This window comes from Actinoallomurus oryzae (assembly GCF_039541955.1).
Classification (GTDB): Bacteria; Actinomycetota; Actinomycetes; order Streptosporangiales; family Streptosporangiaceae; genus Actinoallomurus; species Actinoallomurus oryzae.
In genome coordinates, this window is record NZ_BAABHF010000007.1 from 1 (window position 1) to 57671 (window position 57671).

The 57671-nt window shown below is 71.3% G+C and carries 47 protein-coding genes (1 of these 47 running past the window's edge); 26 read left to right on the forward strand and 21 right to left on the reverse strand.

Going from position 1 to position 57671, the window contains the following annotated elements:
* The 3 genes from ABEA10_RS01080 to ABEA10_RS01090 form a co-directional block, all read right to left on the reverse strand.
* On the reverse strand, window positions 1–4922 hold a 4922-nt coding region (locus ABEA10_RS01080; protein ID WP_345456051.1), incomplete at its 3' end, for a beta-ketoacyl synthase N-terminal-like domain-containing protein.
* A gap of 640 nt (window positions 4923–5562) precedes the next feature.
* Window positions 5563–6396 (reverse strand): class I SAM-dependent methyltransferase, encoded by an 834-nt coding sequence (locus ABEA10_RS01085; protein WP_345456053.1) that lies wholly within the window; start codon window positions 6394–6396, stop codon window positions 5563–5565.
* Between the two features lie 87 nt (window positions 6397–6483).
* Window positions 6484–7737 carry a cytochrome P450 gene (locus ABEA10_RS01090; RefSeq protein ID WP_345456055.1) on the reverse strand — a complete coding sequence of 418 codons (1254 nt, stop codon included), beginning with the start codon at window positions 7735–7737 and terminating at the stop codon, window positions 6484–6486.
* 279 nt (window positions 7738–8016) lie between these two features.
* Between ABEA10_RS01090 and ABEA10_RS01095 the strand changes: the two genes are divergently transcribed.
* Entirely contained in the window at window positions 8017–11292 is a 3276-nt protein-coding gene (locus ABEA10_RS01095; RefSeq protein WP_345456057.1) for an AfsR/SARP family transcriptional regulator, read from the forward strand.
* 166 nt (window positions 11293–11458) lie between these two features.
* On the opposite strand, the gene ABEA10_RS01100 is transcribed toward ABEA10_RS01095, so the two are convergent.
* Window positions 11459–12652 (reverse strand): cytochrome P450, encoded by a 1194-nt coding sequence (locus ABEA10_RS01100; RefSeq protein WP_345456059.1) that lies wholly within the window; start codon window positions 12650–12652, stop codon window positions 11459–11461.
* A 454-nt stretch (window positions 12653–13106) separates the two neighbouring features.
* Between ABEA10_RS01100 and ABEA10_RS01105 the strand changes: the two genes are divergently transcribed.
* The 4 genes from ABEA10_RS01105 to ABEA10_RS01120 all read left to right on the forward strand — a co-directional run bounded on the left by ABEA10_RS01105 (window position 13107) and on the right by ABEA10_RS01120 (window position 18454).
* Complete coding sequence (locus ABEA10_RS01105; RefSeq protein ID WP_345456061.1) at window positions 13107–14054, forward strand: alpha/beta fold hydrolase; 948 nt, start codon at window positions 13107–13109, stop codon at window positions 14052–14054.
* Window positions 14055–14229: 175 nt separating this feature from the next.
* Entirely contained in the window at window positions 14230–15144 is a 915-nt protein-coding gene (locus tag ABEA10_RS01110; protein WP_345456064.1) for an ABC transporter ATP-binding protein, read from the forward strand.
* Window positions 15141–16814 carry an ABC transporter permease gene (locus ABEA10_RS01115; RefSeq protein WP_345456066.1) on the forward strand — a complete coding sequence of 558 codons (1674 nt, stop codon included), beginning with the start codon at window positions 15141–15143 and terminating at the stop codon, window positions 16812–16814. The genes ABEA10_RS01110 and ABEA10_RS01115 overlap by 4 nt, the downstream gene beginning before the upstream one ends.
* Window positions 16815–17059: 245 nt before the next feature.
* Complete coding sequence (locus tag ABEA10_RS01120; protein WP_345456068.1) at window positions 17060–18454, forward strand: FAD-binding oxidoreductase; 1395 nt, start codon at window positions 17060–17062, stop codon at window positions 18452–18454.
* A 148-nt stretch (window positions 18455–18602) separates the two neighbouring features.
* On the opposite strand, the gene ABEA10_RS01125 is transcribed toward ABEA10_RS01120, so the two are convergent.
* A complete protein-coding gene (locus ABEA10_RS01125) occupies window positions 18603–20009 on the reverse strand; it encodes an activator-dependent family glycosyltransferase (RefSeq protein WP_345456070.1) in 1407 nt (468 codons plus the stop codon).
* 100 nt (window positions 20010–20109) lie between these two features.
* Between ABEA10_RS01125 and ABEA10_RS01130 the strand changes: the two genes are divergently transcribed.
* Window positions 20110–21087 (forward strand): ATP-binding cassette domain-containing protein, encoded by a 978-nt coding sequence (locus tag ABEA10_RS01130; protein ID WP_329241699.1) that lies wholly within the window; start codon window positions 20110–20112, stop codon window positions 21085–21087.
* Complete coding sequence (locus tag ABEA10_RS01135; RefSeq protein WP_345456077.1) at window positions 21084–21920, forward strand: ABC transporter permease; 837 nt, start codon at window positions 21084–21086, stop codon at window positions 21918–21920. Before ABEA10_RS01130 ends, ABEA10_RS01135 begins: the two co-directional genes overlap by 4 nt.
* A gap of 107 nt (window positions 21921–22027) precedes the next feature.
* On the opposite strand, the gene ABEA10_RS01140 is transcribed toward ABEA10_RS01135, so the two are convergent.
* The 3 genes from ABEA10_RS01140 to ABEA10_RS01150 form a co-directional block, all read right to left on the reverse strand.
* Complete coding sequence (locus tag ABEA10_RS01140; protein ID WP_345456079.1) at window positions 22028–23263, reverse strand: methyltransferase domain-containing protein; 1236 nt, start codon at window positions 23261–23263, stop codon at window positions 22028–22030.
* A gap of 66 nt (window positions 23264–23329) precedes the next feature.
* Window positions 23330–24451: a DegT/DnrJ/EryC1/StrS family aminotransferase gene (locus tag ABEA10_RS01145; protein ID WP_345456081.1), complete on the reverse strand. Its 1122-nt coding sequence runs from the start codon at window positions 24449–24451 to the stop codon at window positions 23330–23332.
* Window positions 24452–24456: 5 nt separating this feature from the next.
* Window positions 24457–25761 (reverse strand): acyl-CoA dehydrogenase family protein, encoded by a 1305-nt coding sequence (locus tag ABEA10_RS01150; protein WP_345456083.1) that lies wholly within the window; start codon window positions 25759–25761, stop codon window positions 24457–24459.
* A gap of 368 nt (window positions 25762–26129) precedes the next feature.
* On the opposite strand from ABEA10_RS01150, the gene ABEA10_RS01155 reads away from it, so the two are divergent.
* Entirely contained in the window at window positions 26130–26975 is an 846-nt protein-coding gene (locus tag ABEA10_RS01155; RefSeq protein WP_345456085.1) for a metallophosphoesterase family protein, read from the forward strand.
* Window positions 26972–27646, forward strand: coding sequence for a 4'-phosphopantetheinyl transferase family protein (locus ABEA10_RS01160; RefSeq protein ID WP_345456088.1), 675 nt, complete (start codon window positions 26972–26974; stop codon window positions 27644–27646). The genes ABEA10_RS01155 and ABEA10_RS01160 overlap by 4 nt, the downstream gene beginning before the upstream one ends.
* On the opposite strand, the gene ABEA10_RS01165 is transcribed toward ABEA10_RS01160, so the two are convergent.
* Window positions 27612–29555, reverse strand: coding sequence for a condensation domain-containing protein (locus tag ABEA10_RS01165; RefSeq protein WP_345456090.1), 1944 nt, complete (start codon window positions 29553–29555; stop codon window positions 27612–27614). The genes ABEA10_RS01160 and ABEA10_RS01165 overlap by 35 nt on opposite strands.
* Window positions 29548–33453 (reverse strand): type I polyketide synthase, encoded by a 3906-nt coding sequence (locus ABEA10_RS01170; RefSeq protein WP_345456092.1) that lies wholly within the window; start codon window positions 33451–33453, stop codon window positions 29548–29550. The genes ABEA10_RS01165 and ABEA10_RS01170 overlap by 8 nt, the downstream gene beginning before the upstream one ends.
* A gap of 198 nt (window positions 33454–33651) precedes the next feature.
* On the opposite strand from ABEA10_RS01170, the gene ABEA10_RS01175 reads away from it, so the two are divergent.
* The 3 genes from ABEA10_RS01175 to ABEA10_RS01185 are packed head-to-tail and all read left to right on the forward strand — an operon-like array spanning window position 33652 to window position 37287.
* The gene (locus tag ABEA10_RS01175; RefSeq protein WP_345456094.1) at window positions 33652–34689 is read left to right on the forward strand and encodes a biotin synthase BioB; all 1038 of its coding nucleotides are present in this window, start codon (window positions 33652–33654) and stop codon (window positions 34687–34689) included.
* The gene (locus ABEA10_RS01180) at window positions 34686–36296 is read left to right on the forward strand and encodes an AMP-binding protein (protein ID WP_345456096.1); all 1611 of its coding nucleotides are present in this window, start codon (window positions 34686–34688) and stop codon (window positions 36294–36296) included. The genes ABEA10_RS01175 and ABEA10_RS01180 overlap by 4 nt, the downstream gene beginning before the upstream one ends.
* Window position 36297: 1 nt before the next feature.
* Entirely contained in the window at window positions 36298–37287 is a 990-nt protein-coding gene (locus ABEA10_RS01185; RefSeq protein ID WP_345456099.1) for an alpha/beta hydrolase, read from the forward strand.
* Here the strand turns inward: ABEA10_RS01185 and ABEA10_RS01190 are convergent.
* Window positions 37243–38082: an SIS domain-containing protein gene (locus ABEA10_RS01190; protein WP_345456102.1), complete on the reverse strand. Its 840-nt coding sequence runs from the start codon at window positions 38080–38082 to the stop codon at window positions 37243–37245. The two genes, ABEA10_RS01185 and ABEA10_RS01190, sit on opposite strands and share 45 nt — an antisense overlap.
* Between ABEA10_RS01190 and ABEA10_RS01195 the strand changes: the two genes are divergently transcribed.
* From ABEA10_RS01195 to ABEA10_RS01215, 5 genes are all read left to right on the forward strand, one after another.
* On the forward strand, window positions 37979–38842 hold the full coding sequence (locus ABEA10_RS01195; RefSeq protein ID WP_345456313.1) for an NAD-dependent epimerase/dehydratase family protein: 864 nt from the start codon (window positions 37979–37981) through the stop codon (window positions 38840–38842). The genes ABEA10_RS01190 and ABEA10_RS01195 overlap by 104 nt on opposite strands.
* Window positions 38843–38917: 75 nt before the next feature.
* Complete coding sequence (locus ABEA10_RS01200) at window positions 38918–40321, forward strand: trehalose-6-phosphate synthase (RefSeq protein ID WP_345456104.1); 1404 nt, start codon at window positions 38918–38920, stop codon at window positions 40319–40321.
* 28 nt (window positions 40322–40349) lie between these two features.
* Window positions 40350–41159: an aldo/keto reductase gene (locus ABEA10_RS01205; protein ID WP_345456106.1), complete on the forward strand. Its 810-nt coding sequence runs from the start codon at window positions 40350–40352 to the stop codon at window positions 41157–41159.
* Window positions 41160–41286: 127 nt separating this feature from the next.
* Window positions 41287–42180, forward strand: a complete 894-nt coding sequence (locus ABEA10_RS01210) for an aromatic prenyltransferase (protein WP_345456108.1) — start codon at window positions 41287–41289, stop codon at window positions 42178–42180.
* Window positions 42181–42270: 90 nt separating this feature from the next.
* Window positions 42271–42876 (forward strand): hypothetical protein, encoded by a 606-nt coding sequence (locus tag ABEA10_RS01215; RefSeq protein ID WP_345456110.1) that lies wholly within the window; start codon window positions 42271–42273, stop codon window positions 42874–42876.
* 108 nt (window positions 42877–42984) lie between these two features.
* Here ABEA10_RS01215 and ABEA10_RS01220 read toward each other — a convergent pair whose 3' ends face one another.
* On the reverse strand, window positions 42985–43809 hold the full coding sequence (locus tag ABEA10_RS01220; protein ID WP_345456112.1) for a hypothetical protein: 825 nt from the start codon (window positions 43807–43809) through the stop codon (window positions 42985–42987).
* A 69-nt stretch (window positions 43810–43878) separates the two neighbouring features.
* Here ABEA10_RS01220 and ABEA10_RS01225 point away from each other — a divergent pair, with 69 nt between their 5' ends.
* Window positions 43879–44715, forward strand: a complete 837-nt coding sequence (locus ABEA10_RS01225) for a 2,3,4,5-tetrahydropyridine-2,6-dicarboxylate N-succinyltransferase (protein ID WP_345456115.1) — start codon at window positions 43879–43881, stop codon at window positions 44713–44715.
* Window positions 44716–44768: 53 nt separating this feature from the next.
* Here the strand turns inward: ABEA10_RS01225 and ABEA10_RS01230 are convergent, their stop codons facing one another.
* From ABEA10_RS01230 to ABEA10_RS01240, 3 genes are all read right to left on the reverse strand, one after another.
* Window positions 44769–45521: a GH25 family lysozyme gene (locus ABEA10_RS01230; RefSeq protein WP_345456117.1), complete on the reverse strand. Its 753-nt coding sequence runs from the start codon at window positions 45519–45521 to the stop codon at window positions 44769–44771.
* A gap of 92 nt (window positions 45522–45613) precedes the next feature.
* Entirely contained in the window at window positions 45614–46441 is an 828-nt protein-coding gene (locus ABEA10_RS01235) for a lysozyme (RefSeq protein WP_345456120.1), read from the reverse strand.
* A 53-nt stretch (window positions 46442–46494) separates the two neighbouring features.
* A complete protein-coding gene (locus tag ABEA10_RS01240) occupies window positions 46495–47268 on the reverse strand; it encodes a peptidoglycan recognition protein family protein (protein ID WP_345456122.1) in 774 nt (257 codons plus the stop codon).
* Between the two features lie 212 nt (window positions 47269–47480).
* Between ABEA10_RS01240 and dapE the strand changes: the two genes are divergently transcribed.
* The 6 genes from dapE to ABEA10_RS01270 all read left to right on the forward strand — a co-directional run bounded on the left by dapE (window position 47481) and on the right by ABEA10_RS01270 (window position 51860).
* Complete coding sequence (gene dapE / locus ABEA10_RS01245) at window positions 47481–48542, forward strand: succinyl-diaminopimelate desuccinylase (RefSeq protein WP_345456124.1); 1062 nt, start codon at window positions 47481–47483, stop codon at window positions 48540–48542.
* Between the two features lie 150 nt (window positions 48543–48692).
* On the forward strand, window positions 48693–49499 hold the full coding sequence (locus ABEA10_RS01250) for an LOG family protein (RefSeq protein ID WP_345456126.1): 807 nt from the start codon (window positions 48693–48695) through the stop codon (window positions 49497–49499).
* Window positions 49499–50080 (forward strand): LOG family protein, encoded by a 582-nt coding sequence (locus ABEA10_RS01255; protein WP_329241632.1) that lies wholly within the window; start codon window positions 49499–49501, stop codon window positions 50078–50080. Before ABEA10_RS01250 ends, ABEA10_RS01255 begins: the two co-directional genes overlap by 1 nt.
* 69 nt (window positions 50081–50149) lie before the next feature.
* Window positions 50150–50863: a hypothetical protein gene (locus ABEA10_RS01260; protein WP_345456130.1), complete on the forward strand. Its 714-nt coding sequence runs from the start codon at window positions 50150–50152 to the stop codon at window positions 50861–50863.
* A complete protein-coding gene (locus tag ABEA10_RS01265; protein ID WP_345456133.1) occupies window positions 50860–51288 on the forward strand; it encodes an SRPBCC family protein in 429 nt (142 codons plus the stop codon). The genes ABEA10_RS01260 and ABEA10_RS01265 overlap by 4 nt, the downstream gene beginning before the upstream one ends.
* Complete coding sequence (locus ABEA10_RS01270; RefSeq protein ID WP_329241624.1) at window positions 51285–51860, forward strand: DNA-3-methyladenine glycosylase I; 576 nt, start codon at window positions 51285–51287, stop codon at window positions 51858–51860. The genes ABEA10_RS01265 and ABEA10_RS01270 overlap by 4 nt, the downstream gene beginning before the upstream one ends.
* Here ABEA10_RS01270 and ABEA10_RS50970 read toward each other — a convergent pair.
* The 4 genes from ABEA10_RS50970 to ABEA10_RS01285 all read right to left on the reverse strand — a co-directional run bounded on the left by ABEA10_RS50970 (window position 51845) and on the right by ABEA10_RS01285 (window position 54765).
* Window positions 51845–52048: a DUF397 domain-containing protein gene (locus ABEA10_RS50970; RefSeq protein ID WP_425550849.1), complete on the reverse strand. Its 204-nt coding sequence runs from the start codon at window positions 52046–52048 to the stop codon at window positions 51845–51847. The two genes, ABEA10_RS01270 and ABEA10_RS50970, sit on opposite strands and share 16 nt — an antisense overlap.
* A gap of 577 nt (window positions 52049–52625) precedes the next feature.
* Entirely contained in the window at window positions 52626–53030 is a 405-nt protein-coding gene (locus ABEA10_RS01275; RefSeq protein ID WP_329241621.1) for a hypothetical protein, read from the reverse strand.
* A 128-nt stretch (window positions 53031–53158) separates the two neighbouring features.
* Window positions 53159–53944 (reverse strand): enoyl-CoA hydratase-related protein, encoded by a 786-nt coding sequence (locus tag ABEA10_RS01280; RefSeq protein WP_345456138.1) that lies wholly within the window; start codon window positions 53942–53944, stop codon window positions 53159–53161.
* 41 nt (window positions 53945–53985) lie between these two features.
* Entirely contained in the window at window positions 53986–54765 is a 780-nt protein-coding gene (locus tag ABEA10_RS01285) for a PaaX family transcriptional regulator (protein ID WP_345456140.1), read from the reverse strand.
* A 158-nt stretch (window positions 54766–54923) separates the two neighbouring features.
* Here ABEA10_RS01285 and ABEA10_RS01290 point away from each other — a divergent pair, with 158 nt between their 5' ends.
* Complete coding sequence (locus ABEA10_RS01290; protein WP_141954058.1) at window positions 54924–55091, forward strand: DUF3117 domain-containing protein; 168 nt, start codon at window positions 54924–54926, stop codon at window positions 55089–55091.
* A gap of 100 nt (window positions 55092–55191) precedes the next feature.
* Window positions 55192–56661 (forward strand): leucyl aminopeptidase, encoded by a 1470-nt coding sequence (locus ABEA10_RS01295; RefSeq protein ID WP_345456143.1) that lies wholly within the window; start codon window positions 55192–55194, stop codon window positions 56659–56661.
* A 67-nt stretch (window positions 56662–56728) separates the two neighbouring features.
* Here ABEA10_RS01295 and ABEA10_RS01300 read toward each other — a convergent pair whose 3' ends face one another.
* Together ABEA10_RS01300 and ABEA10_RS01305 are read right to left on the reverse strand one after the other, a co-directional pair.
* Entirely contained in the window at window positions 56729–57298 is a 570-nt protein-coding gene (locus tag ABEA10_RS01300; RefSeq protein ID WP_345456146.1) for a hypothetical protein, read from the reverse strand.
* A protein-coding gene (locus tag ABEA10_RS01305) for an O-methyltransferase (protein ID WP_345456149.1) crosses the window boundary here: on the reverse strand, window positions 57295–57671 show its 3' portion. The gene runs 247 nt beyond the window's last position; 377 of the gene's 624 nt are visible here — the last part of the coding sequence; its start codon lies off the right edge, out of view; it ends in the stop codon at window positions 57295–57297. Before ABEA10_RS01305 ends, ABEA10_RS01300 begins: the two co-directional genes overlap by 4 nt.

Sequence of the window (57671 nt, forward strand, 5' to 3'; positions counted from 1 at the left end):
AAGTCGGTGGCGGTGGTTCCGGTGATGACCGCACGCTGATCGAACACGGTGCGGGTGGCCAGTGCGTGGGCGATATCGACCGGGCTCAGGTCGGGGTGGTGGTCCAGGTGGTCGGCCAGGCGGCGGGCGTACTCACGGAGCGCTTCGGGGGTTTTGGCGGACAACGGCCACGCCACAGCACCAGACACCGGTTCAGACGCGGGTTCGGCGACTCTCAACGCTGCCGGGGCCGACTGGGGTTCGGTGACCTCCAACGCTGCCGGTGTGGGTTGGGGTGGTTGTTCGAGGATGAGGTGGGCGTTGGTGCCGCTGACGCCGAAGGAGGACACTGCGGCGCGGCGGGGACGGTCGGCATCTGGCCACGACCGGGCCTCGGTAAGGACGGTGAGGGTGGCGGTTGTCCAGTCCACCTCGGGGTTGAGTTTGTCGGCGTGGAGGGTCTTCGGCATCCGGGCGTGCTGGATGGCTTGGACCATCTTGATGACACCGGCGATACCGGCTGCGGCTTGGGTGTGACCGATGTTGGATTTCAGCGATCCCAGGTACAGCGGCTGGTCGGTGCGGCTCTGCCCGTAGGTGGCGAGCAGGGCGTTGGCTTCGATCGGGTCACCCAGGGAGGTGCCGGTGCCGTGGGCTTCGACCACATCGACCTGGTCGGGAGTCACCCCGGCGTTGGTGAGGGCCTGTCGGATGACGCGCTCTTGAGAGGGTCCATTCGGTGCGGTCAGGCCGTTGCTGGCCCCGTCCTGGTTGACCGCTGAGCCTTTGATGACGGCGAGGATCCGCCGGTTGTTCTTCCGAGCGTCCGACAGACGCTCCAGGAGGACAAGCCCGGCGCCCTCGGACCACCCGGTTCCATCGGCCGAGGCGGCGAACGACTTACACCGCCCATCGGCCGCCAACCCCCGCTGCCGACTGAACTCCACGAACATGCCCGGTGTGGACATCACGGTGACCCCGCCGGCGAGGGCGAGGTCGCATTCGCCCGTACGCAGGGAGTGCGCGGCCAGATGCAACGCCACCAGCGATGACGAACACGCCGTATCGACCGTCAGCGCAGGCCCCTGCAGACCGAGGGCATAGGAGATGCGGCCCGAGACGACGCTGCCCGTCGCTCCCGTCAGCGTGTAGCCGGCGAATCGTTCGTCCGCCTCATGCTGACGCGGTCCGTAGTCCGAGGGCATGGCGCCGGTGAACACGCCGGTCTGGCTGGTGTGGAGCGTGGTGGGGTCGATACCGGCGTTCTCGATGGTCTCCCAGGCGACCTCCAAGAGAAGCCGCTGCTGGGGGTCCATCGCGGTGGCCTCACGCGGAGAGATCCCGAAGAACGCCGCGTCGAACTGATCCGCGTCGTGAAGGAACCCGCCCTCCCGCGCATAGGACTTACCCGGAGCGTCGGGGTCCGGGTCGTACAACTCCTCCAGATCCCAACCACGGTTATCCGGAAACGGCGTGATCGCATCGACACCCTGATCCACCAGCTCCCACAACTCCTCCGGCGAGGCCACCCCACCCGGGAAACGGCAGCCCATCGCCACGATCGCGATCGGTTCCGTGGTGGTGACCGGGGCCGTCGCGGAAGTGATGGCGGGGCGGCCGGTGAGCCGTTGGCGGAGGTACGTGGCGAGGCTTTGCGGGGTGGGATGGTCGAACACCAGGGAGGACGGCAAGGTCATGCCTGTCGCCTCAGCGAGCCGGTCGCGGAGTTCGACGGCCGCCAGCGAGTCGAAGCCGAGCTGCTTGAAGGTACGGGCCGGGTCGAGGCGGTCCGACCCGGCGTGACCGAGGACGAGCGCGGCGTTCGAACGGACCGTTTCCAGCAGCATGGTTTCCTGCTCGCCGCTGTCCATTCCGGCGAGCAGATCGGTCTGCGGGATCTCCGAGACCGAAGGCGACTCGTCCGCGTCCAGCGAGGATTCGCCCGCTGTCGATGAAGCCGCGCCATCGTCGGCGAACCGGGACCCGGGCACCGTACCCGCGAGGTCCGCGGCCCGGATCCAGTGGCGTTTCCGCTGGAAGGCATACGTGGGCAGGTCCAGGGACACGGTGTGTCGCCGTTCGAGCCGGTCGGCGTTCCCTCCCCAGAGCGCCTCCCATCTCACCCGATCCCCATGGACGTGCGACTCCGCCAGCGCAGCGGTGACCGTGCGCACCTCAGGCCGGTTCCGGCGCAGCGTGGGGACCGTCGCGATCCGTGTCTTACCGGTCGCCTTCCTGCCGCCGGTGAGGCTCGTGGCGGCGAGGCTCGTGAGCACGGCGTCGGGACCGACCTCGACGAAGTCGGTGACGCCCTGCTCCTCCAGGCAGCGCACGCCCTCCATGAACAGCACTGGTCGCCGAGCGTGGTCGCTCCAGTAGGCGGGGTCGCGAAGCTGCTCGGCGGTGGCGAGCCGCCCTGTCGTGTCAGAGACGATCGGGATCCGCGGAGCCTGGAACGTCAGCCCGCTCATCGCCTGCCGGAACTCCTCGAGCATGGGTTCCATGTGCGCGGAGTGGAACGCATGGCTGACCCGCAGCCGCTTCGCCTTGCGCCCGCGTTCTCTCCACGCCTGGACGGTCCCGAGGACCGCCTGGTGGTCTCCGGAGATCACCACCGCCTTGGGACTGTTCACCGCGGCGAGCTCGATTCGGCCTTCGACGCAGGCCGGCAGGGCTCTCACCTCGTCCTCGGTCGCGTCGAGCGAGGCCATCGATCCGGTGGCGGGCAGCGCCTGCATCAACTGGCCTCGGGCGGCCACCAGCGTGCAGGCGTCGGCCAGCGACAGGACGCCGGCCACATGCGCGGCGGCGATACCGCCGATGGAGTGTCCGATGAGGTAGTCGGGGACGGCGCCACAGGATTCGAGCAGCCGGTACATGGCCACTTCCAGCGCGAAGAGCGTGGCCTGCGTGTAGGAGGTCTGGTCGAGGAGCGCGGCATCGGTGCTTCCCGCCGGGGCGAACATCACCGGGCGAAGCGGCCGGTCGAAACGGAGGTCGAGGTGGCCGAGCGTCTCGTCGAGAGCGTCGGCGAACACGGGGAACGCCTCATAAAGCCCGGCGCCCATGCCGGGCCGTTGACTGCCCTGGCCGCTGAACAGGAAGGCTGTCGCTCCCGCCGTTCCGGCCACTCCCGAGGTGACGTTCGTACGGCCCCGCCCCCGGGCGAGGGCGGCCAGCCCGTCGAGGAGCTCCTCGCGTCCCTCGCCCGTGATGACGGCCCGATGTTCGAACAACGAGCGCGTCGTCGCCAGCGCCGGCCCCACGTCCCGTGCGTCCAGACTCGGCGCGGACCGCAGGTGGTCCATCAGCCGCTGGGCCTGGGCACGAAGAGCGGACCGGCTGCGCGCCGACAGGGGCAGCACGAGCGGTGGCGGTACGGGTGACCGCGGCGCGGCCGGAGTCCCGCCTGCCGGTTCGGCTGAGACGCCGCGACGAGAGACCGCCACCATGCCGGAGGTGGGGACGGCGGGCGGTTCCGGGAGGGTGTCGGATGCCTCTGTGGGGACGGCCGGCGGTTCCGCGAGGGTGTCGGATGCCTCTGTGGGGACGGCCGGCGGTTCCGCGAGGGTGTGGGACGCCTCTATGGGGGAGGTGGGCGGTTCCGTGCGGGTGCCGGACGCCTCCGCGAGAGCGGCGAGGGCTTCCGTTACGACGACATGACAGTTCGCTCCGCCCATGCCGAAGGAGCTGACCCCCGCGACCAGGGGGCGGTCGGGGTCGGGCCAGGGAGTGAGGGCGGTCTGTACGCGCAGCCCGAGACGATCCAGCGGGATGTCGGGGTGCGGTGTCTCGAAGTTGAGGCTGGCCGGCAGGGCGCGGTGCCTCAGCGCCAGTATCACCTTGAGCAGGCCGGCGATGCCGGCCGCCGCCTCGAGGTGCCCGATGTTGGTCTTGACCGATCCCACGCGTAGCGGGCCGGCCGCCCCGTCGTCCCGCCGGAGCGCCGCACCGAGTGCGGCGGCCTCGATGGGGTCGCCGATCCTGGTGCCGGTGCCGTGCAGCTCGACGTACTGAACGTCCGCCGGGCCGATCCCCGCTTGCCGCCACGCCCGCTCGATGACCTTCGTCTGCGCCTCGGCGCTCGGGACGGTGAGCCCGTCGGTGGCGCCGTCGTTGTTGATCGCCGTGCCGCGGATGACCCCATGGACGTGGTCACCGTCGGCGATCGCTCGATCCAGCGGCTTGAGCAGCACCAGCCCGCCGCCCTCACCACGTACGAAACCGTTGGCGCGGGCGTCGAGGACGAAGCAACGGCCGTCCGGCGACAGTCCTCCGAAACGGGACGCGGCCACGGTGCCGACCGGATCGGCGATGAGGTTCACTCCGCCCGCCAGGGCCATCGTGGACTCGCCGCGGGCGAGACTCTCGCAGGCCAGGTGTACCGCCGTCAGGGACGACGACTGGCCGGTGTCGACCGTGAGGCTGGGGCCGGTGAAGCCGAGCGTGTAGGACACACGGTTGGCGATCATGCTCCGGTGCAGGCCCGTCATGCTGTGCCGGGTGACCGCGTCGGTGCCGCGCCGACGGGCGAGTGTCGCGTAGTCGTCCCAGATGGCACCCGCGAAGACGCCGACCCGGGTGTCGGCGAGCGACGCTGGGACGACTCCGGCGTTCTCCAGAGCCTCCCAGGAAAGCTCGAGCATGAGCCGCTGCTGCGGGTCCATCGCCGCGGCCTCACGCGGTGAGATGTCGAAGAACTCGGCGTCGAACTGGTCGATGTGGTCCAGGAACGCCCCGTGCTCCACACCGGGAAGGGCCCCTGCCGTACCCGGGCCGCCGGGCGCGGCTGCCGCACCCCATCGATCCGCCGGTGTCCCGCCGACCGCGTTCACGCCGTCGCGGAGCAATCGCCAGAAGGCGTTCGCGTCGGCGGAACGAGGAAAGCGGCAGGCCAGACCGATAATGGCGATTCCATTGTGTGTGGCAGAGGTCGATTCCATTGACGACGAACCCCAAACGGCTATTTCCGAAGTGCGGATTGGAATGTCGGCGGAAAATCGAACGGTGTTGGGTTTCTCACGGCAAATTCATCAATCTCCGCCCCTCGCTCGCCGGGCCTCGCCACCGCCGCTGGCCCAGTCCCCCCCGTAGTCGCCGACCTGTGCATACGGTCACGCAGCAGGACTGCGATTGGCGGCAAAGGCCGGCGTTCTCGCCAATCGTGCCGACTGTGTTGAGGGTGCGGCGCGACCGGTCGGATTGTCTTCGCCCAGATTGCCGTGTTCGGTGACCCTCCTATGCGTCGCGCCGTCACGGCGAGGTCCGGAAATGGACGTCCGAGGGCACGGCGAGATGCCTCCCTGGCCGTGGATCCCCAGGGAGGCCGTGCGGTGAACGCTCTGAACTTTGAGCCGGATCCGCCCCGCCTGACGCCACCGGTGGTCCGCTCCGTCTCACCGGAGCGAGGCGTCGGGCGGAGAGGCTCGGCCGCGGCGTCGCCGGAGGGCGGGCCTCTACGGCCGAGCCGCCGGAAGGACGATGCCCCGCGACGGCCCGGCCGGGTCCTACGGCGGCGCCACCAGAGGGCGCACCTGCGGTGGAGGTCGCCGTGAAGACGGGAGGAGCCCTGCGCCGGAAGCGCTAGGAGAGGGTGCCGCTGACGACCCAGGCAGGGGTACGCATGACCACCCCGGCGGACGTCTCGAAGGGACGCAGGGCCTCGACGCATGCCCGGCGAGCGCGGCCGGCGGTCTCCTCGTCCACCTGGGAGAGGCTGACCCGCATCGGCGTCCAGCTCAGCAGGAAGCCGGCCACGTCCTCGGCGTCCTTCCCCCAGGACCGCGACTCCATGACGTGGGGGAACGCCACGTCGGTGAAGCCGGCGCCCTCGAGCACCTCGGCGATGTGGTCGGGGTCGGCCATGGGGTTCTCCTTGGGCTCCTTGACCCACGGCAGGGCGAGCTGCTCCTGGACGGCCCCGAAGATGAGCGGCCAGTCCGTCCGCGTCACGTCGCCGTGGACGATCGCCGAGAGCCGGCCTCCTGAACGAAGTCCCCGCGCGATGTTGACCATCGCGGCGTACGGGTCATCGAAGAACGTCAGGCCGAACCGGCTGATGACCGCGTCGAAGCTGTTCTCGGCGAACGCGTAGATCTGCGCGTCGCCCTCGACGAACTCGACATTGGTCACGCCCTCGGCGGCGGTGAGGGCGCGGGCCCGCTCCAGCATGGGAGCGGAGATGTCGAACCCGACAGCGCTGCCGCGAGGGGCCCGGAGGGCGGCCAGCCGTGTCGTCTGACCGTTTCCGCAACCGATGTCGAGGACGCGGTTCTCCGGGCCGATGGCCGCCTTGGCGAACATGTGATCGTTGAACGCGCTGTTGAGGTGGTCCCAACGCTCGTGCTCTTCGGCCCAGAACACACCCTCGTCACCGTTCCAGTGGTCGGCCTGAGCAGCGTTGACTTTCGTGCCCATTGAAGGCTCCTTCGATGGATGTCGCTTGGACGTGGATGTCGTTCGGACGAACACCGGCCGGCGTCGCCGGGCGGCGATCAGCGGTGGTCAGAATCGGAGTGTCAGGGGCATCTGCGCGAAACCGCGCAGGCCGAGACCAGGCCGGCGCTGCACTGCGCCGGCGAGCGCCACGGAGGTGCTGCGGGACAGGAGCCGCTCGAGGAAGACCTGTACCTCCAGCCTCGCGAGCCCGGCGCCGAGGCAGAAGTGGATACCCGAGGCGAATGAGAGGTGAGCGTTGTCGGTGCGGCCGATGTCGAAGGTGTCGGGGTCGTCGAAGCGCGCGGGGTCGTAGTTGCCGGCCGCCAACATGATCGTCACTGTCTGGCCGGGCTTGAGCTCGGCGCCGGCGAAGGTGACCGGCTCCAGGACCGTACGGGCGTCGAACTGCACCGGCGAGTCAAAGCGCAGCACCTCTTCGACCGCACCCGGGATCGCGCCGGGGTCGTCGCGGAGCGCGTCCAGCGCGGCGGGGTGGTTCAGCAGCGTGTGCAGCGTGTTGCCGAGCAGGTGACCCGTCGTCTCGATGCCCGCGCCCAGGAGCAGGAGCGCGGTGGAGACCATCTCGACCTCTTCCAGGCGCCCCTGGGCCTCCGGGCCGACGAGCCGGCTCAGCAGGTCGTCGGCGGGGTGTTCGCGCTTGTGGGCGAGCAGTTCGCTGAAGTACGCGGCGAGCTCGGCCTCGGCGGTGATGGCCCGGCTGAGCGTGTCGGCGTCGGCGGTGGGCTCCACCATGGCCGCCTGGTCGGCGACCTTGGACCCGAAGCCCGCACGATCTTCCTCCGGAACGCCGAGCAGGTCACCGACGACGCCCACGGGAAGGCGCTGCGCGAAGCCGGTCATGAAGTCCGCGCCGGGCCGCTCGGCGAGACCATCGAGCAGGTCATCCACCCGGGCCGTGATCGCCGGCCGCAGGCTCTCGATGTGGCGGTGGGTGAAGGCGGAGCTCACCACGCGCCGCAGCCGGCTGTGATCCGGCGGGTTGGCGAACGACATGCTGCGCTCCAGCCGTGTCATCAGCTCGCGCAGCCGGTCCTCCGGGATCGGCCTCAGGCGGAAGCCCTGGATCTCGTTGCCCTTGCCGAGCGAACGGTGCCGCAGCGCCGCGTCGCAGTCGGCGTGGCGAGTCAGCACCAGAGTGCCGTCCGCGGTGATGAGGGCGGGAGCCCGGCGACGCAGTTCGTGGTATCCGGCGTAAGGATTCTCGTTGGTCGGATCCATCATGATCCGCTGGAACAGCTGTTCGGCGTCAGGGTCGACGCGGGCCGCCGCGGTCGTGATGTCGGAGGGAGCCTGGGCCATCGGAGATCCTTCCATGCGGCTGGCGGTCGCGTACGGGCGCCGGCGGTTCGCGCCGCCGACGCGACAATCCGCACGGGATACGAGGGAGTGTCACCGGCTCTCAGGACTGCACAGTTCCTGACCGCCGATGCGGAACTCTCTCGATAAGTAGAGAATGTGATGCATTTCCCCGGCTTGTCTTCGCCCAGATTGCTCCGGTCGCTCGGCGCGAAGCGGGCGGGATCGGGTAATGAGCGGTAAAGCTGGGCAGTCAGGGATCCCGATGGCAGACTGGTCCCCATGCGCGTGGGTATCCTGGGGCCGCTCGAGGTGTTGATCGAGGACACACAGGTGCAGGTCGGAGGGGCCCGTCTGCGCACGTTCCTGGCCAGGCTCGCGCTCGACGCGGGCCGGGCGGTCACGGTCGAGGCGCTGGCCGAGGCGATCTGGTGGAGCGAGCAACCCGCCGATCGTGTGAATGCGTTGCATACCCTCGTATCGCGGCTACGCAGGGTGCTCGCCGACGCCTCGGAGCTGCGTTGGGCTCATGGAGGTTATTGTCTGGACATCGATCCGGACGCCGTTGACGCCCTGCATTTCGAACGGCTCGCCCTCGAAGGGCGGCGGGCGCTTTCCGAAGGAGATCCGCGGCTCGCCGTTTCGCGGTTAAGGGAGGCGCTCGAACTCTGGCGGGGCGACCCGCTCGCGGGTGTGGCGCAGACCCCCTATGTCGAAGCCACCGTCGGCCGGCTACGGGAGCTGAGACTCGCGGCGATCGAGGACCGGGTCGAGGCCGAGTTGCTGGGCGGCACCGGCGAGTCCGACACCGTGGCCGAGCTGGGCGAGCTGATCGCCGCGCACCCGCTGCGGGAGCGCCTGCGTGGTCTGCACATCAAGGCGCTGCACGCTTCGGGCCGGCGCGCCGAGGCGCTGGCGGCCTATGAGGACTTTCGCAACTTCCTCGCCGACGAACTGGGCGCCGACCCGGGTCCGGGCCTGCAGGACCTTCACCTGTCCGCGCTGCGCGGCTCTCTCGTCGAGAACGAACGGCCCGCTCGCGAGGCCGTCCCCCGGGCCGGTCCCCGCACCGGCCGCCCCCACACCGAGCTCCACACCGAGCCTCACGCCGGCCCCCGAACCCACCCCCACACCGGTCCCCGGACCGGCCACTGGACGTCGCTGACGAGTTTCGTCGGCCGTGAGAACGAGCTGTCCCAGATCGAGGCCGACCTTCGGCGCGGCCGCCTGGTGACGCTCGTCGGCCATGGAGGGGCGGGCAAGACGCGGTTGGCGACCACGTACGCGGGCCAGGCGGAGGACTCCTTCTCCGGCGGCGCGTGGCTCGTCGAGCTCGCTCGCCTGAACGATCCCGCCGACGTGCCCAGCGCCGTGGTCGGTGTTCTCGGCCTGCGTGAGGGGCTTTTGGAGGGAGGCGACGGGCCACGTGACGCGGTGACCCGGCTGATCGACGTGCTCTCCGGCACCGAGACGCTCCTCGTCCTGGACAACTGCGAGCATCTGATCGACGCGGTCGCCCGGCTGGCCGAGGAACTGCTCGCCCGCTGCCCGGGCCTCAAGGTCCTGGCGACGAGCCGTGAGCCGCTCGCGATCGCCGGTGAGACGCTGTGCGCGGTGGAGCCCCTGGCCACGCCCGAGCCGGGTGCCCCCGCGACGGAGGTACTGGAGAGCCCCTCGATCCGTCTCTTCCTCGACCGGACCGCCTCGGTGCGGCCCGACCTGAAGCTCGGCGCCGACGCCATGCCGGTCGTCGCGGAGATCTGCCGCCGGCTGGACGGGCTTCCGCTGGCCATCGAGCTGGCCGCGGCCCGGCTTCGGGCGCTGCCGCTGGAAGAGCTGGCCGCCCGGCTGGACCAGCGCTTCCTCCTGCTCACCGGCGGCAGCCGTACGGTGCTGCCACGCCACCAGACATTGCGTGCCGTCGTCGACTGGAGCTGGGAACTCCTGGCCGACGAGGAACGTCGGTTCCTGACGCGGCTGGCGGTGTTCCCGGCCGTGATCACGCCCGCCGGCGCGGACTGGGTCGCGGCCCCGTCCGGGCACGTGCTGGACGCGCTGCACGCGCTGGTGGACAAGTCCCTCCTCCGCATGCTCGACGGGCCGGAGGCGCGCTACCGGATGCTCGAGACCGTGCGGGAGTACGGTCTCGAGCGGCTGGCCGCAGCGGGGGAGTTCGCCGAGGCCAGGGCCGCGCACACCGCGTTCTTCCTGCGGCTGGCCGAACAGGCCGCACCCCACCTGCACGGACCGGAGCAGGTGCGCTGGCTGTCGTCGCTGAGGGCCGAGCACGACAACCTGAATGCGGCTCTTCACTACGCCTGCGAGACCGGCGACGCCAAGACGGCCGTACGCCTCGCGGCGGCACTCGGCTTCTTCTGGACCGCACAGGGTGACCACGCCGAGGCGGCACGGCGGTTGCGCAGGGCCCTCGACGTTCCCGGCCCGGTGCCGGACGCCGCCTGGGCGAGGGCGACGGCCTTCCACCTGTTCAACCTGGTCCTGTCGGAAGGACCCCGCCACCCTCGGCTGGTCACCGAGGCGATGCGCCGCCGTATCCGGGAGGCCGGGCGGCAGGGCGCCGACCCGATGGTGACTCTCGCCGGGATGCTGCTGGCACTGATGGACGACGATCCGGCCGCCGGGCTCGTGGCCGTCGGCGAGCCGGTGCTGCCCGGCGACTGCTGGACGAGTGCCATGCTGCGGCTCGTACGCTCGTTCATGCTGGCCAACAGCGGCGACATGGACGCGATGCGCCAGGAGCTGGAGATCGCCTCGAAGGAGTTCCGCCGGCTCGGCGAGCGCTGGGGGCTGGCCATGGCGCTGACGTTCCTCGGGGGCTCCCAGATGGCGCTGGGTACCGGCCGGGCGGCCGTGGCCGCCCTGGAGGAGTCGATCCGGCTGATGCGCGAGCTCGGCACCGCCGGTGAGGCGTTCCAGCAGCGGATCTGGCTCGCCGAGGCACGTATCCAGGTCGGAGACGTCGAACGTGCGCGGGCGGAGCTCCTCGAGACCGTGGACGGTCACCATTCTCGGACGCCGGCGCGCGCCGCGGCTCTGACCCGGATCTCACTGTGCAACCTGGCGCTGGACACCGGCGACCTCGCGGAGGCCGAGCGGCATTTCGCCGCGGCGGCGCGCAGTGTCGAGCATGCGCACACACGGGACGCGCTGATGATCGCCATGCTGGAGACGGTTCGAGGGCGGCTGACGGCGGCCGTGGGTGACCTGCCGACGGCGCAGCGGCAACTCGCCGAGGCTCTGCGGCTGGCACGGGAGGTCGCCGACCTCCCGCTGGTGGCCGCCGTCGGTATCGGCATCGCCCGCCTTCAGCGACGGCGGGGAGCGGCCGGGCGGGCCGCCGAGATCCTCGGCGCGTCCCACGTCCTGCACGGCACGACGGGCACGTTCGGCCGGGACGACGCGAGACTCGCCGACGAACTGCGCGGCGATCTGGGAGAAGGCGCCTTCGACACGGCCTACGACCGTGGGGTGGCCCTGGACCGCGACGACGCGCTCGCGCTGCTCGCGTCTTCCTGCCCGGCCTCGGCGGAGTCGTGAGACGCACCGTGCTCCCGCCGTGCCGGCACCCGCGCGTTCCGCCCGTCTCTCGGGCGGGCGCCGCGCGTACGGCCCCGAAGCGCCACCGGCTCGCCCCGCCGGGACACCCCGCCCCGCCCGGCCACCGATGCGGGCGGGGCGCTTCGACGAGCTCGGCCGAGCCCGGTTACCAGGTCACGGGCAGGCGCAGCGGGGCGCGGAGGAGCAGGCCGCTCCTCCACTCCACCTCGTCCGCGGCGACGGCCAGGCGCAGGCCGGGCAACCGTCGTGTCAGCGTCTCCAACGCCAGGCGGAGCTCGTGCCGGGCGAGGTTGGCGCCCGCGCAGTAGTGCGGACCCTGCCCGAACGTCAGGTGAGGGCATTCGGCGCGGCGCACGTCGAACCGCTCCGGGTCGGGGAAGACCTCCGGGTCGCGGTTGGCCGAGGCCATCGACGGCATCACGGTCTGACCGGCGCGGACCACTCCGGAGGGCAACCGCACGTCGCTGGTCGCCATCCGCAGGAGGCCGCCGTCGCTGGGCATGCCGTAGCGCAGCAGTTCCTCCACCGCACCGGGGATGATCTCAGGCTCGGCGCACAGCACCCGGTACTGATCGGTCGTCAGCAGGCTGAGGACGCCCCGGGCGAGCACCGTGGCCGTCGTCTCGTACCCGGCCATGATCAGCATGACGGTCAGGTGGACCAGCTCGGCCTCGCTGAGCCGTTCGCCCTCGTCGTGCGCGCTGATCAGCGCGTCGATCAGTGCGTCGCCTTCGCTGCCGCGACGAGCGGCGATCAGCTCACGAACGTATCCGGAGAACTCCCCAGCGGCCGCGATGCGCTCTTCCACCGTGAACGCGGTACTGGAGATGATCATGTCCGTCCACGTCTGGAACTTCTCGCGGTCCGCCGGAGGCACCCCGAGGAGCTCGCACATGATCTGGATCGGCAGCGGAACGGTGAACGCCGAGATGAGATCCGCGGAAGTCCCCTGGGCGACCAGGCCGTCCGTGAGGTGTTCGGTGATGGCGAGGACCTTCGGATGCCACGCCTTCACATTCCGCGGGCTGAAGATGCCGGTCACGATGCGGCGCACCCGTGTGTGCCGTGGCGGGTCCATGTTGGTCAGGGCGTTGGGATCCTCGCCGAACTCCTCACCCGGCAGGATCCGCGGCGCGTCCGGTGCGAGTGTCGCCTCGCGGCTGAAGGCGGGATTGGTCAGAACCTCGTGCACGTCGGCGTACCGGACGGCCATGGTCACCTCGTCGCCGCTGGGCAGCGTGACCGGAGCGAGCGGTGCGTCGGCCCGGCGTCTGGCGAACTCCGGTGGCGGCGACCCGTCGGGCCGTGCCGAAAAGACTCCTTCATCCTGCTGCGTCATGTCGCGGCACCTCTCGAGTATCGCCGGTCTTCTCGTGAGTGTGAGGCGAGGCGATCGCGCCGGGGAAGTTTCCAGATTGCTCTTCTGTGCGCCATTCTCGCGAGAAATCGATTTCCGCCGTCACCGGCCACCGGTCGCCTTTGGAATTCATCGGCGGTCTCCAGCGATATTCCACCGATAATTGAGCGATCCTGGACGGTCGCCGACCGAGCGGATGACATTGTCGCCACTCGTATGGATCAGCCGGTGCGAGCGTTTCCCGGCGCCGGCCGGGAAAGGCATGGCCGGCGTGGCTCGAGAATCACGGCGGCCGGTTCGAGCCATCCTCGACCAGAAGACGACGAAGAACACCGACACTCGATCACGTCGATTCGTCGCGTCGCCGGGCGTTTCGCGGCGTGCGGGCTTCCCGCCGGCGCCGACCCGCGCCGGCGGGGACACAGGAGGTGTCGAGGTGGAGATCGCCCACCGGTTCGTCAGAGTGAACCGCATGCGGCTGCACATCGCCGAGGCCGGCTCCGGTCCGTTGGTGCTGCTGATCCACGGCTTCCCCGAGTGCTGGTACTCGTGGCGGCATCAGCTGACCGCCCTGGCCCGCGAGGGATACCACGTCGTCGCGCCGGACCAGCGCGGGTACGCGCGCAGCGATCGGCCGGGAGGGGTCGAGGACTACACGATCATGCATCTGGTCGGCGACGTGATCGGGATCATGGACGCACTCGGCGAGGAGAACGCGGTGGTCGCCGGCCATGACTGGGGCGCCGGAGTCGCCTGGCACACGGCGCTGCTGCGTCCCGACCGGGTCCGCGGCGTCATCGGGCTCAGCATGCCCTACATCCCGCGGACCCCGGCACCGGCGACCCTGCTCATGCGCGTCGGCATGGGCAAGGGCTACTACATGCTCTACTTCCAGAAGCCGGGGGTCGCGGACGCGGAGCTCTCCCGGGACCCGTACGACACGTTTCGCCGGGTGCTGTACGCGCCGTCGGGCGACGGCCCTCAGGGTGGCGCCATGGTCGTCCCGGACGGCGGCGGATTCCTGGACCTGTGTCCCGACCCGGAGAAGTTGCCCGGCTGGCTGACCGAGGAGGACATCGACACGTACGTGGCGGAGTTCGCGGAGGCGGGATTCACCGGCGGGCTCAACTGGTACCGCAACATGGACCGCAACTGGGCGCTCACCGCCCCATGGCACGGCGTTCCCATACTTCCGCCGGCTCTGTACATCGTCGGCGACCGCGATATGAGCCTTCGGATGTTGCCGGAGGAGCCCGTCTCCCCCGAAGTGGTGCCGAACCTGCGCGGCACCGTGCGGCTGCCCGGCTGCGGGCACTGGACGCAGCAGGAGCGTCCCGACGAGGTGAACGCGGCGATGCTGGAGTTCTTCGCGTCACTCGGCTGAGCCGGCGTGCCAGGTCCCACCAGCCGTCGTATGGGAACCGTCCGGCCGCGATGACCGGTACCGGCCGCCGTTACCCACGGCAGCGGCCGTACCGGACGGGACAAAGCGCCCTGCCTGCGCGGGCTGCCAGCCTTCTGTAGGCGCTCTACCAGCGGCGGCTGGCAGTCTCCGACTCATGAGCTACGCGTTTGAAACCGAGGGCCTGGTCAAGCGTTTCGGCGCCACCACCGCGCTCGCGGGCATCGATCTCGCCGCACGCGCCGGCGAGGTACACGGGTTCCTCGGCCCCAACGGTGCGGGGAAGAGCACGACGATCCGGATCCTGCTGGGCCTGCTGCGTGCGGACGCCGGCACCGTCAGGCTGCTGGACGGCGATCCCTGGCGTGACGCGACCGAACTGCACCGGCGTCTCGCGTACGTGCCCGGAGACGTCAGCCTCTGGCCCACCGTCTCCGGAGGGGAGATCATCGATCTGCTCGGCCGGTTGCGCGGTGGTCTCGACCGACGCCGCCGCGATGAGCTCCTGGACCGCTTCGAGCTCGATCCCCGCAAGAAGGCCCGGGCCTACTCCAAGGGCAACCGCCAGAAGGTGGCGCTGGTCGCCGCGCTGGCGTCCGGGGTGGAGCTGCTCATCCTGGACGAGCCCACCTCCGGGCTGGACCCGCTGATGGCCGAGGTCTTCAAGGACTGCATCGCCGAGGAGCGCAAGGCGGGTCGTACGGTCTTCCTGGCCAGCCACATCCTCGCCGAGGTGGAACAGCTCTGCGACCGGATCACGATCATCCGCGCCGGCAAGATCGTGGAGACGGGCACGATGGTCGATCTCCGTCACCTGACCCGCGCCTCGATCCGGGCCGAGCTCGCGCGCCGGCCGGAGGGTCTGGAGCAGCTGCCCGGCGTGCACGAGCTGCACATCGAGGGTCTGCGGTTGAGCTGCCAGGTCGAGACCGGACGGATCGGCGCGCTGATGAGCCGGCTGGCCGAGTACGACATCCGGGAGCTGATCAGCCGGCCGCCGTCGCTGGAGGAGACGTTCCTGCGGCACTACCGGGATCAGGCGACGGCGGCGGACAGGGAGCCCGCGCTGTGAGCGCGCCGGTCCGCACCCCGTCACCGCCCACCGGCACGGCGTCCGTCCGCGGCGCCCCGAGGCTCGCCGGCTGCGGCTCGCTCGCGCGCATGGCGTTGCGCCGGGACCGCGTCCGGCTCATCGTCTGGGCGCTGCTGACGCTCGGCATCCTGGTCTCCCTGGTGTCCAGTGTCGTCCGCAACCAGCAGACCCTGGCTCAGCGACAGGAGTACGCCGCCCACATCGGCGACAGCGCCGCCGCGGCCGCCTTCAGCGGACCGCTCTACGGGTTGACCACCAAAGGCGGCATCGCCGTCGCCGAGGCGCTCACCATCATCATGTTCGGCATGGCGCTCGGCAGCCTGCTGCTGATCGTCCGTTACACGCGCACCGACGAGGAGACCGGACGCGCCGAGCTCATCGCCTCGACCGGGGTGAGCCGGTACGGGCGGCTGGCGGCGGCCGTGGTCGTGGTGGGCGGAGCCGATCTGGTCCTCGGCGCCGTCTCCACGCTGATCATGCTGGCCTTCGGCCTGCCGGCGCCCGGCTGCGTCGCCTTCGGGCTGGTCCTGACCCTCGTCGGCTGGACGTTCGCGGGCGTGGGCGCGCTGTTCGCCCAGGTCTTCCAGCACTCGCGTACGGCGATGGGCACTTCCGTCGCGGTGTTCGGCGCCGCGCTCGTGCTCCGGGCCATCGGCGACGCCGGCCTGATCGCCGACGGGCGGAGCCCGCTGCGGTACCTGTCGTGGGCGTCGCCGCTCGGCTGGGCGTTCGAGGTCCGCCCGTACGCCGGGGAACGCTGGTGGGTGGCGGCCCTGATGTTCGCCCTGGCGGTCGTCCTGGTGGGTGCGGCCGCGGCGCTGGTGGTGCGCCGCGACATCGACGCGGGGCTGATCCCGGCGCGCCTGGGCCGGGCTCGCGCCACTCCGCGCTTCGGCAGTGCCTGGGGGCTGGCGTGGCGCCTCCAGCGTGGCGGCATCGCCGGGTGGGGCGTGGGCATCGCGCTGTTCGCCGGCGTCTTCGGATCCTTCGCCGTGGAGATGGACGACATGGCCAGGTCCGGTGGCTCGGTGGACCTGCTCGCGCGGCTCGGCGGATCGCGTGTGCCCTCCGACAGCTGGATCGCATGGACGCTGAGCCTCGCGGGCATGGTGTCGGCGATCTACGTCGTGTCCGCGGTGCTCCGGCTGCGGGCGGAGGAAGACGGCCTCCGCACCGAGATGGTGCTGGCCACGGCGGTCGGCCGGCGAAAGTGGTGCGCCGCCCACCTGGTCACGGCGGCGGTGGGGGTGACCGTCATCATGGTCGCGTCCGGGCTGGTCGCCGGGCTCGTCCACGGCCTGCGCGCGGATGATCTCGGCGGGCAGCTGCCGCGCGTACTCGGCGGTGCGCTGGTCCAGGTTCCCGCGGCGCTCCTGATGGCGGCGGTGGCCTTCGCCGTTCACGCCTTCCTGCCCCGGCTCACCGCGCTGGCGTGGGTGGCGGTGGTGGGCGCCGTGCTGCTGACGCAGATCGGCGCGAGCCTCCGCTTCGACCAGGCGGTGCTCGACATCTCACCGTTCACGCACGCGCCCAAGGCCCCGGCCGCGCCCGTGCACGCGGCGCCGCTGCTGTGGTTCCTCGGTTCGGCGGTGCTGCTCGCAGCCGCGGGCCTGTACCGGGTCGGGCGGCGCGACATCGGTGTGTCGTGAGACGCGGCCGCCTCGTCCCGGCGGTCACGCCGAGTACGACCGGCGCCTCGACCGAGCCTCGAATCCGCCTCAATATCGCCACGAGGGCGAACTCGTACATTCCGGTTTGACGGCGACCGCCTGGGCAGAGCCTCGAAGGCCCACTCGCGACACGCGTCGCACGGCCTGGTCCATCGTGGGTTCGGCCTCGGTGGGCGCGTCACGCTCGTGCGTCCGACCGCAGCGACAGACTGGGACAACGCATCGTGAACGAAATCCCGAAGATCCCCGCCTCGACGTCCGCGGCCGCCGCCCTTCGCGACGCGATCGGCGGCCCGGTCCACCTCATCGGCGATGACACCTACGACGAGGCGCGTCTTCCGTGGCGGCGCCTGACCGATCCCCGCCCCGCGCTGGTGGCCGACGCGACCGGTCCGGACGACGTGCGAACCATTCTGCTGACCGCGCGCGAGCACGACCTGCCCCTGGTCGTCCAGTCGACCGGGCACGGCACCATCCGGTCCTACGAGGGCGGCGTCATGCTCAGGACCTCGCTGATGAAGGGCGTCGAGGTGGACCCGGAGCGGCGGATCGCGCGGGCCGGGGCCGGGGCCGTGTGGGGCGACGTGCTGGCCGCCTGCTCGCCGTACGGATTGATGCCGCTGTCGGGTACCGCGCTGTCGGTCGGAGTCGTCGGATACACCCTGGGCGGCGGCGCGGGAATGCTGTCGCGGGCGTACGGCTTCGCCGCCGACAGCGTCGTACGCGCCGAGGTGGTGACCGCGGAAGGCAAGACGCTGGTCGCCGACGCCGAGGAGAACCCCGATCTGTTCTGGGCGCTGCGGGGCGGCGGCGGCAACTTCGGCGTGGTCACGTCCCTGGAGTTCCGGCTCCACCCGGTCGCCGAGGTCTATGGAGGCATGGCGATGTTCGACATCGCCCGTGCCGAGCAGACGATCGCCTGCTACCGGGAGTGGGCGCCCGAGCAGCCGGACGAGCTGAGCACGGCCATCGTCTTGTTGCAGATGCCGGACTCACCGCAGCTTCCGGAACCGATGCGCGGCATGAGAGCACTCGGCCTCCGGGCCGTCCACACGGGAGAGGCCGACGAGGCCGAGCGCCTGCTCGCACCGTTGCGCGAGGCAGCCGGGCAGCCGATCGCGTATCCGTTCCGGACGATGCCCTGCGCGGACATGACCACGGAGATCTTCGGCCCGCCGCCGCCACCGATGGTCGTGGAGAGCAGCGTCGATCTGGCCCATGAGCTGTCCGACGAGCTGATCGACGCCTCGGTCGCCGCGGTCGTGGCGGACGGGGAGGTGTCCGCCGTCGAACTGCGGTACTGGGGCGGTGCGATGGCCCGGCCGCCGGCCGGCGCCGGGCCGGTGGGCCACCGCGACGTGCCGTTCTCCGTGCTCGGGGGCAGCGCTCCCGCCGTCGACCGCGACCAGGGCGCGGAGGCCAAGGCCGCCGTCGATGCCTTCTCCGCCGCCATTCGGCCGCACGTCACGGGCGGCGCCTTCCTGAACTTCCTCGAGGATCCGGACAAGACGGCCACGGCGTACAGCGCCGAGGAGTATCGCCGTCTGGCCGCCGTGAAGCGGACGTATGACCCGGACAACGTCTTCAGCGGCAACCACAACATCCCTCCGGCCTCCTAGCCGGTACCTGTCTCGAAGTCCCCCGTCCGCAGCGGGTGCCGCCTGGGCGCCGCGCCGTAGGGCGGGGCTTCGGGAAGGGCACTGACGTTCCCGCACAGCGATGTCGCCGGCCGGGCCCCTGCGGGCCGGCCGGCGACATGGGCGATGCTCAGCGGCTTCCGGTGCGGTGCTCGGCGGTGAGTTCCTCGAGCAGGGGAACGATGTCGTTGGGCGCGGGAAGGCCGAGCGTCTCCCGGCGCAGGTGCCGTGCGGCCTGCGCGAAGGATGGTTCGTCCAGCAGCCGGGCGACACGGCGGCCGAACTCCTTCGGGTCGATGTTCCGCGCGTCGCCGACGCGCAGCCCGGCGCCGCTGTCCTGGACGCGCTGCGCGAGGTGCGCGGTGTCCCACTGGCCCTCGGGGACGATGACCTGCGGTACCGCGTGGCTGACGGCCGTGCCGAAGGTCTTCACGCCGCCGTGGTGGATGATCGCCGAGCAGGTGGGAAGCACGGCGTTCAGCGGGACGAAGTCGACCACCCTGACGTTGTCCGGGAGGTCGCTCATGGTCTTCCGCTGCTCCTCGCTGAGCGCGGCGACCACCTCGACGTCGAGTGCGGCGACGGCCGAGAGGATGTCGCCGAGCCGCGCGCCGCCGCCCCACATGTCCCGGTAGGACAGCCCGAGGGTGAAGCAGACACGCTTGCGGCTCGGCCGCTCCCGCAGCCATTCCGGCACGACGGACCGGCCGTTGTAGGGCACGAAGCGTACCGGCACGTAGTGGAGATCGACCGGCAGGCGCATCGACGGCGGCGTCGAGTCGATCGTCCACTGACCGGTGACCACCTCCTCGTCGAAGGTCGCGCCATGCCGTTCCAGACAACGCGTAAGCCATTCCCGGAGCGGGTCGTGCCGCTCCGCGGCGGGGGGTCGGCCGAGCATTTCGACGAATCGGGCGTGCATGTTCGCCATCAGGTCGAGGCCGGTGATCAACCTGGCATGGGCGGCTCCGCAGGCGCGCGCCGCAACCGCCCCGCCGAAGGTGAACGTGTCCCAGATCACCAGGTCCGGTTCCCAGAAGCGGGAAAAGCCGACCAAGTCGTCGATCATGGAGTCCGGAGAGCAGTTCTGGAAGACGAAGGGAGTCATCGTGCCGAAGACCTTCGACACGTATTCCCAGGTCAGTTTCTCCGGGCGCAGCTCGTTCATGTCCAGCCCGGCCTCACCGGCCTTCTCGGCATCCATGACCTGCTCTTGGTCGAGGTTCTCGTTGATCTCCTGGACCTGCTGGGCGAGGTCGTGGGTCTCGCCCACCGGCACCGCCGTGAGGCCGGTCCCGGTGATCGTGTCCGTGAGATCCGGCTGGCTTGCGACTCTCACATCGTGACCCGCGGTATGCAACGCCCACGCCATTGTGACCATATTCTGCAAATGACTCGCCGCGGCGAATGTCACGAACAAGACTCGCATCTGCACTCCTTGTGCCGACGAGGGTGTGTCCCGAGAGTCTAGAAGGCGGTGCTGAGGGCCCGGTGGAGTGTGAATTGAGGATCCATCGAGCCGGGATCGGTCCGGCATAGGGTGGACACCGCCGATTTCACCAAGCCGAACGCGACGGCGTTGTTCCTGCAAGTGAGTTGTACGTCATCTGCCAGTAACGGATGGCAGCATCGGCGCCATGGACTATGCGTTCCAGGCGGAGGGCCTGGTCAAGACATTCGGTGAGACGACCGCGCTGGCGGGCGTCGACCTCGCCGCGCGGCCGGGCACGGTGCTCGGGGTGCTCGGACCGAATGGCGCGGGCAAGACGACGGCCGTCCGAATATTGGCCACACTGCTGCAGCCCGACAGTGGTCGTGCGACGGTGCGCGGATACGACGTCGTACGGGACGCACCGCGGGTGCGGGAACTGATCGGTCTCACCGGTCAGTACGCGTCGGTCGACGAGGACCTCACCGGAAAAGAAAACCTCGTTCTCATCGGGCAACTGCTCAATTTCCGTAAGAAGCAGGCGCAGGAGCGCGCGGCCGAGATGCTGCGGCGATTCGAGCTGACCGACGCGGCCGACCAGAAGGTCACCGGCTACTCCGGAGGAATGCGGCGCCGCCTCGACCTGGCCGCGAGTCTCATGGGCCGGCCCTCCGTCATCTATCTCGACGAGCCGACCACCGGCCTCGACCCGGGCAAGCGCGGTGAGGTCTGGCGCATGATCCGTTCGATGACCGACGGGGGCGGCGCCGTGCTGCTCACCACCCAGTACCTGGAAGAGGCCGACGCGCTTGCCGACGACATCGTCGTCATCGACCACGGAAAGGTCATCGCGCGAGGTACGGCCGCCGAACTCAAGGCGCGCGTGGGCGGCCAGACCATCTCCGTGCGTCCCAAGGACCAGGACCGGCTGCGGGAGGTGTCGGAAATCATCGGCGCGGTGGCCGGGCGTCCGGCCGAGACGCGTGGCCGGGACCTCGTGACCGTGCAGGTGGACGGCGACGCCGCGCTCAACGAGACGGTCCGCAGGCTGGAGGCGGCGGAGATCGGCGTCACCGAGCTCTCGCTGCGCCTGCCCAGCCTCGACGAGGTGTTCTTCGCGCTCACCGGCCGCCACACCGATGAGCACGACAAGGCACAGGAAGAAGAAGAGGAGAACGCGGCGTGAGTGACACCACGATGCCGTCCACGGCGTCCGACGAGGGCTCCTGGGAGCGGAGCGACGTGCTGCCGCGCCGGCGGAACGCCGTTGTCTGGCACAGCCTCGCGCTCGCCAAGCGCAACCTGATCAAGATCAAACGGAATCCGATCAGCATCAGCGACGCGGTGATCGCACCGGTCACCTTCCTCATCATCTTCGTGTACATGTTCGGCGGCGCCGTCTCCGGCTCGACCCACGCGTATCTGCAGTTCACGACCCCGGCGATCCTTGTCCTGTCGGCGATCACGGCGGGAATGATCGCCACCGGGGTGAACCTGTCCATCGACATCAAGAAGGGGATTTTCGACCGGTTCCGCAGCATGCCGATCAGCCGTTCGGCTCCGCTGATCGGTTCGGTCCTGGCCGATGTGGTCCGTTACCTCGTCGCCATGATCACCCTTCTGGTCTTCGGATATGTGATCGGCTTTCGGATCCAGACCAACCCGTGGTACACGCTGGCCGCCGCCGCGCTGACCATCCTGTTCGGCATGAGTCTGAGCTGGGTCTGGGTGTTGCTGGGGATGGTCATCAAGGAGACGGCCTCGGTGCAGACCATCATCGCGCTGAGCATCTTCCCCCTGGCCTTCGGGACCGACATGGTGGCGCCGACGAAGACGCTGCCGGGCTGGCTCCAGGCATGGGCGAAGATCAATCCGGTCGGCCACACGATGGCGGCGTGCCGCGGCCTGCTGATCGGCGGCGAGATCGCCACTCCGCTCATCAAGTCGTTGCTGTGGTCGGTGGGCCTGATCGTCGTCTTCGCCCCGCTCGCGGTGCTGGCCTACCGCCGCCGCACCTGACCGTTCGCCGGAGGACGAACCGATGGCGAGGCCGGGGCGGCCATCTCGGAGAGGTGGTGCCCCGGCCTTCTCGCCGTCCCGGCCGCCGGAGCTCGGCGGCCGGATCGTCAGACCACGTGCACGTCGGGCACGTAGAGGATCCAGCGGCCACCCGCCTGCCGGAACGCCTGCTCCTTCGCCATGATCTCTTCGGCGTGGTTCCAGGCGAACAGCAGAGCGTAGTCCGGGTACGGGTCGGCGAAGGCCGCCGGCGGCCGTACCGGGATGTGCCGTCCGGGCGTCAGCCGGTTCTGCTTGGCCGGCGTCGTGTCGCACATGAACGGCACCAGGGCCGGGCCGATCCCGCAGAAGTTGGTCACCGTCGCGCTCTTGGCGGTCGCGCCGTACCCGACGACGCGGCGTCCTTCCGCGCGCAGGCCGCTCAGCAGCGTCACCAGCTCGTCCTTGATCGTGATGACGTTCGAGGCGAACGCTCGGAGGGTCGCGCGGTCGGTCAGCCTCTGCTCGCGTTCGTCGGCCAGCAGCCGGGCGACGGCCGCCGACGGCTCGCGCGCACCGGCCCGCGCGAGGGTGTACCGCACCTCGCCCCCGTGTACGGGCAGTCGCCGCACGTCCACCAGCTCGAACCCGAACCGCAGGGCCATCGCCTGCACGGAGCCGACCGAGAACAGGAAGAAGTGCTCGTCGTAGATCTGGTCGAACGCCGTCTTGGTCACGACGTCGCCGAGATAGGGATCCTCGAACACGAACACGCCGTGCGGCGCGAGCAGCGCGTCGACGCCCCGGAAGATCGAGTCCAGGTAGGGGATATGGCACAGGGTGTTCGCCGCGTAGATCACGTCGGCGGGTCCCTCCGCGGCGCGCACGGCCGCGGCGGTGGCCTCTTCGAAGAAGTCGGTGCGGACGTTAACGCCCTCCGCGCGGGCCACCTCCGCCACGCCCGCCGAGGGCTCGAAGCCCAGATGCCGGACCCCCGCGTCCTTGACGGTCTTCAGCATGATCCCGTCGTTGCAGCCGATCTCCACGATGAACGGATCGGCCGCCTCCGTACGGAGGAAGTCGCGGGCGATCTCGGTGAAGTGCTCCCGCATGACGGACGAGCCCGAGGAGTGGTACGGGTAGTCCTCGTGGAACATCAGCTGCCGGGGTACCTCCTCGACCAGCTGGACCATGGTGCACGACGCGCACTGCCCGACGGCGAGACGGTAGGAGAACTCATCGGCGAGTTCGCCGGGCTCGACGAATCGGTCGGACAGCGGCTGGCGGCCCAGGTCGAGGAACTCGGCGACCTCGCCGCCGCATACCCGGCAGGCTGATGCCGTCTCGCCGGCCAGATCGGTCATGGTGGGCTCCTTCACGATGAGTACGCGGCCTCGTCCGCGCTCCGGTCCTCGAGGGCGGCGCGGCGATCAGAGATCCGTGATCACCTCGCGCAGCGCGCTGATCACCTTGTCCTGGCGGTCGAGTGGCAGCGACGGGTACATGGGCAGCGAGAAGATCTCGTCGGCCAGACGCTCGGTGACCGGCAGCGAGCCCTTGGCGTACCCGAGCTCGGCGAACCCGGTCATGGTGTGCACCGGCCACGGATAGCTGATGTTCAGTGAGATGTCGTAGCGCTCGAGCCGCTCGATGATCTCGTCGCGGCGTGGGTGCCGCACGACGTACAGGTAGTAGACGTGCTCGTTCCCCTCCGCCACGACCGGCAGCGTCAGGCCGCCGGGGGCGGTGAGGTCGCCGAGGCCCTCCGCGTACCGGCGTGCCACCGCCCGGCGGCCCGCGACGTAGGCGTCGAGGCGGCGCAGCTTGCGGCGGAGGATCTCCGCCTGCACCTCGTCGAGACGGCTGTTGTGGCCCGGCGTCCTGACGACGTAGTACCTCTTGCCCATCCCGTAGTACCGCAGCTGCCGGACGTTCCGGTCGACGCTCTCATCGTCGGTGACGATCGCTCCCCCGTCGCCGTACCCTCCCAGCACCTTCGTCGGGTAGAAGGAGAACGCGGCCGCGTCGCCCACGGTGCCGGCCATCCGGCCGTTCCTGCGGGCGCCGTGCGCCTGCGCGCAGTCTTCGAGGATGGCCAGACCGTGCTCGGCGGCGAGCCGTTCGAGCGGGGCCAGGTCGACGCACTGCCCGTACAGGTGCACCGGGAGCAGGGCCTTGGTGCGCGGAGTGATCGCGCCCGCCACCTGGTCCGTGTCCATCAGGTAGTCGTCCTCGCGGATGTCGACGAAGACCGGGGTGGCGCCGGCGCCGTCGATGGCGACCACGGTGGGGGCGGCGGTGTTGGAAACGGTGATCACTTCGTCTCCGGGTCCCACGCCGAGCGCCTCGAGCCCGAGCTTGACCGCGTTGGTGCCGTTGTCGACCCCGGCGCAGTGCGCGATCCCGTGGTAGGCGGCGAATTCCGCTTCGAAGCCTTGTACGCTCTTTCCGAGAATCAGCTGACCGGACTCGAACACCGTTGTGACGGCGTCGAGAAGATCCGCCTTTTCCTGCTCGTACTCCGGAAGATAATCCCACACACGAGTCGTCATGCGCCTCACCGTGACATCTCTGTGGATTGCGGTACACCCTTTGCGTTGCCGGTTTTTTGGGAGCGGGCCGCCCACGTGCTCATGTAGTTGTTGTCCCGCTCGATATCGAGTGCCTGTGCGCTCAGGAAGTCCACGCCGTCGACATAGGTGTACGGCTGCATGAACCCGCCGGCGCGGACGTCGCGGTAGAGGCGGGCCAGCGGATGGGCCGCCGTGTACGACGCGCCGCCGACGAGGGTGAGGCAGTCGTTGACGATCGCCGGCGCCGTCTGGTTGACCGCCAGCTTGGCGCACTGGAAGGCCCGCATCATCCGTCGGCCGCGCTCGTCGGGATCCCCGCCGAGATCGGCCCCGACGGCATCGGCCGTGGTCAGCGCGGCGCCCACCGTGGCGCGCAGCCCGTACAGCCGGGAGTCGATCTCCGCGACGAGGGTCCGGCTCGCGGCCGGCGGCGCCGCGCCACGGCGCGTCAGGGCGGCGATCGTCGTGTCGCGGGCGGCCTGGGCGACGCCGACGTAGATTCCCAGCATCGCGACCGAGCTCACCGTCTGCCCGGCGAGAACCGCGTCGTTCCGCGCCCCCACCAGGTCACGGATCAGGACGTCCTCGGCCGGGATCCGGCATCGGTCGAAGACGATGTCCACCGTGCCGGAGGCGCGCATGCCGAGACCGTCCCAGTTGTCCAGCACGGTGAGGCCCGGATTGTCGCGAGAGACGACGGGGGAGACCAGTCTCGGCGGCTCGCCCGCCACGTCGGTCTGCGCGTTGATCACGAAGTGCGTGGCGATCGGCCCCATGCTCACCAGCGTCTTGCGGCCGGACAGCAGCCATCCGCCCGTCCCGTCGGACGACAGTGTCGTCACGGCCGTGTGGTGGTCCTTGATCCCGGAGCACACCGCCGCCTCGCCGGCGGCCATCTGCCGCAGCAGCCGCTCGGCCAGGGCCCGGGCCTGCGGGCCGCCGTGCCGCCACTCGTAGGAGAGGGTGATGCCCCGGCTGAACTGCATGTGCAGCGCGAGTGCCGTCGAGGCGTCGGCATGGGCGACGGCCAGGAGCGCGGTCGCCACGTCGTACAGCCGGTCGACGCCCAGACCGCCCAGTTCGGCCGGGACCGTCGCGCCCATCAGCCCGTCCGCCCGGAGCGCGTCGAACGTCTCGACGGGGAACACGCCGTCGCGATCGTTCTTCGCGGCGGTGGAGCGTATCCGCGGCAGGTGCCCGCCGAGCCGGTCGAGTAGCGCGCGGCCCGCGGGGGTGACCGGCCCGTGGAGTCCGACTGTCGCGTCCTGGCGTGCCGTCCGTATGGACATGGCGTGCTCCGTATTCTTCCCGTCGGTGGTGACCCCCGGACCGCCGCCGGTGACCGACAATTGCGCCGCCAATACGCGGTCCTACGCTGATTCGACACCTGTTCCTCGCGCATCGTGGCACGGGAGCGTCAGGTGCGGCACCTCCTGAATTGCGCTACCTGCCGTCCTGCCATCGGGCGCATGTCATCCCTATGACATTCGCCGCCACGCGTCGTTTCTTCGGCCGCCGGCGATCGCCGCGAACGATGCGGGTTCTGGCGAGAGACCGGGGTTTCCAAGTCGCCGCGACTTTTCTTATATTCGGTTCGGACGGTGAAAGGAAGCACAGTGACGTCATCGGTTGAGCAGGGGCCCGGCAGGTACGCCCGGTGAGCGCGGGTGGGAGCCTGCTGGCCATCAGCGACCTGCACACCGCGTACGAGGAGAACCGCAAGATCATCTCTGGCCTGCGGCCCGGGTCCGATGAGGACTGGCTGATCGTCGCCGGTGACGTGGGGGAGACGTTCGCCGACATCGAGTGGGTGCTGGGGCTGCTGAGCGAGCGTTTCGCCAAGGTGATCTGGACGCCGGGCAACCACGAGTTGTGGACGCCGCAGTCGGATCCGGTGCGGCTGCGGGGCGAGCACCGCTACCGGCGTCTGGTGGAGGTCTGCCGCGGCATGGGCGTCGTCACGCCCGAGGATCCGTACCCGGTCTGGCGCGGCGAGGGCGGGCCGGTCACGGTCGCGCCGCTGTTCGTGCTGTACGACTACAGCTTCCGGGTTCCGGGCGTCACCTCCAAGAAGGAGGCGCTCGAGCAGGCGTACGAGGCCGGCGTGGTGTGCACCGACGAGTTCCTCCTACATCCGGATCCGCACCCGAGCCGTGAGGCGTGGTGTCAGGTGCGGATCGCCGAGACCGAGTCCCTTCTCGCCGCGCGGGACACGTCGCTGCCGACCGTCCTGGTGAGCCACTTCCCGCTGGTCCGCGACCCCACGCTGGTGCTGCGCCATCCGGAGTTCGCGCTGTGGTGCGGCACGGAGCGCACCGCCGACTGGCACCGGCGTTACAACGCCGTCGCCGCCGTCTACGGGCACCTGCACATTCCGCGGACCACCTGGTACGACGGGGTCCGCTTCGAGGAGGTCTCGCTCGGCTACCCGCGTGAGTGGAAGCGCCGGCACGGGCTCGCCGGGCGGTTCCGCCGCATCCTGCCCGCCGGAACGACGCCGTGATCGAGCGGATACTGCCGCCGGAGGTGGCGTCGGCGGAGGCGTTCGACGACCGGGAGGCCGTCGCCCTCTTCCCCGAGGAGGAGGCCGTCGTGGCGCGCGCGGTGGACAAGCGCCGCCGGGAGTTCGCCACGGCCCGCGGGTGCGCCCGCCGGGCCCTGGCCGTTCTCGGCCTGCCGCCCGTGCCGATCGTGCCCGGTGAGCGCGGCGCCCCCGCCTGGCCCGCCGGCGTCGTCGGCAGCATGACCCACTGCGACGGCTACCGGGCGTCGGCGGTCGCGCGGGAGGAGCGGGTCCGTACGGTCGGGCTGGACGCCGAACCCAACGAGCCGCTGCCGGACGGCGTGCTGGAGGCCATCGCCACCCCTCCCGAGCGCGCCTGGCTCCAGCGGCGCGACGGGGACCGCGAGGGAGTCTGCTGGGACCGGCTGCTGTTCAGCGCCAAGGAGTCGATCTACAAGGCGTGGTTCCCGCTGACGCGCCGCTGGCTGAACTTCGAGGAGGCGGTCGTCACGCCCGACCCCGAGGCGGGCACCTTCTCCTCGCGCCTGCTCGTTCCCGGGCCGGTCGTCGACGGCCGTGCGCTGACCGGCTTCACCGGCCGCTGGCTCGTGAGCCGCGGGCTGGTCGCGACCGCCATCACCGTCCCCTCCCGGCCCGGCCCTCCTCGGTGAGCGTCCGCGGCACGACCTCGGTCCCGAACCGGTCCAGCAGCACGATGTCCTCCGGTACGCACGCCGGCATCGTCACGGTGACCTGCTGCGCGGCGACCGGCTCCCGGCGATCCGGCCCGGGCGGACAGACCTCGTCGCCGATCGGGTGCGAAGCGACCTCGACCTCGACGGCGGTCCGGGCCCGGGCGGCGAGTTCGGCCTCCCAGCGGGCCAGCGTCGCCGGGTCGGTGACCGGGACACGCCGCAGCGCCGCGATGTCGGCGCCGCCGCCGGCGTGCCGCGGTACGCGCCTCACCGGGACGAGGAGCGGCGCCGGGTGGTACACGGACAGGCCGCGGCGAAGACGGTCGATCACGACCGGGTACGCGTCGGCGTGGAGCCTGACGTACACGACGACGCGCCCCTCGCGCTCGTCGAGCACGGTCTCCGCCACGGCCGGGTCCGCCTGGAGCACGCCGCGGACGTCCTCGGGCCGGATCCGCCCGGGCCGCCGCTCCGCGAGCTCGCCCAGAATCGCGAGATAGCGCCGTCCGAGGCCGGGGAGCTCCCCGGCGTCCGCCGCGGCGCCATCGCACGCGAGTTCCCCGCGCAGCCCGCCGTCCTGGGGCCACAGGATGAGCTTGAAGTCGATGCCGGCGTCGGGCGGCGGTTCGGTCAGGTGCCGCAGGGTCACGGACGGCCGCCGAGGCCGCAGGGCGAGGGGTTTGTCGAACGTCTGCAGCGCGAACACCGCCCCGAAGACGGGGTTGCGCCCGGGGCGCCGTGGCGGGGCCACGCCGGGCGGCAGCGCCTCGAAGGGGAGGCGGCCGTGGGCCATGGCCTCGCGGCGTTCGCGGTGTGTCACGGCGATCGCGTCCGGGAGAGTCCCGTCCAGCGCGAGCCGCAGCAGAAGCAGGTCGCGCGCGCCGCTCACGGTGTGCTCGTCCTCCGGATGCCAGCGGTTCCCGATCGGCACCGCGACCGTCACGTCCTCACAGCCCGTGACCTCCGCCAGCAGCGACCCGTAGGCGGCGAGGAGCACGGCGAAGGAGGTCGTCCCTTCCGCGGCGGCCCGCGCGCGCACCGCGTCCATGAGCCGTTCCGGCACCGCGATCGGGACGTGCCCGGCCTTCCCCGGGACACTCCCCACCTGGCCCGGCCCGTCCTGCGGGGCGCCGGGCCGTCCGCGCAGGGCCGCGGCGGAGGCGAGCCGGGTGGCCCAGTACTCCCGCGCGGCGGCCGCCTCCGGACCCGCGAGGTAGGCCCGTTCCCGTCTGACCTGCCGCCCCGACGAGGGTGCCTCCGGCAACGCGGGCGGCCGGCCCGCCTCGGCGGCGTCGTACAGCGTGCCCAGCTCTTCGAGCAGGAGCGCCAGCGACATGCCGTCCACGGCGAGCGTGTGCACGGTGAGCGCCAGGAGATGCGCCGCCGGTCCGCGGCGCACGAGCGCGGCGGTGAGCAGCGGCGGCCGGCCGGGGTCCGGTCGCGGTGGATGCCGCGGCTCATCGCCGTCGAAACACGGGACCGGGACCGGCATGGGCGGGTGCACCAGCCGGACACGCCCCCCGCCGACGCGCGGATAGGCGACGCGGAGTGCGTCGTGCCGTGCGACGAGCGCGGTCAACGCCGCCTGGAGCGCGGCGAGGTCGAGCGGTCCGGTGATCTCGAATATCAGCGTGCGGGTGGCGCTCGGTTCCCCGGCGTACTCGACCCGGCCGCGCTCGATCAGCAACGCCGGCGCGAGCCGTTCACCGCCGGCGAGGAGGGACATCAGGCCCTCCCGCGCGGGCCGGAGCACGGAGCGTACGTCGGCGGCGGGCACGTCCGGAGGGGCGAGGAAGCACAGACCGTCGCCGTCGGCCCACACCTCGACACCGCGGTCCACGAGTTCGCGGACACGCTCGGCCACCGCCGGCGGGAGCTCAGACACGACCGGCCTGCCAGGCGGTGTCGTCCTCCGGGGACCCGCCGGACGCCAGGGCCTCGGCGAGGTCGGCGGCCAGCATCGCCACGCTGGCGCCGTCGAGCACGCGATGCAGCGGGATCGTGACGCCGAAACCGCCGGCGAGGGCGTTGCGCAACTGCGTCGCCATGATCGAGTCGACGCCCATCGCGGGCAGCGGCTCGTCGTCGTCCAGGTCCGCCTCCGTCCCGCCGACGATGGACAGGAGCATCCCGCGTATCTCGGCCGCCAGCCGTCGGCGCGCGTCGTCGGGGGTCATCTCCCGCAGCGTCTCCAGCACCGCGGTGCGCGGTGCCGCGGCCGATGGCGTGGCCCGCCGGGCCGATCCGAGCCGGGCGAGCACCTCGGCCGAGGTGCGCCGGAGGACGACGCCGTGCGCGGACGCGACGACCGCGCCGTCGGCGTCGAGCACCTGAACGCGTCCGCGCACCTCCCGCTCGCCCCGGTGCTCGATGCCGGCGCGCGCCCACAGCGGCCGGGACGGCGCGGCCGGGTCGAGCCCGGCAAGGCCGAGTCCGGCCAGGCGCATGAACAGCAGGAGGCCCGCCGAAGCCGGGGTGAGCGCGTTGAACAACTGCATGCAGGCATCGAGCACGCCGGGGTCGAAGCCGGCGGCGAAGGCGGTGTCCGGCCGCGCCCGCAGGCGGGCGAGCATCGTGTCGTCGTCGACGCGCCACAGGCGGTCGACGAGCGCCACCCGCGGGCCCAGGTCGAGGCCGCGTTCGGAGCGCAGTTCCCGGTAGAGGTCTTCGCCGGCACGCTGGTCGACCGCCGTCTCGGCGAGCCGCGTCAGGTCGTGGCGTTCGGTGGCCGACCGCGGCCGCCCGCGTACGACGGCGTTCGCGTGCTCGCACCAGCGCCCCCCGCTGCCGGTCTCGCGTTCCAGCGCGGAGATTCGTACCTCGAGGTCGCCGGACGCCTCGGTGCGGGCGACGGTGTGCAGCGTCCGCTCGGTGTCCTCGGGCACCACGAGTGCCTCGGTGATCGTGAGGTTCTCCAGCTCCAGCGGTCCGCGGACGTCCAGCCGGCGAGCGCACGCCGCGACGATCTCGGCGTAGACGCCGACGTGCACGAGCCCGGCGGTGTCGGCCAGGAAGGGCTGCCGGTCGTGGCCGAAAACGGTCTCGAACTGCGCGTCGGAGGCCGGGGAGAGCAGCCGCCGGCCCGGCAGCGTGCCGTCCTGCCCGCCGCCCGGGCGCGCGACCCGCTCCAGCCCGTCCAGCCACAGCCTGCGGCGCTCGAAGGGGTAGGTCGGCAGCACGCGGCGGCGTCGTTCCCGGCCGTGGTCGAGTGCGGCCAGGTCGACCGGCACGCCGAGGGTGTAGAGCGTCCCGAGGCCCGTCAGCCAGTGCCGTACGTCGTCTCGCTCTCGCCTCAGGGACGAGATCCACGAGGCGTCCTCGGGCGCCCCGCGCAACCCCGCACCGGTGAGGGTACGGTCCGGGCCGATCTCGACGAAGCAGGTGATCCCGTCGGCGAGCAACGTCCGCACGCCGTCCCAGTACCGTACGGGCTCGCGCATGTGCCGGCGCCAGCGGTGAGCGTCTCGCAGATCGTGGTCACCGGCGAGCGCCCCGGTGAGATTGTCGGCGAACGGCAGGGACGGATCGCCGATCGGCACCTGCTCGACCAGCTTCTCGAACCGGTCGAGCACGGGATCGACGAGGCGTGAGTGGAACGCGTGCGCGATCGGGAGCCGACGCGTCGTGACCTGGCGGCCGGCGAACACCTCCGCCATCTCCTCGACCGCCTCCGCGGCGCCGGACAGCACCGTCTCCTCGGACCCGTTGTACGCGGCGATCTCGACTCGTCCGCCGTGCTCGGTCACGACCTGCTCGACCTCGCCGGGCGGTGCGAACACCGCGAGCATCGCCCCCTCGCCCTCCGGCAGGGTGCCCACCAGGCGCCCGCGTTCGACGCACAGGCGAAGCCCGTCCTCCCGGCCCAGCGCTCCCGCGGCGCACGCGGCGGCGTACTCGCCCAGGCTGTGGCCGGCGACCGCCTCGGGGGTGACGCCGGCCGAGGCCCACAGCCGGGTGAGTGCGTCCTGGACGGCGAACAGCGCCGGTTGCGCCACCGCGGCGTCCATGAGGGGCCGGCCGTCGCCGCCGGTGTCTCGCGGGTAGAGGAGGTCGATGAGGGAGCGGCCGGACAGCGGGCCCGCGGCGGCGTCGCTCTCCTCGATCGCCGCGCGGTACACGGGCTCGTGGTCGAACAGGGCACGGCCCATGCCGACGCGCGCGGCCCCCTGACCGGAGTACAGGAACGCGACCCGTGGCGGTCGCGGCGCGGCGGCACGGTGGATGCCCGCGCCGGTGGCGGCCACATTCGCCAGGCCGTCCGCCAGCTCGGCGGTGGTCCTCGCCACCAGGGCCGCGCGCCAGAGCCGGTGACTGCGTCCGGTGTTCGCGGTGTGGCAGGTGTCCGCCGGCGTCGCGGTGGCGTCCTCCCGCAGGTGGCCGGCGTAGCGTCCGGCGAGCGTGCGCAGCGCGTCCGCACTGTTCGCCGAGAGGGCGAGCAGGTGCGCGGGCCGGTCGGGCACCTCCACCGGCCGGATCCGTTCGCGTGGTGCCTGCTCCACGAGCACGTGGACGTTCGTACCGCTGAAGCCGAACGCGCTCACCCCGGCCACCCGGGTGCGGTCCGGCGGGGCCCATCCGATCGCCGCGGGGGGAATGCGCGCCGGGAAGGCGTCCAGCCCGAGCGCCGGGTTGAGCTCGCCGACCGGCTGGCCCGGCACCTCCCCGTGCCGTACGCACAGCACGGCCTTGATGAACCCGGCGATGCCGGCCGCGGCTTCGGCGTGGCCCATCACCGCCTTGGCGGAGCCGAGCAGGAGCGGCCGGTCGGCGGGACGCGATCGTCCGACCACGGATCCGACCGCCGCGACCTCGATCGGATCGCCGACCGCGGTCCCCGTGCCGTGGCACTCGACGTAGCCCACGTCGAGCGGGTCAAGACCGGCGTCGGACAGGGCGGCCCGGATCACCTCGGCCTGCGCCCGCTGGCTCGGCACCGTGATGCCGCTCGACCGTCCGTCCTGGTTGACGGCGCTGCCGCGGATGACGGCGAGCACCTCGTCGCCGTCGGACCGCGCGTCGGACAACCGCTTGAGCACGACCATTCCGCACCCCTCGGCCCGGCCGTAGCCCTCCGCGCCGGCGTCGAAGGTCCGGCTCCGTCCGTCGGCGGAGAGCGCGTGCATGCGCGCGAGCACGGTCGAGAGTTCGGGGAGGAGGACGAGGTTCACGCCGCCCGCCAGGGCGAGGTCGGACTCGCCGCCGCGCAGTTGCCGTACGGCGTGATGGACGGCGAGGAGGGACGAGGAGCAGGCCGACTCCACCGCCAGCGCCGGGCCGCGCAGGTCGAGCAGGTACGACAGTCGTCCGGCGGCCATGCTGAGCATGCCGCCGGTGAACGCGTACGGGCTCAGCCGGGCGGGATCCGCCTGGAACTGGCGGTGCAGATAGTCGGGGCTGATGATCCCGGTGAACACGGCGGTGTTCGTCCCGGCGAGCCGGTCGGGAGACTGGCCGGCGCGTTCCAGCGCCTCCCAGGAGACCTCGAGCAGCAGGCGGTGCTGGGGGTCCATCGCCGCGGCCTCGGTCGGGGTGAGGCCGAAGAAGGGGGCGTCGAACGCGTCGATGCCCTCCAGCAGCGCGGCCCGCGGGTCCTCCCGGCGTTCGGTGGCGCGGGAGTCCGGGTCGGCGGGCGGCGTACGGCCGGCTTCGCGGTCGGCGATCGCCATGAGCGGCACCGGTTCGGCCTTCCGCAGGACGTGCCAGAACGCCTCGGGCGTGTCGGCTCCGCCGGGGAACCGGCACGCCATCCCGATGACCGCGATCGGCTCATGGGCGCTCGCCATATTTCATCTCCTCGCTTGCGGGCCGTTATGTGCGCCGAGGGTGTTTTTATTCATGGCTTTATCTGTTATGTATAACACATGTGCGGATTCATCCCTGATGAGCTCGTCGCCGCGATGTGATAACCGCGCGAGTGGCCGGAATTGGACCCAAGTGTTTAGTCCGGAAATCTTGACATCGGATTTATAAGGGGTTCCTTCATGTCCGTATCCAAGTCAGAGATCGTCGAGATGCTGCGCGCGAGAGGGGATGCACAGGCGCAGCTGTTCCACGAGGCGCGCCGGCAGCGAGCGGCGGCCCACGGCGACGGCGCGCTGCTGCGCGGCGTCGTCGAAGTCACCAACCTGTGCCGGGTGAACTGCGACTACTGTCCGATGAGGAAGGACAACACCCCCGCGAACTCGATTTTCGTCCTCGACGAGGACCAGATCATGGCCCGGGCGCGGGCCGTCCACGCGGCCGGAATCGACGTCGTCTTCCTCCAGGCGGGAGAGATACCCAAGACCACGGGCATCGTGGGAAGGGTCATCCCGCGGATCCGTGAGCTGTTCGACGACCGGGTGGAGATACTGCTCAATCTCGGCGGCAAGAAGCGGTCGGAGTACGCCTATCTCAAGGACCAGGGAGCGACCAGCTACATTCTCAAGCACGAGACCGCGAATCCCGAGCTGCACGCCGAACTCCGCTACGAGTCCCTCGCGGACCGGCTGAAGTACATGGAGGACCTGCTCGACCTCGGGTACAAGGTCGGCACCGGTGCCATCGTCGGCCTTCCCGGCCAGAGGCTTGACGATCTCGCCGATGACATCCTGCTCGCCCAGCGCCTCGGCGTGCACATGGCGAGCGTGGCGCCGTTCGTGCCCGCGCCGCGGACGCCCCTGGAGAACCACCCGCACGGCGACGTCGACGTGGCGCTCAACATGATCGCGGCAATGCGGCTGGTGCGGCCGGACTGGCTGATCCCGTCCGTGAGCGCCCTGGAGAAGACGCGGCCGGGCGGCCAGGTCCAGGGCTTCCAGGCCGGGGCCAACGTCATGACGATCAACTTCTCCGACGCGAAGCACACGGACAGATACCTGATCTACGGCAAGGACCGGTTCGTGGTCCGGAGCGCGCACGCGGCCGAGACGCTGTCCCGCGCCGGCCTCACGGCCATGGGCTCGCCGTTCGTCGCCGCGCGCTCCGCGGGGCGGCTCGGCGACGCACGGCAGGCGCCGGCGACGAGCGAGCTCGCGTGAGCGCCGGCCCGGACGTCACGGAGGCCGGCCGGCCCGCGATCATCATGGGCGACCGGTGTCTCTCCTACGGCGAGCTCGACGGCCAGGTGACGCGGCTGGCGCACGCGCTGCGGTCCTGGATGCGTCCCGGTGAGCGCCTCTGCCTGCTCCTCGAGACCTGCCCCGAATACCTCGTCACCTGCCTCGCGGCCGCGCGCGCCGGCATCGACTACACGCCGGTGAACGTGCAGCTGACCCCGGCCGAGGCGGCGTACATCATCAACGACAGCGGCGCACGCGTGGTCGTCGCCTCCGCGGGGGCCGCGTCCCTGGCCGCCGCGGTCGTCGAGCTGACTCCGCAGGTTCGCGAGCGGCTGGTGGTCGGTGGCCCGCTCGACGGCCACCTGCCCTTCGAGCGCGCCCTCGACGCGCGCCCGGCGGATCCGTTCGTCACGCCGGCCCCGGGCCGGGCGGTCGTCTACTCGTCGGGGACGACCGGGCGGCCCAAGGGCATACTGCCCGCCCGGCCGCCCGCGGCTGACGCGCGCGACTGGTTCGAGTCGCTGCTGTCCGGCCACCTGGGTGTCACGCCGGACAGCGTCACCCTCACTCCCGGCCCGCTGTACCACGGCGCACCGCTGCGGTGGTCACTGGCCACGCTGGGGCTGGGGGCGACGCTCGTCCTGCTGCCGCGATTCGAACGGCGCGTCCTCCTGGAGACGATCGAACGCCACGGCGTCACGCAGGTGCAGCTCGTGCCCGCCATGATGCTGCGGGTGCTGAAGCTGCCGCCCGAGGTGCGGGCCGGGTACGACCTGTCCACCCTGGTGGCGGTGATGCACACGGCGGCGCCCTGCCCACGCGAGGTGAAGGCCGCGTGGATCGACTGGCTGGGCGAGCTGGTGTGGGACGTCTACACCTGCTCGGAGGGGTTCGGCCACGTGCTGATCAGCGCCGCGGAGTGGCGCGAGCGGCCCGGTTCCGTGGGACGGCCGGTCGACTGCGAGATCCACGCCTGTGACGCCGACGGGAACGTCCTGCCACCGGGGAAAGAAGGCGTGCTGTGGTACTCGGGCGAGCGCGGCGCGCCCGTTACCCGGCCCATCCGTTACCACGACGCTCCGGAGAAGACCGCGGCTCTGTACGACGACCGTGGCTGGGCCACGGTCGGGGACATCGGCCACGTCGACGAGCACGGCTACGTCCATCTCACCGACCGCGGCGCGGACGTCATCGTCGCGGGCGGCGTGAACATCTATCCGCGCGAGACGGAGGACGCGCTCCTCGCGCATCCGGCCGTGGCGGACGCGGCGGTCATCGGCGCACCGGATCCGCTCATGGGCGAGCGGGTGCGCGCGGTCGTCGAGCCGGTCGACCCGGCGCTGGCGGGGCCGCGGCTCGCCGCCGACCTGCTCGCCTTCTGCCGCACGCGGATCGCCGGGTTCAAGTGCCCCCGCGACCTGGAGTTCGTCGATCGGCTCCCGCGCGGCGCGGACGGGAAACTGCGCAGGCAACTGCTGCGCGACGCCCATCGGGCGGCGGCGACGCGGAACCCGGCCCCCGGCGCCGGCCTCATCGCCGGGCCTGTGGACGTCGGCGGTCCGGCGGCGATGACTCCAGGGGAGTGACATGCATCTCGAAGAACGCAAGCACCGGGTGGTCGAGCTCCTGGCGGACGGCCGGCTGCGGGCGGCGCGTGACCTGGCCTGGCGTGCCAAGGACGAGTATCCGCGCCGGCGTGCGCTGGCCGCCGCGTGGGTGGCCGAGACCCTGTGCCGGCTCGACGAGCCCGAGACCGCGCTCGCGGTGCTGCGCGAGGCGGTCGACGCGGGAGTCTGGTGGTGGGAGCAGATCCTCCGGGTCAACCCACCGCTGACACCGATTCACGGGCGGCCGGAGTTCGAGGAGATCGTCGTTCGCGCGGAGGCGCTCCGCGAGCGCGGCAGGTCCGACGTCGCGCCCATCATCTACCGGCCGGACTCCGCACCGGCCGGTGTGCTCGTCCCGCTGCACGGCCGGTCGGACCACCACCTGAGCTTCGCGAGGCGGTGGGAGCCCGCGCGTAAGGCGGGATTCCTCGTCGTCGTGCCCCACAGCCAGGAGGCCACCACGTCCGACGGCGACATCGGCTGGATCGACGAGGCCATGGCACGGCGGCAGATCGTCACGATCCACTCGCGGTTGGCGGACGGGGAGCGGCGACTGCCCGTCGTTCTGGCCGGATACTCGCAGGGCGCGCGGATCGCGGCCGGCTGGAGCCTGACCGGCATCCTGCCGGAGGTCGCCGGCTTCGTGACGCTCTGCCCGCCCGACGACCGCATGCCCGCCGTCACCGGCCGGAACCGCGCGGCGGCCGCTCCCCGGATCCGCGGGTACGTCCTCACCGGTGAGCACGACGACGACCGGCCCGGCGCCGAACGGTTCGCCGCGGAGCTCACGGCGAACCGGATCCCGGTCGTGCTCGACGTCATGTCCGGCATGGGCCACGGATATCCGCCGGACTTCGGCGAACGGCTTTGCCGCGCCGTGTCATTCGTCATCGGAGACGGGGCGCCGGAATCAGGGACGGGGGACTCACCGCGCGCCGCCGTTCAGGGCGAGATGGCCGACGGAACGTAGATTGGCGGCGATGGCATGGCAGACCCACTGGTGCACGTCCTCCACGTGCCCGTAGTCGTCGTGGTCGACGGCGACGACCACGTCCGCGTCCGCGGCCAGCCGGGCGGTGGGCCTGCCGGTCAGCGCGACGACCCTCCCGCCGCGCGTCCGGGTCTCTCTCACGGCCCGGAGGACGTTGGGCGACTCCCCGCTGACGCTGATCGCGATGAGCAGGTCGCCGCGGGAGAGGCTCTGCCGCAGGGGAACGGCGAATGAGTCCTCATAGGAGTAGTCGTTGCTGGTGGCCGTCGTCAGCGACACCAGGTCGGCGAGCGGCCAGACCTTCGCCTGGTCGGCGAAGGTGCAGTCGGTCGATACGGCGGACCGGATATCTGTCGCGAGATGGGACGCGGTGGCCGCGCTGCCGCCGTTCCCGACGGTGAAGATATTGCGCCCCTCGTGTAGCGCGACCCACAATTCTGACACAATGGAGCCTAGCGTTTCAAGATTAACCTCCTGAATCAGCTCGACAAACTCAGAACGCCGTCGCGAAGTTACCCGCATCACATGCGGGAGGTCCGGCCCGGGCGGTTCAGTGCCAACAAGCATCGATTGGATCCTCCCGGCTTGCACGCCATCTTGTATGGAACTCGCATGCGGTGTTGTAATCATGCCAGAGCCATGGCACTCGAATACAGCTTCCTTGACGGAGATGTGGAGGCGTGATATGCGCGTGGCGGTGACGGGGGCGGCCGGCACCATCGGCCGAGCGGTGGCACAAGAGCTGCACGGCCTGAACATGGAGACGGTGCTCATCGACACCACGCCTCACCAGCCGGACGTCAAGCGCGCCGATATGACCGAGGCCTGGGCGGTCCGCGAATGCCTGCAAAATTGCGATGCCGTGGTTCACCTGAGCGGATTGGGTACCCCCGACCGGGCCTGGAAGGACCAATTCCTGGCCGCCCGGCACGCCATGAACGCGAATATCACATCGGGTGCGAACGTTTTCGCTGCCGCCTGCGAGCTCGGCATAAGACGCGTGGTGTGGGCGTCGAGCGAAACGGTTCTCGGGGCGCCGTTCACGAGCGAGCGTCCGCCGGTCGTCCTGCCTTTGACGGAACGCGCTCCGATCCGGGCGCACACGCCCTACGCGATGTCCAAGGCGACACTGGAATCGTTGGCCCACCAGTTCGGTGGTTCCTCGCGGACCGAATTCGTCGGGCTTCGCTTCTCCATCGTCCTCGGCCCGGCCGACTACCGGAGGCTGCTGCCCCAGATCGCCGACGATCCCCGGTCCGGCCTGTGGAATCTCTGGAGCTACGTCGACATCCGCGACACGGTCCGGGCCTGTCTTCTGGCGCTCGAGGCGGAGACCGGCCGGGAATCGGCGGTCTGCAACATCGCCGCCGAGGACACCCTCTCGACCGAGAAGACGAGGGTGCTGCTGGAGAAGTACCTGCCGGAGCTGGAGCCGCCGTCCGCGCCACCGGACGATCGGACGGCGCTGTTCCGCGGCGACCAGGCGCGGGAGCTGCTCGGGTGGGAGCCGCGGCATCGCTGGTCGTCGCCGTGATCCTCGCGAACGCGAGCCCGCACGACCGGTGACCGTTCAGGCGCCACCGCCCGACCCCGACAGGTGAGGACCGAGATGATCGTCGTTTCCGACCGAGGGCCCCGGGCGCTCACCGCGGACGGCCGTGTCGTCGAGCGCAACGGCTCGGTGACCAAGCTGCTGGCGAGGCAGCTGGCGCGCGTCGGCGAACCGGCGACCTGGATGGCGCCCACGACGGGCGAACTCCACCGCTGGCCCGATCGGCTCGACGAGCTCTCCCGATGCCCCGGAGCGCCGTCCGCCCGCCACGTCCCGATCCAGGTCTCGCCCGAGGCGTATCACGGTTACTACCTGATGGCCGGGGCACGCATGCTCTGGATGGCGCTCCACGCGCTGGAGACGCGCGCCGCCGGCGGGCCCGCCACGGAGCGGGCCGTCGCCGACTACGCCGGGGTCAACGCGGCCGTCGCCGACGCCGTGACGGCGAGCGCGAGCCCGGACGAGCCGGTGCTCGTCCAGGACTACCAACTGGCGCTGGTCCCCGGAATGCTGCGCGAGCGGGGCTTCACGGGTCCGATCTCCTTCTTCCTGCACACGGCCTTCGACGCGGGTTCCTTCACGCGTCTCGGGAGCGGTCTGGCGGACGACTGGCTGAGGTCGCTGTGCACGGCCGACGTGCTCTTTTTCCAGGACCGCCGATGGCGTGACGGGTTCCAGGAGGCCGTACGGCATCGGCTCGGTGAGGGCCGGGCCGGGCCACCGCCGCTTCCCCGGCTCAGGGTCCGCCCGGTGACGCTCGGCCGCGCCGACGTCGCCGCGCTGCGCGCGTCGAGACCCGCCGGCGAGCCGCCGGAGCTGGCCTGGGACGCTCGCCGGGTCAACGCGCTGTTCGTCGGCCGGCTGGACCCGGCCAAGAACGTCGAGCGCTGCGTCGTGGCGTTCGAGGACCTGCTGCGCGGGCGGCCGGACCTGGCCGGCACGGTACGGCTCACCCTGCTTCTCGTGCCGAGCAGGGAGTCCCTGCCCGAGTACGCCGAGTACGCCGGGCGCGTGACCGGCCACTGCGACCGCGTACGACATCGCTTCCCCGGCAGCCTCCACGTCGTGTCAGGGGACGACCAGGGGCGGGCGCTGTGGGCGATGACGCACGCGGACGTCGTGGTCGCCAACTCCGTACGCGACGGCGGCAACCTCGCCGTCCAGGAGGCGGTGGGGCTCAACGAGCGCGGCTGCCGGCTGGTGATCAGCTCCGGGCTCGGCGTGGCGGAGCTGCTGCGGAACGGCGCGCACGTCATCGCGGATCCGTGCAGCGTCGAGGAGACCCGGTCCGCCCTCGGGGCCGCCGTGGACGTGGCCGCCGGTCCGGACGGGCGGGACGCGCCGGAGTCCCGGCTGGCGGCCGCTCGCGAGGCGCTCGACCGCTGTCACCCCGAGGCCTGGCTCGCCTCTCAGCTGGAGAGCTGCCGCGAGGCCGTGTCCTGCGGGAGCGGTCATCGTTAACGCGCGCTGGACGCCTGCCAGACGTCTCGTGCTGGGGACGGCGGATCTGTGCATGTGGCCGCCTCCGGACCTGGAGGAGCGGGTGACCCGGCTCGTCCGGCAGGCGGTGGAGGCGGGGGTCACCCTCATCGACACGGCCGACGCGTACTGCCCGGACGAAGGGAGCTTCGGACTCGGCGAGACGGTCGTCGAGCGCGCCGTCGCGTCGCTTCCGCCTCCCCTCAGGCCGGCCGTCATGACCAAAGGCGGCCATACGCGTTTCAACGGGACGGAGTGGGGCTTCGACGGGTCGGCCGAGTACCTCCGCCGGGCCTGCCGGCGGTCCGCGGAGCGGCTCCGCCGGCGGCCGCTGGACCTGTACGCGCTGCACCGGCCGGATCCCGCCGCACCGTTTCGCGAGTCCGTACGCGGCCTGCTCCAGTGTGTCGAGGAGGGGCTGACTCGCGAAGTGGTGCTGTCGAACGTCGACGCGGAGCGGATCGCGCTCGCCCATGACGTTCTGGGCCCCTCCCTGGCCGGGGTCCAGAACGAGTTCTCCTTGCTGCGCCCGGACGGCCGGCGCGAGATCCGCCTCTGCGAGCGCCTCGGCCTGACGTACTTCGCCTGGGCTCCCCTCGGCGGAGCTCGGGGCGTCGCCGGGCTCGCCCGCTCCGCACCCCTCGCGGCCGTGGCGCGCGCGCACGGGTGCACGCCCGAGGAAGCGGCGCTGGCCTGGGTCCTGGCGGCCGGTCCGGCGGTCGTGCCGGTGGTGGGCACGAGCCGGAGTCGCACGCTGCGTTCCTGCGTTCACGCATTGGATATTCGCCTCACCGACGCCGAGGTCGCCGCACTCGGGTGAACCGTTGTCCGCGTGTTCCTTCGCCGCGCCGATGATTCTCTTTCGTGTCGCGCTCGTATTCTGCTGGTGCGATCACCGTGCGATCATCGAGTGAGTCGGGCTGTGTTTCCCCGTGAGGAGAAGGGCGATGCCTGATCTGGAAAGCGTCTATTCGGCGACCGCCGACACCGCGCGCATCCTCGGAGCGCGCTGCGACCGCGACGCGCTGTGGCCGATTCTCCGCGCGTACGAAGCCGGTTTCACCGGCGGCGCCGTGGCCCTGCGAACGACGACGCGTGCCCGCCGCGGCGGGGAGCTGAGCGTGCGCTACATCGGGCCCGCCGGTGATCCGGACCCCTATCGGGTGGCCCTCGACCAGGGGTTCACGGTCGAGGCGGACCGCCCGGCCGGCCGGCTCTACCGGGAGATCCAGGATCGCGGGGGCGTCGGCTTCCGTGGCGTGGACGTCGGGGTGGCGTCGGGCTTTGAGAAGATCTGGTCCATCTACGCGGAGGAGGGCGGCAAGACCCTCGAGGCGATGAGCCGCACCCCCGCCATGCCGCCGAGTGTCGGCGGCAACCTGGACTATTTCGCCCGGCATGGCCTGACCAGCATCAACGGAATCGCCGTCGACTACCGCAGCCACTCGGTCAACGTCTATTTTCCGTTCACCGGCGCGCGCGATGCCCAGAAGATATCGACGATGATCGAGGATCTCGGTTTCCGCGTTCCCGGCGATGACGAACTCGACCTGTGCTGCCGGGCGTTCTCGGTGTATTTCACCTTCACCTGGAACTCTCCGGATATCGAGCGGATCTGCTTTCCGGTCCGGGCTCCGGAACCCGATCTCGTGCCGGCCCATCTCGATCCGTTGATCGGGCGGTTCGTGCGGGGCGCGCGGTTCCACGATGGCGATCGCGCCTATGTCTATGCTCTCGCGTTCTCCGGGCACGGCCCGTACTACAAGATCGAGAATTTCTACCACCGGCCCGCCCCCATGATCGAGTCTGACCGGCTCCGGACACCGCTCCCGCCCAGGTGAGCACCGCCTCGTCCGCCCGCCCGCGGGCCCCGCGCGTTTAGGCGCGGTGCGCAGGGTATCGGGGGTCCAACGCGAAAAGACGGAGCCGACATGACCGAGGGCGGGCGTCCTGCGGACGCCGGGCGCGGCCGGGAGGAGACGCCGCCCGCGGGCCATGTCGTGAACTTGTCGGACGAGGAGCAGGGGATGACCGCGAACAGCGACGAGCCGGCACGTCAGGAGATGACGGAGGCGGCGGCGGGAGCCGACGGCCTCAAGGGACGGGCTCAGGGGAAGGCCGCGCAGGCCAAGGACACCGTCACCGGCCAGGCCGGTGACGCCGTGCGGGCCACACAGGAGAAGGCCGGGCAGGTCAAGGAGGCGGTCACCGGGCTGGCCGCCAAGGCCCGCGAGAACGCGACGACGCCGGCGATCACCGGCCCGTCGGCGGTCCGCGGCGCGGGCGTCGGGGCCGCGACCATCGGGGTGGCCACCGCGGTGGTCGTGTGGCTGCTGCGCCGCCGGGCGCGGCGCAACGCCAACCACTGGCATCGGGCCGCCGAGACCGCCAGGTCCCAGATCAAGACGGTGCGGCGCGAGGCGAAGTCCGGCCTGAAGGCCGCGCGCAAACGCTCACGCGCGGAGGCCGCGGCCCAGGTCGCCTCGGCCCGGGCGAAGGCGCGCAAGGCCAGGGCGCGCGCGAAGTCCTGGAAGTGAGCATGGGCACGGGCGACGCCGGCGTCCGCCGAGACGAGCGGTTCGTGGCGCCGGCGTCCTCCGGAGAAGAGCCCGGCGACGGCGAGAGCCCGTGCCGGCGGCCTCCCGTCAGCGGACCGTGATGAGCTTCTCGGACGCCTTCTTGTCCGTGGTCCAGCCGCTGTGGCCGTCGCTGGCGCGCCAGTGGCGGCCGGAGTAGCGGACCTCGCGCAGGCCGTACGTCTGGGCGTGGGTGACCAGCCAGCTCGCCATCGTCCAGCCGGACCGGCTGGTGGGCGCGGGCAACTCGTCGCCGTCGTCGCTGAGCTTGAGCGTCGCGCGGAGCTCGGCCAGCGCCGCTCGCGTGTCGGAGTTCTTCTTGCGCTTGTTCGGCGGGTACCAGCAGCGCACGGACGCCGGGACGTGGCCCGTGAAGGCCGTCGCGAGCGTCTTGGCGTCCTCCTCGTGCTGGGCGTAGGCGCTGCCGTCGGCGCTGCGCTGGACCTTCTGCGCGGCCTCGTGCACCGGCAGGCCGGTGTAGTCCTTGACCTTGACCAGCGCGCCGAAGAAGCGGCCGGCGGCGTACGCCGGGTCCTTCAGCTTCTTGGCCGACCCCCAGCCCTGCGACGGGCGCTGCTGGAAGAGGCCGACGGAGTCGCGGTCGCCGCTCTCCAGGTTGCGCAGGTGCGATTCCTGCAGCGCGGTCGCGTACGCGATGACGGTGGCGCGCTCGGGCAGCTTCCGGCGCAGCGCGACCGCGGCGATGGTGGAGGCGTTGGCGGCCTGCTCCAGGTCGAGCGGCATCACTGCGGCGTCGGCGCGCGCCTCGCAGCTCGTGCCGTGGAGGTAGGGGCGGAAATGCAGGTAGAGCACCACTCCGCCGCCCGCGATGACCAGCGCCGTGGCCAACGCGACCGCGCCGAGGCGTAGCCGTCTCCTGTCCGCACTCCCCACGCGAAGACCGTACCGGCTCGGCGACCCTGATGCGTGTCGGTCGACCGCCGCGCCGCTATCCTCGCCGCCATGACCGACACGTTCACCAGCCCGATCTCCAGCGCCATCGACGAGCTGTGGGAACGCCGGGCGGAACTCAGCCCCGAGGACACGGACGCGCGCTCGGCCATCCTGGCCGCCGTCGACCAGATCGACGCGGGCACCGCGCGCGTCGCCCGGGTCGACGAGACCATCGACGAGGTCGTGGTCGACGAGCGTGCCAAGCGGGCGATCCTGCTGGGCTTCAAGGTTCTCGAGATGACGACCTCGCAGGCCGGCGACTTCCAATATCACGACCGGATCCCGCTGAAGACCCGGTTCGACGGCGTACGGGTCGTCCCCGGTGCGATCGCGCGCTGGGGCTCCTACCTGGCACCCGGCGTCGTGCTGATGCCGTCGTTCACCAACGTCGGCGCGTACGTCGACTCCGGCACGATGGTCGACACGTGGGCGACCGTCGGCTCGTGCGCGCAGATCGGCAAGAACGTCCACCTGTCCGGCGGCGTCGGCATCGGCGGAGTGCTGGAGCCGCCGAACGCCCGCCCCGTCGTCATCGAGGACGAGGCCATGATCGGCAGCCGCTCGATGATCGTGGAGGGCGCGCGCGTCGGCAAGGGCGCGGTCGTCGGCTCAGGTACGAACCTGTCGGCGTCCATGCCGGTCATCGACGTGCAGACGGGTGAGGAACTCGGCCGCGGCCGGATCCCCGACTGGTGCGTCGCGGTCGGCGGAACGCGGCTCAAGGAGTTTCCCGGCGGGACGTTCGGCATGCCCGCGGTGCTGGTCATCCGGCGCCTGGAGCCCGGCATGCGTCACGACAAGTCCCAGCTCAACGACATTCTGCGCGACCACGGCCTCAGCGCGTAGGCGCTCAGTGGAATGCGCCGGGGCCCGCGGACGGGCCCCGGCGCCGGGCGGGGTCAGGGTGTGCCGTCGGCGAGGGCGAGCAGGCGGTCGGCCGTGCCGTTGAAGACGTCCTGGCCGCCGGGGAACGTGCCGGCGTCGGCGTACTGCCAGAACGTGTAGGCGGTCCAGCCGGCCGGGAGCGGTGGCGTGGTGGCGTACGCGGCGACCCACAGCGGGTCCCGCGAGCCGAAGTCCGCGCTCCCGCCGGTGCACTGCTTCCACCAGTTCGGCGACGTGTAGATGATCGGCCAGCGGCCGGTCCTGGCGTGGTACTCGTTCACGAACTCGGTGATCCAGCCGGTCATGGCGCTCTGGCTGAGGCCGTAACAGATCGCGCCGTACGGGTTGTACTCCAGGTCGAGGGTGCCGGGCAGCGTCTGGTGGTCGGCCGACCAGGCGCCGCCGTGCGCGGCGAAGAAGTCGGCCTGCGCGGCGCCGCCCGATGCGCTCGGGACGGCGACGTGGGCCGCGCCGCGGATGAGACCGGCGGCGTACGCGCCGGCCGACAGGCGGGGGAAGTTCGGGTACTGGTACGTGGTGCCCTCGGTGGCCGTGATGAAGACGAACTTCGCCCCGGCCGCCACGACACCCGTCCAGTCGACGCCGGTGGTCGCGCCGGAGATGTCGAATCCGGGTACCGAGGCCGCGAGCGCCGTGCGGTCGGCGGGAGCCGTACGGGCCGAGGCCGCCGGAGTGGCGGCCGCGCAGGTGGAGCCGGCGGCCAGCACCGCCGCCGCGAGTGCCGTCATGAGGCTGCGGGCGGACATCGTCGTTCCTTACGCCGGGCGGATACGGGGGAGGTGAGGGGTCCCCGGCGACAGCGGGGCGGACGCCGGGGACCCGTCACGCGTGGCGGGGCTCAGGCGGTGTTGTCGGCCAGGGCGAGCAGCCGGGCGGCCGTGCCGTTGAAGACGTCCTGGTCGCCGGGGAACGTCCCGCTGTCGGCGTGCTGCCAGAACGTGTAGAAGCCCCAGCCCGCCGGCAGCGTGCCCGCCGAGCTGGAGTAGCGCGCGATCCAAAGCGGGTCGTTGTTGGCGAAGGTCGTGTCGGAGTTACCGGTGCAGGTCTTCCACCAGTCGAGCGTGGAGTAGATGACCGCCCAGCGGCCGGTCCTGGAGTGGTACTCGTTGACGAACGCGTGGATCCAGCTGCGCATCGACGCCTGGCTGAGCCCGTAGCAGGTCGAGCCGTAGGGGTTGTACTCGATGTCGAGCGCGCCCGGGAGCGTGTGGTGGTCGGCCGACCAGGCTCCGCCGTGGCTGGCGAAGTAGTCGGCCTGCGCGGCGCCGCTGGAGGTGTTCGGCGTCGCGAAGTGGTACGCCCCGCGGATCAGGCCGACGTTGTAGGACCCGACGTACTGCTGGCTGAAGTACGGGTTCGTGTACGACGTGCTCTCGGTCGCCTTGATGTAGGCGAACTTCGCGCCGTTGTTCTTGACCGTGGTCCAGTTGACGTTGCCCTGGTAGCTGGAGACGTCCAGGCCGGGCAGCCCGGAGACGGCGGGGGTGACGGTTCCCGGGGCGGTCGAGCCCGAGCGGGCGGCCAGGCTCCAGCCCATGTGGTCCTGGTCGGGGTGGGTGATCGGGTTGGGGGACGCACCGGCGGCGGGGCCGAGGGCGAGGGTGGTGCCGGCGAGGGCGAGCGCCGTGACGGCGGTGCTCATCCGGCGGATCATGCGGCGGGCCACGGATCCTCCTTGGGGGGATTCGAGGGGCGGGGGGAGAGTGAGGCGGTGTCGCCTCAGGAGCCTTCGCGGGCGCCGACGGCGGGGCCGTGGTCGCCGCGACGGCGGGGTCCGGGCAGGTTCGACCGGACGTACGGGGTCGCGCGCTCGGCGCGGAGGGGAGAGGAGCCAAGGGCGGTGGCGACGTCGTTGCGCAGCTGGGGCAGCTTGGCGTACAGCGCGTCGCCGGGGCACTCGGTGCTGTTGTAGTCGCGGTGGCCGACGATCGCGGCGTGCGGGTCGAGGCCGTAGTCGTCGCAGAGCCAGGCGAGCGTCTGGACGAGGGCGTTCCAGAGCGCGGCCGGGGGCAGGACGCTGGTGTAGGTGCCCTCGTTCTCGATGCCGAGGGTGTGCCCGTTCTCGTTGGCGGTCTGGGCGCCCATCACGTTGGCGCCCTTGCCGATGGCCTCCAGCGAGCGGTTGCGCCCCTCCATCACGTAGCCGCCGCGGCTGATGGTCAGCTGCTGTCCGGTGTCGGCCCAGCCGTTGGTGTCCATGTGCAGGTCCTGGCAGTCACGGGACAGCTGGAACGCGTGCGAGAGCGAGTAGTCGGTGGAGTTGGGGAACGCCATGTGGTGGACGACGAGGTGGTCGGGTGCGGCGATGATCTGCGCCGGCGACGTCGGGGGCCGTGCGCCCCATTCCGCCCGGGTGTAGATGCGGGGTTTGGTGTAGGCGCCGGCCGGGGCCGACCGGGTGAGGTCGGCCGCCCCGATCAACGCGGCGCCGCCCGCGACGGCGGCCGCACGCGCGATGAAGCCGCGACGGCCGAAGGACGATGTGTGGGACATGGCGGGGGACTCCCTGCGGTCGAAGCTGATTCCGCTCCCGCCATAGGTAAATATCCTACCCAGTAACCTCGTGGAAGGTGGAAAATTCCCCCAACAGAGTCCCTTTCCGTTGGCAGGTCGGTAAGTCAGTACTGGTCAGAAGTGTCGTCAAGAACGCTGCGCCGCGTGGGGGTTGGCCGGATCCGGGCACGTCCCAAGTAGGCTGAGGGCTCATGCGGCTCGATCTGAACCAGGACGTGGCGGCCCTGACCGCGGCGATCGTCGACATCGAATCCGTCAGCGGCGACGAGAAGGCCCTCGCCGACGCCATCGAGGAGGCGCTGCGGGCCCTGCCTCACCTCACCGTCGAGCGCGACGGCGACACGGTGATCGCGCGTACGTCCCAGGGACGGAGCGAGCGCGTCGTCATCGCCGGCCACATCGACACCGTGCCGGTCAACCGCAACCTGCCCTCCCGGGTCGAGGGCGAGCGGCTCTACGGCTGCGGCACCGGTGACATGAAGGCCGGCGTCGCCGTCCAGCTCAAGCTCGCCACCCTGGCCGAGACCAACCGCGACGTGACGTACTTCTTCTACGAGTGCGAGGAGATCGAGGAGGCGCGCAACGGGCTCAAGCGCATCGGCGACACCCGCCCCGAGCTGCTCCAGGCCGACTTCGCCGTGCTCATGGAGCCCTCCGGCGGCATCATCGAGGGCGGCTGCCAGGGCACGATCCGCGTCGAGGTGCGGGTGCCCGGCGAGCGCGCGCACAGCGCCCGCTCCTGGATGGGCTCGAACGCCATCCACAACGCCGGCGCGGTGCTGGACGTCCTGCGCGCGTACGAGCCGCGGCGCCCGGTCGTCGACGGCCTGGAGTTCCACGAGGGGCTCAACGCAGTGTTCATCAGCGGCGGCGTGGCCGGAAACGTCATCCCCGACGAGTGCGTGGTGACCGTCAACTACCGCTTTGCTCCCGACAAGTCGCTCGAAGACGCCGAAAAGCATCTGCGTGAGGTCTTCACCGGGTACGACGTGACCGTGGTCGACGGTGCCGCGGGCGCCCGGCCCGGCCTCACGCATCCGGCCGCCGCGGCGTTCGTCGAGGCGATCGGCGGCGCGTCTATGGCGCGGGCCAAGCTGGGGTGGACGGACGTCGCGCGGTTCTCCGCGCTCGGCGTCCCGGCGGTCAACTTCGGGCCCGGGGAGCCGAGCCTGTCGCACACGAAGGACGAGTACGTCGAGATCCCGCGCATCTTCGCGGGGGAGGAGAGCATGCGGGCCTGGCTCACGGCGTGACGCGATCCGCGCAGGTGGTGACCGCGGCGTTCACCTCCATGCGCGCGACGACGGGCGTACGGAGACGCGCGGGCGTACGGCGGGTTGCGTTCTCGTGACGCGTCCGCCGGCCGAGTTAAACGGGTTGCCCGGCTGGCTACGGTTATGGACATGCGATCTGACCAGGTGCCGCGCAGGAGGCGGCAGGGCCCTGTCACGCTCCGCGGCAAGGCCATCCCAGCCACGACCACCGACCAGCGACTCCTCGATGCCCGTGGCCCCTCGGACTGGGTGCACACCGACCCCTGGCGAGTGCTGCGCATCCAGGCGGAGTTCGTCGAGGGTTTCGGGCTGCTGGCCGACCTGCCGCACGCCGTGAGCATCTTCGGTTCCGCGCGCACCAAGCCGGACAGCGAGGAGTACGAACTGGCGCAGCGGATCGGCGCGGCACTGGCCGGGGCCGGGTACGCGGTCATCACGGGCGGCGGGCCGGGCATCATGGAGGCCGCCAACGCCGGCGCCGTCTCGGCGGGCGGCATCTCGGTCGGGCTCGGCATCGAGCTGCCCTTCGAGCAGAGCCTGAACGACCACGTCGACATCGGCATCGAGTTCCGTTACTTCTTCGTCCGCAAGACGATGTTCGTGAAGTACTCCCAGGCCTTCATCGTGCTGCCGGGCGGCTTCGGCACCCTCGACGAGCTGTTCGAGGCGATCACCCTCGTCCAGACCAAGAAGATCACCCGGTTCCCGATCGTGCTGGTCGGCACCGCCTTCTGGGGCGGCCTGCTCGACTGGATCAAGAACCAGATGCTGCCGGCCGGCAAGATCGCGGTCGAGGACATGGACCTGATCCACCTCACCGACGACCCGGCCGAGGTCGTGGACATCGTCAAGCGCGCCCACGAGACGCAGGAGCGTCTGCTGGAAGAGCGCGCCGCGCAGGATGAGCTCGCGGCCGGGGGAGGGAACGGTTCCTGATGCGGATCTGTGTCTTCTGCTCCTCCAGCGGCCGGATCGACCGCCGTTACCTCGAACTCGCCGAGGAGGCCGGCAAGGAGCTGGCCCGCCGGGGCCACACACTCGTCAGCGGCGGTGCGACCGTCTCGTGCATGGGCGCCGTCGCCCGCGCCGCACGGGACGGTGGCGCCCACACCGTCGGTGTCATCCCCCAGGCGCTCGTCGACGTCGAGGTCGCCGACGAGGACAGCGAGCTGGTCGTGACCGAGGACATGCGGTCGCGCAAAGGCGAGATGGACCGTCGCTCGGACGCGTTCCTGGTCCTGCCCGGCGGGCTGGGCACGCTGGAGGAGCTGTTCGAGATCTGGACCTCGCGCGTGCTCGGCATGCACGACAAGCCGATCGCCATCCTCGACCCGTACAACCTGTACGAACCGCTGCGCGACCTGATGAAGCACCTGCTGGAGGAGGGCTTCGCCCGGCCGCGCATCTTCGACGCGATCGGCTGGACCAGCACGGTGGCGGAGGCCTTCGACCACCTCGAACGCACTCCGGTACGCCTGGAGGCGACGGCCGAGGACTACATCGAATCGGAGCCGTGAGCGGTCCCGGCGCCGGGTGTGGCACGATCGGATGATCGAGGCACAGAGGGGAGCCCGAGCTTGCTCGTCATGACCATCACCGTGGCGCTGGCCGCCGTGGCCGTGCTGGGCGCGATCGTCGTCGTGGCCGTGGGCGGAGGCGGGCAGCTCTCCACGGAGCACCCGGACCATCCGCCGCTGGCCCTGCCCGGACGCCGTTCCGTCGGCGGCACCGACGCGGCGCTCCTTCGCCTGCCGCTCGGGCTCTGGGGCTACCACAAGCAGATCACCGACGAGGCGCTGCAGCGCTTCGCGGACGAGTTGACCGAGCGCGACACGCGCATCGCCGTGCTCGAGCAGGAACTCGCCGAGGCGCGCCAGGGGCGCGACGGCGACACGCGGCCCGACCTCCGTCCGGAAAGGCGTGGCGACCGCCGTGCGGCGGCCCTGCCTCCGGCGCGGGACGACGCGCCGGACCCGCTGGTCACCCGGACCGACATCCGGCCCGGCCTGTCCGCCGCGCATCAGGAGCCCCTCGCCACCCGCTTCGACGTCCCCTCCGAGGGGTCCACGCGGATCGGCGACCCGTGGAAGACGATCGTCGACCGCCCCGAGGACGCCGAGGAGGAGACCGACGCGGTCGAGGAGCCCCCGGCGGAAGAGCCCGGGGAGCGGCCGGTGGAGGCGTCGCGGGAGCGGCCCGCCGAGTCGGCCGTGTCCGCCGACGCCGCCCGGTCGTCCGAGCCCGCCGAGCTTGCCGAGCACGCCGAGCGGCCCGCGGAGCGGAAGGACGACGGCCAGTGAGCCGCGTCGCCGTGCACGCCTCGGCCGACGTACCGGCGCCCGCCGAACGCGTGTGGGAGCTGCTCGTCGACTGGCCGCGGCACGGCGAGTGGGTTCCCTTCACGCGTGCGGAGGGCGGCGCGGCCGAGGGCGAGGGCGTGGAGGCCTGGACCGGCGTCGGGCCGGTGGGCTTCCTCGACACCATGGTGATCTCCGAGTGGCGGCCGCCGACGCGTGTCGCGGTGCGTCACACGGGGCGTCTGGTGCGTGGCGAGGGCCGCTTCGACCTGCTCGACCTGCCCGGAGGACGGTGCCGGGTGACCTGGGCCGAGCTGATCGACCTGCCGCTGGGCCCGGCCGGCCGCGTGGGCTGGATCGCCGTCGGCCCGCTCGCGCGTCTCATGCTTCACACCGCGCTCCGCCGCCTCGCTAAACTGTTCGAATGACGATGATCGGCCCCGACGGGCTGGCGCGCTGCCCGTGGGGCGTTTCGGCGCCCGACTACATCGCCTACCACGACGAGGAGTGGGGCCGGCCGGTCCGCGACGACCACGGACTGTACGAGCGCCTCTGCCTGGAGGCGTTCCAGTCCGGGCTGTCGTGGCTGACGATCCTGCGCAAGCGGCCGGGCTTCCGGCGCGCCTTCGACGACTTCGTGCCGGAGAAGGTCGCGGCGTACGGCCCGGCCGACGTCGAGCGGTTGCTCGCCGACGCCTCCATCGTGCGCAACCGCCGCAAGATCGAGGCGGCGATCGCGAACGCCCGTGCCTCACTCGACCTGCCGGACGGGCTGGCGGCTCTGGTGTGGAAGTACGCCGACCCCGGCGCGCCGGCCCCGCAGACGGTCGCGGACGTGCCGGCCACGACCCCTGGCTCCAAGGCGCTCGCCAAGGAGCTCAAGGGGCATGGCTTCCGGCACGTGGGCCCCACGACCGTCTACGCGCTGATGCAGGCGTGCGGCCTGGTCGATGACCACCTGCTGGAGTGTCACCGGCGCGGAGCCTACACCACGGGCTGACCATTCACCGCGGGTCCCCAGGGGCGGGCCCTTTGGATACGGGCGAGGTCGTCTTTCCGCGGCCCTTTTCTATTCTGTGGTGGGCTCGCCATGATGGATCCGGCATTTAGGTGAGTGCTCATTGCGATTTCCACGCAGTTGTCGCCGGCGTGACCACTGCGGCTGCTTCGGCGCCAGCGGGTGGTCATTTCGCCCCCTCTTTCACGGTAGTGGAACGGCGGCCGAATGCTTCTCGACGCCAACAGTGGGCGGAGTCGGTCGTGCTCACGTTTCCTCTCCCTATGCGGCCGGACGGGTTTCGCCGACCTGGTGACATGGTTTGTAGGCAGCCCAAAAACGCGAGACGGTGGTAGCGGTCCAACCCTCGCTGCCCGGTCAACGTGTTCGCCGCCCGCGCATTCGCCGGGGCCATGTCTTACCTCGGCGAGGCGCTGGACGGAGAATCCCCCTCTATGCAGCGTACGCACAATTCGAAGGCAAGACGAGTCGATCCGCGACTCGCCGAATTTGCGTCGCACCGAAAAGGCGTGCGAACCGTCCGCATTAATCGACCGACGGCTCGCCTTATCGATCACCGCCTCGTTCGCGAGTGGACGCGGAATACCGTTCCGCGCGGTGCTGTTTCGGCGCCGGCCGCGTCATCGCGCGGATCCGGGCCGGGCGCGCGTCGCCCGCGGTGTGCTCTCCGTGGCCGGCCCGGCCGGCCGGTGACGCTGAATAACGGTCGCCGTCGGCGCGGTGGCCGCAAGCGGTCGCGACGAGCCGCTAGCGCGCGTCGAGCCGGCGCAGGGTGCCGGGCGTGACCGCGTGAACCTGCCCGGGTATGTCGTTGAAGCGGACATGTGCCTTTCCATGGCCGACCTTCACCACCACCCCCCGGCCGAAGCCCAGCTCCATCGGACCGTCGAAGCCGTCTCCGGCCCGTACGGCGTCACCGATGCCGAGGCTCTGTCCGGCGCAGTCGACGATGCCCTCAGCGGGCGTGCGCTTTCGCCTGACGGTGTCCGCCGCCGGCCGGCGGGTGAAAGTGACCGCGGCGGGCACGGCGGATGCCGTCACGACTGCGGCCGCGATCCAGCTCACGGGACTGGGAAACGCCGAGATCACCGGCAAGACGGCGATGACGGCTCCGATCGCCCCGGCACCCGTGAGCGCGGTTCGCGTGGCCATGAGTCGGAGAGTAACCGTCCGGCTCACTCGCACAACCTGTTATGTCCGGTTGAGGACGCCGTGACAACCTCTCGCCGTCTCACGCATCCGCCGTGCCCGCGCCGCCGTCCCGGAGCGCGAAGGGCCCGTCAGCGGCCCTCGAAGACGGGCTGTTCCTTGCGCAGAAACGCTTCGGTGGCGGCGGCGTGGTCGGCGGTCTCGGCGCACGCCTTCTGCAACTGGGCCTCCTTGGCCAGCGCGCCGGCCAGGTCGGACGTTGCCGCGTGGTCCAGCGCCGCCTTGACCGCGGCGTACGCCAGCGTGGGGCCCGCGGCGAGCCGAACGGCCAGGTCGCGCGCTGCGGTCGCCAGCGATTCGGGCGGCACGACGGCGTTCACCAGGCCGAGCTCCAGTGCCTCGGCCGCGCGTACCGGCTCGGCGAGCAGCAGGAGTTCCAGCGCCTTGGCGCGGCCGACCACGCGCGGCAGTGTCCAGGACAGGCCACTGTCCGGCGCCAGCCCGATGCGTGTGAACGCGGTGGCGAACGACGCCTTCTCCGACGCGATCCGCACGTCGCAGGCGAGCGCGAAGGACAGCCCGGCGCCCGCGGCGGCGCCGTTCACGGCGGCGACGACCGGTTTGGGCATGCCGCTGAGCGCCAGGATGATCGGTTCGTAGTGGTCCTCGAGCGTGCCGGCGAGACCGCGGCCCGCCTCCAGGTTGTCCGCGTGCTCGCGCAGATCCTGGCCTACGCAGAACGCGCGGCCGGAGCCGGTCAGCAGCACCGCGCGTGCGGCGGAGTCGTCCCGCGCCCGCTCCACCGCGTCCCGCAGCTCCGTCTTGGCCGCCGCCGTCAGTGAGTTCATCGCGTCCGGGCGGGCGAGTGTGATCGTCGCCACGCCTTCCGCCAGGTCGTACTGCACGCTCTCCGGCACGTTCGGGCTCCTTCGACCGACTACGGACCTTCTCCAGACCTCTACCGGCCATCGAGGCAACGATCGACGAACCGTGAGGCTGCGGGCAAGAGCCGCGCCGCCTCCTCGTCGAAGAAGCGCGCGGCCCTGATCCCGGGCCAGTCGCCGGGCAGCAGCGTCGCCGGCAGCCCCGGGTCACTGAACAGGAACTTACGCCACTCGTGCACCAGGCGGCTGCGCACGGCGAACGCCTCCTCGTCGCCGTCCCCCGGACACGCCGCCAGGAGCTCTTCGGCCTCACCGATCCAGCGCTCGTACGCGCGGGCGAGCCCGTCGAGGTCCCACGCGCGGGCCACGAGCCCGCGGGCGTCGCCGTCGTAGCCGGCGGCGAACCGCTCCGCGCGCACGCCCTCGCCCGCGAACAGGGCGTCCAGCTCGGCCGAGGCGCGAGGGCTGATCCACGTCGTGTCGTCGAGCGCGGCGTAGCCGAGGTAGCCCAGCCCGGCCCGCAGCCGGTCGCGACGCGCCCGGTCGGGAATATGCTGGATAACGAGCAGATGCCAGCGCCCGTCCCATGTGTCGGGCGCGTGACGGTAGATGCGCCGTCCCGCCTCGTCGAGACGCCGGACGGCCTTGGACGTCAGCGCGTACCCGCGGCCCTGAGGCAGCCGTACCGGTGACAGCCACCCTTGCCGGACCATGCGCGACACCGCGGTGCGGGCGGCCGGGGCGGCGATGTCCAGGGCCGCCAGGAGCCGTACGAGCGAGGCGATCGGCGCGCTTCTACCTCGGGTCCGAAGGTGGTCACCGTAGAGGTCGAAGAGGGCAGAACGGGCATTCATCGAACTCCAGTCTGACGATCTCCGAGCTGATCGTTACCACTTAGCGTCCCGAAAACGGGATAATGGTCCACCACAGTTGACGTTGATGCGGCAGGCGGGTCAGCGGCCAAGGAAGCCCGGCGGCCCCACGCGGCCCTAGGCAGGAAGGGGATGCACGCATGGCGGCGATGAAGCCGCGGACAGGCGATGGTCCGCTCGAAGTTACCAAGGAGGGGCGCGGAATCGTCATGCGTGTCCCGCTCGAAGGTGGCGGGCGGCTCGTTGTCGAACTGTCGGCAGATGAGGCAGGCGAGCTCGGGGACGCTTTGAAGGGTGTTGTCGGCTAGGAAGCCTCGCCCGGACCGGGCGGATCGTTCCGGCCGAGTTGAATCATCGAGTGAGGCCCCGGCTGAAGCCGGGGCCTCACTGCTCATCAGGAGAGGGTACGTGCCACTACAGACGCAGCTCCGCGCGCTCGACGGGACGATCCGCGACGCCGCGACCACGGCCGAGGCGGTCGCCGTCCCCGTACGCTCCGGGCCGGAGATCGACCCCGCGTACGCCGACGGGCTGGCGGGCATCTTCGCGCTGGGTGCGGCCGACCTGCTCGCCCACGAGGACGCCAAGGGCCAGCCGGGAGAGATCGTCAGGGCCCCGTTCCGGATGGGCGACGGCATCACCGAGCTGCTCCTCTTCGGTGTCGGCGACGGGTCGGCCTCCGCGCTGCGCCGCGCGGGCGCCACGGTCGCCCGGCAGGTCAGGGGCCGCGGCAAGGTGATCGTCGGTGGTCCGTCGGAGGCGGAGGACGACGCCCTCGCGGCCTTCGCGGAGGGGCTGCTGCTGGCCTCGTACGACTTCCGTGTCGGCGGCACCGCCAGGCGGCCCGGTGCCGAGTCGATCAGCGTGGTCGCCCCCGCACCGGACGCGCTGGAGCGCGGCGCGTCGATCGCGCGGGCGGTGGCGCTCGCTCGCGACCTCACCAACACCACCTCGCGGGAAAAGTGCCCGCAGTGGCTCGCCGAGCGCGCGGAGGAGCTCGCCGCGGACGCCGCGCTGACGGTCCGCGTACGCGACGAGGCGGCGCTCGCCGCCCAGGGCTTCGGCGGGCTCATCGCGGTCGGCGCGGGCTCGGCCCGCCCGCCGCGCCTGATCGAGCTGGCCTACGAGCCGGAGGGCGCCGGCGACGGGCGGCACATCGTGCTCGTCGGCAAGGGCATCACCTTCGACTCCGGCGGTCTCTCCCTCAAGCCGAACGCCGGCATGAAGACCATGAAGACCGACATGGCGGGCGGCGCCGTCGTGATCGCCGTGATGAGCGCGCTGCGCGAGCTCGGCGTTCCGGTCAAGGTGACCGGGCTGGTCGCGGCGGCCGAGAACATGCCGTCCGGCTCGGCGATGCGTCCCGGCGACGTCATCCGCCACTACGGCGGCACCACCTCCGAGGTCCTCAACACCGACGCCGAGGGCCGCCTGGTGCTGGCCGACGCGCTGGCGTACGCCGACGCGGAGCTCGACCCCACGGCCGTCGTCGACATCGCCACGCTGACCGGCGCCGCCAAGGTCGCGCTCGGCCTGCGGTACGCCGCGCTGTACTCCACCGACGAGACGCTGGCCGGCGACCTGCTGGGCGCGAGCGAGGGCAGCGGGGAGTCCCTGTGGCGGATGCCGCTGATCGATGAGTACCGCCAGGCGATCGACTCCCACGTCGCCGACGTGGCGAACATCGGCCGCGGCGGCTTCAACGCCGGCTCCATCATCGCCGGCCTGTTCCTGCGGGAGTTCGCCGGCGACCGCCCGTGGGCCCACCTGGACGTGGCCGGCCCCGCCCGCGCCACCACTGACGACGCCGAGGTCACCAAGGGCGCCACCGGCTACGGCGTCCGCCTGCTGCTGCGCTGGCTGACCTCGGCGAACTAAGAGCCCCCGCGGATAGGGGCGCGCGTAGCGCGCCCCTATCCGCGGGGGCTCTGACGGAGCCCGGCGCTCAGCGCGCGCGGGCGTCGACGGCAGGGAGGCCGCGGCGGCGGACCTCGGCCAGGATCCGCTCGGCGTCCGTGTCCCAGCCGGGCTGGATCCGGGTCGCCCAGCGCCCGGACGCCACGCCGGGCACGTCGTCCAGGCCCAGCGCCAGGATCTCGGCGCTCGGGGGCGGCCCGATGCGCTCGGCGGCGGCCGTCGTCGGCAGGAACGCGAGGCCGGTCACCGCGCGGCGTCCCCGCGGCGACGGGGTGTGCCACACGACCGCAGAGGCCAGGTCGGTCCAGTCGAGGGCGCGGTCGCGGGTGCGCGGCCACGGCCAGGGCGCCGGCAGGCGTACGCCGTCCTCGTCCAGCTCCAGGACCGGGCGCCGGGCCAGGAGCCTGCCTGCGGCCGTCGCCAGGCCGGCTCCGCACAGCAGGACGCCGGTCACGCCGACCAGCAGGTAGAGCACGGCGCCGGCGCCCGGCAGGGACGGCACGGCGGCCACCGCGAAGACGGCCGAGAACACCAGCAGGACGACGGCGCATCCCACCGGCCGCACGTCACCCGGGACCGGTCGCCGGAGTACTCTCATTCACCCTTCACCGCGGCGAGGAGCCCGTCCCCGACCGGCAGCAGCATCGGCGTCAGCCGGTCGTCCTCGCGGACGAGCCGGCCGAGCTCGCGGATCGCCACGGTGTCCGGCGAGCGGTCGGTGGGGTCGGCCACCCGGTCGCCCCACAGGGCGTTGTCGAAGGCCACGACGCCGCCCGGCCGCAGCAGCCGCAGCGCCTCCGGCAGGTAGTCGGGGTACTCCTGCTTGAGGGCGTCGCAGAAGACCAGGTCGTACGCTCCGTCGGTGAGACGGGGCAGCACGTCCAGCGCGCGGCCGGTGATGAGGCGGGCGCGCGAGGTCGGGAAGCCGGCCTCGGCGTACGCCTCGCGGGCCAGCCGCTGGTTCTCCGGCT

Bases quoted from the DNA above. Each gene is read 5' to 3' on its own strand.
- ABEA10_RS01285 (WP_345456140.1), bottom strand. From the start codon at position 54,765: ATGAATGCCCGTTCTGCCCTCTTCGACCTCTACGGTGACCACCTTCGG.
- ABEA10_RS01185 (WP_345456099.1), top strand. From the start codon at position 36,298: ATGCATCTCGAAGAACGCAAGCACCGGGTGGTCGAGCTCCTGGCGGAC.
- ABEA10_RS01175 (WP_345456094.1), top strand. From the start codon at position 33,652: ATGTCCGTATCCAAGTCAGAGATCGTCGAGATGCTGCGCGCGAGAGGG.
- ABEA10_RS01260 (WP_345456130.1), top strand. From the start codon at position 50,150: ATGACCATCACCGTGGCGCTGGCCGCCGTGGCCGTGCTGGGCGCGATC.
- ABEA10_RS01300 (WP_345456146.1), bottom strand. From the start codon at position 57,298: ATGAGAGTACTCCGGCGACCGGTCCCGGGTGACGTGCGGCCGGTGGGA.
- ABEA10_RS01190 (WP_345456102.1), bottom strand. From the start codon at position 38,082: ATGAGCACCGTCTCCATGTTCAGGCCGTGCAGCTCTTGTGCCACCGCT.
- ABEA10_RS01100 (WP_345456059.1), bottom strand. From the start codon at position 12,652: ATGACGCAGCAGGATGAAGGAGTCTTTTCGGCACGGCCCGACGGGTCG.
- dapE (WP_345456124.1), top strand. From the start codon at position 47,481: ATGCGGCTCGATCTGAACCAGGACGTGGCGGCCCTGACCGCGGCGATC.
- ABEA10_RS01290 (WP_141954058.1), top strand. From the start codon at position 54,924: ATGGCGGCGATGAAGCCGCGGACAGGCGATGGTCCGCTCGAAGTTACC.
- ABEA10_RS01095 (WP_345456057.1), top strand. From the start codon at position 8,017: ATGCGCGTGGGTATCCTGGGGCCGCTCGAGGTGTTGATCGAGGACACA.
- ABEA10_RS01225 (WP_345456115.1), top strand. From the start codon at position 43,879: ATGACCGACACGTTCACCAGCCCGATCTCCAGCGCCATCGACGAGCTG.
- ABEA10_RS01125 (WP_345456070.1), bottom strand. From the start codon at position 20,009: ATGCCGGACCGATCCCGGCTCGATGGATCCTCAATTCACACTCCACCG.
- ABEA10_RS50970 (WP_425550849.1), bottom strand. From the start codon at position 52,048: ATGACCACCCGCTGGCGCCGAAGCAGCCGCAGTGGTCACGCCGGCGAC.
- ABEA10_RS01215 (WP_345456110.1), top strand. From the start codon at position 42,271: ATGACCGAGGGCGGGCGTCCTGCGGACGCCGGGCGCGGCCGGGAGGAG.
- ABEA10_RS01240 (WP_345456122.1), bottom strand. From the start codon at position 47,268: ATGTCCCACACATCGTCCTTCGGCCGTCGCGGCTTCATCGCGCGTGCG.
- ABEA10_RS01145 (WP_345456081.1), bottom strand. From the start codon at position 24,451: ATGACGACTCGTGTGTGGGATTATCTTCCGGAGTACGAGCAGGAAAAG.
- ABEA10_RS01200 (WP_345456104.1), top strand. From the start codon at position 38,918: ATGATCGTCGTTTCCGACCGAGGGCCCCGGGCGCTCACCGCGGACGGC.
- ABEA10_RS01210 (WP_345456108.1), top strand. From the start codon at position 41,287: ATGCCTGATCTGGAAAGCGTCTATTCGGCGACCGCCGACACCGCGCGC.
- ABEA10_RS01230 (WP_345456117.1), bottom strand. From the start codon at position 45,521: ATGTCCGCCCGCAGCCTCATGACGGCACTCGCGGCGGCGGTGCTGGCC.
- ABEA10_RS01130 (WP_329241699.1), top strand. From the start codon at position 20,110: ATGGACTATGCGTTCCAGGCGGAGGGCCTGGTCAAGACATTCGGTGAG.
- ABEA10_RS01255 (WP_329241632.1), top strand. From the start codon at position 49,499: ATGCGGATCTGTGTCTTCTGCTCCTCCAGCGGCCGGATCGACCGCCGT.
- ABEA10_RS01090 (WP_345456055.1), bottom strand. From the start codon at position 7,737: ATGGCCCAGGCTCCCTCCGACATCACGACCGCGGCGGCCCGCGTCGAC.
- ABEA10_RS01250 (WP_345456126.1), top strand. From the start codon at position 48,693: ATGCGATCTGACCAGGTGCCGCGCAGGAGGCGGCAGGGCCCTGTCACG.
- ABEA10_RS01140 (WP_345456079.1), bottom strand. From the start codon at position 23,263: ATGACCGATCTGGCCGGCGAGACGGCATCAGCCTGCCGGGTATGCGGC.
- ABEA10_RS01085 (WP_345456053.1), bottom strand. From the start codon at position 6,396: ATGGGCACGAAAGTCAACGCTGCTCAGGCCGACCACTGGAACGGTGAC.
- ABEA10_RS01270 (WP_329241624.1), top strand. From the start codon at position 51,285: ATGACGATGATCGGCCCCGACGGGCTGGCGCGCTGCCCGTGGGGCGTT.
- ABEA10_RS01170 (WP_345456092.1), bottom strand. From the start codon at position 33,453: ATGGCGAGCGCCCATGAGCCGATCGCGGTCATCGGGATGGCGTGCCGG.
- ABEA10_RS01110 (WP_345456064.1), top strand. From the start codon at position 14,230: ATGAGCTACGCGTTTGAAACCGAGGGCCTGGTCAAGCGTTTCGGCGCC.
- ABEA10_RS01275 (WP_329241621.1), bottom strand. From the start codon at position 53,030: ATGGCCACGCGAACCGCGCTCACGGGTGCCGGGGCGATCGGAGCCGTC.
- ABEA10_RS01195 (WP_345456313.1), top strand. From the start codon at position 37,979: ATGTGGAGGCGTGATATGCGCGTGGCGGTGACGGGGGCGGCCGGCACC.
- ABEA10_RS01150 (WP_345456083.1), bottom strand. From the start codon at position 25,761: ATGTCCATACGGACGGCACGCCAGGACGCGACAGTCGGACTCCACGGG.